This is a genomic window from Pseudomonas sp. PS01301, from assembly GCF_029960215.1.
GTDB lineage: Bacteria > Pseudomonadota > Gammaproteobacteria > Pseudomonadales > Pseudomonadaceae > Aquipseudomonas > Aquipseudomonas coleopterorum.
On the sequence record NZ_JASCPM010000039.1, the window covers coordinates 1 to 45,032 of the forward strand.

Here is a 45,032-nt window from a genome sequence, read left to right on the forward strand (position 1 = left end):
AGACGAGGTCAGGAGCAAGTCCTGCCTTAAGCAGCGATCGGCATCCCCCAGAAACACATTTTTGTGAGTACACGAGCAAGAATAATGATTCTTGCCGAGTGCGGGCACAACATACAAGCAGCGGCGCGAGCCGCGTCTGGCTGCGCCGCGGAGTGTCAGACAGATCACCTTGTCCGCCGACGCGGCTTGCACCGCTGCTACAGACCCCTCACACCACACAACCCCTGTAGCAGCGGCGCGAGCCGCGTCCGGCTGCGCCGCGGAGTGTCAGGTACGCCGCCTGAGCAGATAACTGTCCATGATCCACCCATGCCGACGCCGCGCCTCCTGCCGCGCCTGGACGATCGCCTCGGCCACGTCATCGAGCCGTCCGCTCAGCAGCACTTCATCCTCGGTTCCCACATAAGCGCCCCAATAGATGTCCAGATCCTGCCCGAGCAAGGCCAGGAAGCCGTCCTGCGCATCGAGCATCACCACCACCGTATCGACCCCATGGGGCATCCCCCCCGCCAGACGCCGCCCCGTGGTGATCTGCACCGCGCCGGCAATGCTGTTGAGGGTGATCCGATGCGCCGCCGTCAGCGCCTGAACGCTGGTCACGCCGGGGAACACTTCATAGTCCAGCGCCCGCACCCCGTCGGCAGCAATCGCCTCGACGATACGCAACGTACTGTCATACAGCGACGGATCGCCCCACACCAGCACCCCGGCGCACTCGCCATCGGCCACTTCGTCGTCCAGCAGTTGCTCGAAGACCGCGCGCTTGCGCGTGTTCAGAACATCCACCGACGCCCGATAATCCGAGCCGGCCGGACGCTCGGGCTGAAGCACCTCGACCACTCGATACGCGCCAGGCGTTGTGTGACGTTCCAGAATGTCGCGACGCAGGGCATTGAGCTTGCCCTTGTGCTCGCCCTTGTCCAACAGGAAGAACACATCGACCCGCGCCAGCGCACAGGCGGCCTGGACGGTGATGTGTTCGGGATGACCGGCACCGATGCCGATGATGAGGAGTGTTTTCACGAATGTCCCGGATTGCGCTTGAAGCACCGGCATCCAAACCATGGGCCTATTTCAGGCCCATGAGGGCAATCGTCTCTACAGGGACCACTTCAACGAGAACATCACGTTGCGCGGATCGCCATAGGTACCGCTCCCCGAACCTGTCGGTATGCCCTGCCAGTACTTCTCATCGAAAACGTTGTTGAAATTGACGCGACCGTCCCAGTGCTCGTCGAACTGATAGCCCGCCATCAAACCAACCACAGCATACGAATCCTGAGTGGCATAGCCACTGCCGACCCGATTGAAGGTATCGCTCTGGGCGATGACATCCGCACCAATGCGCAATTTGTTCAGGTTACCCTCGAAGTTGTAACTGGTGGCCGCCTTGAACAGATGCTTGGGCTGATCGGGCGCGAACTTGCGGCCCTCGTTCCGCTCGACAGCATCCTTGACGTATTGACTGAGGATGAGCGTATAGGCAGCCGAGAATTGCCAGTTCGGCGTAAGCGCGCCGGTGATTTCCGTGTCGATGCCGCGGCTGCGTACTTCGCCGGCCGAACCGTAGCAACTGGTCGCAGGAAACGTCGCGCAATTGGATGCGTTCTGGTTGGTGAGCAGGTAGGCCCGCTTCTCCTGAGTCATGTCGAACAATGCGAAGGAAGCGTTCAAGGCTCCGTCGAAGTACTCGCCCTTGAGTCCGATCTCATAGCTCTTGCCGGTCATCGGATCCAGTACCGAGCCGCCACTGTCCTGCTCGGTCTGTGGTTTGAAGATTTCGGTATAACTCGCATACACCGAGTAGGTGTCATTGAGGTCGTAGATCACGCCCGCGTATGGCGTGACTTCCTGAGTCACCTTGTAGTCGCCTGGACCGGTCCGGTTATTGTAGTCATACCAGCTCAACCGACTGCCGACGATGATGTGCAGGGGATCGATCGGATTGAAGCGCGCAACGGCGTAGGCAGCGTCTTCGGTGGCCGTATTTTTGCTGGCATAGGGAGACCGATCGGCCCTTGAAGGCTTGGGCACCAGCTCGGGACGGATGTTGTAGGGATCCACTGGATACCCAGCCCAGTAACCACCGGTCTGGTCGAACTTCTCCTGGCGATGGCTCACCCCGACACTCAATTCGTGCTCGCGACCAAACAGCTGGAACGGGCCGGACAGCGAGCCGTCCAGGTTGGTCTGGGTATCGGTGGTGTCGTACTGACCGGCGCCTTGCTCGTAGCCCGAGCCCAGGTAGGGATAGGGAAAGCTCAGGTAATTGGAGAACGTGTTGGACTCGGCCCAGATCTTCGAGCCGGCCAGACGGGCGTTCCAACCATTGTCGAAACGATGGGTCAGGTCGGTAAAAACGCTGACGTTGTCGCGATCCCAGTAGGCCCAGTCGCCGCTGAGAAAGGTCGAGCGCGGCAGGCCGAGGTATTCACCGTTGTAGCCGGACGGCAGGCTGCCCCAGTCCGAGGTGGCATCGTCGCGCTGTTTCGACGCGCCGATGGTCCACGTGGTCGAGTCGCTCAGATCAGCTTCAAGGACACCGTAGAAGGTCTGGCGCTGCTTGTCGCGCTCATCGATAAAGCTCTTGTCATCCTGATAAGCCGCCACCACTCGACCGCGAACGGTACCGGAGTCATTCAGCTTGTTCGATGCATCCACCTCTGTGCGATAACGATCCCAACTGCCGGCGCTGGTCGTGATGCTCACCTGCGGAGTGGCTGTCGGGCGCTTGCGCACCAGGTTCAGCGTGGCTGAGGGACTGCCGGAGCCGGTCATCAAGCCGGTCGCTCCCCGTACAACCTCAACGTGGTCATATATCGCCAGGTCAGCCTCAGCCAACGTGTCCTGAGTGAACGTGCTGAGGATGGTCGGCAAGCCGTCGTACATGAGGTTGTCGATGGTGAAACCACGCGCCAGGAACTGCTGACGGTCGCCGCCGAACTTTCGCAGGGTGACGCCAGGTGCGTACTTGACCACGTCGTTGACGTCGTTCAGCCCTTGATCTTCGATGCGCTGGCGAGTGATGACGCTGACCGACTGTGGCGTTTCACGGATCGACAGCGGCAGCTTGGTCGCGGTGCTCATGCTGCCGGTGGTGTAGGAACCGGAGTGCTCAGTGGTGCTCGTGCCGGCAATGGAACTGCTGGTGGCCGACACCGCTGTCGCGCCCAGCTCGATGGCCGCACCGCTTGCAGCAGTGTCCGTCGGTGCTTCAGCCAATGGCTGTGCAGGCGAATTCGCCGCGATGGGTGCTGCCTGGGCCAGGCCGGCGATGGACAGAGAAATGCAGAGCGCAATGGGGCGCAACGGAAATTGATTCATGGCATGACCTCAGGAACCCACACAAGGCGGTCTGCCCCCCCCGGGCGAAGACTCGAATGCGGGCTGTAGGAGACCTCGCAAACTTGTGTGCGAAACCGCGTTGAATGCGGAAGCGCGGCAAGGCTATGCAAATGTAAAAAAAATGTAAATGGTAATTCATGTCAGCTGACATGAATTCGCGCATGCCATACGCACGCGTTTGCAGTCGAAGCTCGCTACTGATAACGGAAACAGGCTGGGAAACCCGCGAAGAGATAGCAGGTACAAGGCCTGAAGAGCACAGCGGCTGTGGTCTACATAGGGAGGGAGAACATCGAAGAGGCTTGCGACAACAAACGCCCCGCCCTGGCGCGCACCAAGGTCGGGGAATTATTTCTGGATATGTCTAACTTTGCAGGTTTACCGCTCAGCCGCGCGCAGGAAGCTTCCAGTTCGGCCGTATGAAATGACAGGTGTAGCCGTTGGGAATACGCTCAAGGTAGTCCTGATGCTCGGGCTCGGCTTCCCAGAAATCACCCGCCGGGGCCAGTTCGGTCACGACCTTGCCGGGCCACAGATCCGAGGCGTCGACATCGGCGATGGTCTCCAGCGCCACACGCTGCTGTTCTTCACTGGTGTAGAAGATTGCCGAACGGTAGCTCAGGCCCACATCGTTGCCTTGGCGGTTGGCAGTGGACGGGTCATGGATCTGGAAGAAAAACTCGAGGATCTGGCGGTAGCTGATCACGCTGGGATCGAAAACGATCTCGATGGCTTCAGCGTGAGTGCCATGGTTGCGGTAGGTGGCGTTGGGCACATCGCCCCCGCTGTACCCGACCCGCGTTTTCAGGACGCCTGGATAACGACGAATCAGGTCCTGCATGCCCCAGAAGCAGCCACCCGCCAGCAGAGCGGTTTCGGTCTGGACTGTCATATCGATTACCTTCGCTGAATGAACGTCGCCCATTCTAATACAACCGCCGCGAAGGCGCCGTACAGGCCGTCAGAGGTTGGTGAATCGAGCGACCGCCTCCACCACTTTTTTTGCCCCATCCTGGATTTCGACGATCACGTCACCGGCCTGCCCGGCCAGCTGAACGCCCTGCTCGGCCTGCAGCCTGCTGTTGGCCATGTCGCGTACCGTGCCATCGACCAGCGCCTGGTTCTGCTGAACCACCGCGGCGATCTCGTCGGTCGCGGTGCTGGTGCGACCCGCCAACTGCCGGACTTCATCGGCCACCACGGCGAACCCGCGCCCCTGCTCGCCGGCACGGGCCGCTTCGATGGCAGCGTTCAAGGCCAGCAGGTTGGTCTGCTGCGCGATGCTGCTGATGGTCTGGATGATCGAGCTGATCAGCAGCGACTGCTTGCCCAGCGCCTCCACACCGCTTGCCGCCGACTGCATGTCGTCGGCGATCTTGCGCATGGTCTGCACCGTATCGGTCACCACCACCGCGCCCCGCTGTGCGCTGGTGTCGGTACTGCGCGAGATATCGTAGGCGGTCTGCGCCGCCTGGTTGACTTCGGCCTCGCGCTCGACCTGATCGGTGACCACGGTGGCAAATTTGACCACCTTGTAGAGCTTGCCCTCGGTGTCGTAGACCGGGTTGTAGGTCGCTTCCAGCCAGATGGTGCGACCCATGCTGTCCAGGCGCTTGAAGCGTCCGGCCATGAACTCGCCGCGGTTGAGGCTCGCCCAGAACTCGCCGTAGCTCGGGGAGTTGGTATCCTCGCTGTGACAGAACATGCGATGGTGTTTGCCTTGCACCTGCGCCAGGTTATAGCCCATGCCACGCATGAACTGATCGTTGGCCGACAGCACGTTGCCTTTCAGATCGAATTCGATCACCGCCGTGGAGCGCAGCAAGGCGTCGATGAACGAGGCGTTTTCCGCGGCCTTCTCCATGCTCTGGGTGACATCGGTTGCAAAGCACTTGATGTGCATGAGCACACCCGCCGCGTTTCTGATGGGTTTCCAGTGGGCGTTGACCCAGACCAGGCTGCCATCGGCCTTGAGGTAGCGATAGTTGTCGGACACCGACGTACCCGCTGCCACCGCCGAGCGGAAGTTGTTGTAGCAAGGCAGCTTGGTCACGTAACTGGGAACCAGCTCGGTCATCAACCGGCCCACCAGCTGCGCCTCGGTATAGCCCAGGGTGGTGGCGAACAATTCATTGCAGGCGATGATGCGCAGCGACGTATCGATGTCGAGGCTGAGCATTTCATTCGTCATGCCGGCGACCAGTTGGCGCAGCTCCACCAGTTCGTCGGCCTGGGCGCTGAGTTGCTGTTTGAGTTTATTGTTGAACATAGGGCACCGGCATCAGGGTCATGTGCACGTTATCGGCGATATCTCGCCAGGGTTTAGGCGTTCACGGCAAATGTTGTTGCTCTAAGGCGAGCTGATCCCGAGCTAGAGCGGGCCGTCGGGACAATCCACAGAAGCTGTGGATAAGTCAGTGGACAACACCCCCCCGCCCCTCGCAAACCCGTATGGAATGGGGCCTGAAGTCAAACTGTCGATTTTTTCACCAACTCGAAAAGACGTTTTTTTTCATTGACTTAAGCGACTGATAACGAGTAGCCATGATCCATGAGCGATTGGCAGGCCCTGTAGACACATCTTCGTACACAGGCGGCCCTCAACGCTTCGTTTGCATCTGCATCGGCGCCATAGTGCATTTTTTTGCAAAAGAGCTTGCGTACTCTGCGCTGGCTGCGATAGTCTTCGACCCGTTAGTACCAAGCTGAAAGTCAATTCAGGTCGACCACCCTGTTCACACGGGATCGACCAACATGATGGTCTCCAGGTAACGCCCCCCGACTTGCGAACAAGCCCGGCATCAAGCGAATTACTCTGCCCCGACCAACCTACGATTGATCAGGATCTGCTTCCAGGGCCACGAACCTCAGCCCGGAATGTTGCCTGCCCTCCTAAGTACCTACCAGTCAGTCCAACAGCCATATCAAAGCGGCGCTGTTCCCTGGCTGTCTTGTTCCAGACAGGTTCTTCGCCCGGCCAAAAGGCCCGCGTCACTGGAACGTTTTTATCGATCATGGCTCCAAGTCGTGACCATTGCAGGAACACACAACAACATGACTCATATCCAGACCCAGGATGCTATCCGCACCCTCACCCACGCCTTCGCTCCGATGAACTGCCTGATCATGGCAGCGCGCAAAGGCTGCTTCAGCTTCACCATCGTCAACGAGCACGGCATTGCCCGTCACAGCGAGCGTCTGTACCCGGAACAGTATTCCAGTGCAGAACCGCTGCAGGCCGTGATCGAACGCACCCGTCAGGCACTGGTTGCCTGATCGCTGCGGCGACGCACGAAAAGCCCCGACATCCGGGGCTTTTTCTTGCCCGCGATTTGACCTTCGACGCATGGCATTGCGGCCATTTGTGACGACCAACTGTAAACACAAGTTACCGCACACCTGTCTTGGATTGAACCCTTTGTGGAACCGAAGGTCGGGTCCGGCGTAATTCTGACGTCAGTTCTTTTTTCCTGAATGCAACCCCAAGTGACCGGTCTAGACGGCTCGACCTGACCTGCCAGATGCCCGTTCGTGCCCGCAACACGGGCACCACAGGCACAGGCAGCATGCAGAACGGATTTGAACGCTCGCGAAATCTGGTCGGATTGTCCTACAAAACCGCTCTAGCCGGAGTGTTTCAGGCTATAGCGTTGCGATCAAAATGTTGGTAGCTTGCGCCTCAGTGCCCCCCTAGAGTTAAAACAATGAAAAGACTAATGCTCAAGACCACTCTCGGCCTCGCTGTCACTCTGGCATCCGGCCAACTCTTCGCTGCCGGCTTCGCCCTCAACGAACAAAGCATCAGCGGCATGGGCACCGGCTTCGCCGGGCGCTCGTCATCCGCCGAAGACGCCAGCACCGTCTATGGCAACCCGGCCGGCATGTCGCGTATCAAGCGTGAGCAGGTCAGCGTCGGCGCCGCAGCCATCGTCGCCAAGACCGACCTCAGCGGACGCGGGACCTTCGGCGGCAGCAACGACGGCGACATGGTGCCGTTCGTTGGCGTCCCGATGGGCTACTACGTCAAGCCGCTGGATGACAACTGGACCGTCGGTCTGGGCCTCTACGCCCCGTTCGGCCTGGTCACCGACTATGAAAGCGGCTTCGCTGGCCGCTACTGGGCTGACAAAAGCCATGTGGCCGTCGTCACCCTGCAGCCCACCATCAGCTATGCCTTCAACGACCGCGTCTCGATCGGCTTCGGCCCGACCATCAACCGCCTCGAAGGCGAGCTGACGTCGGCCACGCTGAACCGCGCCACACCCGGCCGCAACGACGGCGAAGTCAAGATCAAGGGCGACGACACCGCCGTGGGCTTCAACGTCGGCGTGCTCGTGCAGGCCACTGACGACACCCGCCTGGGCCTGACCTACCACTCCAAGGTCAAGTACAAGCTCGATGGCCATACCAAGGTCGAAGGTTCGGGTTTCGGGCCGTTCAACGGCAGCAAGTACGACGCCTCGCTGGACATCGACACGCCTGAGTCGGTGGACTTCTCGGTCACCCACGAGCTCAACCAGGACTGGACCCTTTACGCAGGCAGCACCTGGACACGCTGGAGTCGCTTGAAGGAAATTTCGGTCGAAAACGACGGCGTGCCTGCACTGCTGCGTCCCTCGATCGGCACCATCACCGAAGAGCAGAACTGGCATGACACCTGGTCCCATGCCGTGGGCGCCGCCTATAAGCTGAACAAGCAGTGGACGTTGCGCACAGGGTTCTCGGTTGACCAGTCGCCGACCAACAACACCAACCGCTCGCCACGCATCCCGACGGGTGATCGCGCCATTCTCAGCTTTGGTGCTGGATGGAGCCCGACCGACGACCTGACCTTCGACTTCGCCTATTCCTACCTGAAGGAAGAAGACACGAAGATCAATCTGGTCAGCGCCACCAAGGGTGCCTACCAGGCCAAGTACGAGAACAGCGCACATGGCTTCGGCACTTCCGTGACCTATCGCTTCTGATCGATCGGTTCACAGCAAAAGCCCCGACACGTTCGGGGCTTTTTCATGTTCAGGCTCAGCACAGGCTCATGTTCAACTGCAGCAAGGCCAGACCGCCCTGCTGCCAGCCCCACCACGCCAACCCAACCAGCCCCAGCAGGACGGCCGCCACAGCCAGTTGCAGACTTCGCCACCTGTTCATGCTGTCGCACCCTGCGCTTGCAGCCGTGCAACCGGCCGCTCGCGCACCGGCCAATTGAGCGCTCCTGCAAGCAGGCTCAGGGCAATCGACAATTGCCAGACCAGGTCATAGCTGCCGGTCTGGTCGTACACCAGACCGCCCAGCCAGCCGCCGAGAAACGCCCCCAACTGGTGAAAGAGAAACACGATCCCACCGAGCATCGACAGGTTGCGCACGCCGAACAGGGTCGCCACCGTGCCATTGGTCAAGGGAACCGTGGACAGCCAGAGCAAGCCCATCGCCATGCCGAACAGACAGGCGCTGAAGGTGGTCACCGGGAACCACAGAAACAGCACGATCACCACGGCACGCAGCAGGTACAACGCGGTGAGCAATCGCGGTTTGGACATGCGACCGCCCAGCCAGCCGGCGGTGTAGGTGCCGACAATGTTGAACAGGCCGATGAGCGCGAGCACGGTGGTGCCCACGCTCGCGGGAAGGTGCTGATCGACCAGATAGGAAGGCAGGTGCACGCCGATGAACACCACCTGGAAACCACAGACGAAAAAGCCCAGCGCCAACAGCCAGAAGCCCGAGTGACTGCAGGCTTCGCGCAGCGCCTGGCCCAGGGTCTGCTCAGGACCCTGGCTCGGCAGTGGTCGGTCCTTGAGCAAGCGCACCAGCGGCACGATGAACGCTACCAGCACGCCCATCACCAGCAAGGCCGCGGACCAGCCCAGCCAACTGATGAGGCCGAGGGTGCCCGGCAGCATCGCGAACTGGCCAAACGAGCCGGCCGCGCTGGCAACGCCCATGCCCATGCTGCGGTGCTCGGCTGGCAGGGCTCGCCCGACCACCCCCAGGATCACCGAGAAGGACGTGCCGGAAAGCCCCAGACCGATCAGCAGACCTGCGCTGAGGGTCAGGCTCAGCTCGGAATCGGCCAGGCCCATGCAGCCCAGGCCGACCGCATAGAGCACGCCACCCAGCGCCACCACTCGCCCGGCGCCGAAGCGGTCAGCCAAGGCGCCGGCGAAGGGCTGGGCCAGCCCCCAGATCAGGTTCTGCAGGGCAATGGCCAGGGCGAAGACGCCTCGCCCCCAGCCGAACTCTGCGCTCATGGGCGCCAGGAACAGGCCGAAGCCGTGACGGATGCCCAGGGACAGGGCGAGGATCAAGGCTGCGCCGAGCAGCACCCAGCCGCTGGTACGCCATACCGATGTCATTATTGTGTGCTCCGGGCAGGAAGGGACAGGCTGCCCGATTGTATGCCTGTTCAGCGCTGACAGGCAGCATCCCGTGCACGGCCATGGAGGGTGATGTCTACAGCGCGGCGACGAGCAGCACCAGCAGTTCAAGCAATTCGAGCATGGCACCGGCGGTGTCACCCGTGGTGCCACCCAGGCGCCGGATCATCTGGCGCCGCAATGCCCAAAAGCCCACCAGCACCAACAGGCTGATCCAGAGCCCGCAGAACCCTAGACTGGCGATCGCGACAGCGCCCAATACCCAACGCCCGGCACGGCGTGGCAAGTGGTCGGCCAACGCCTGGCCCAGCCCACCGGCACGCACGTACGGCGTGCTCATGAACAGGCCGAGCATGGCGGCTCGCGCCAGCACCGGAGCCAGGACCAGAGCGGCCTGCTGGCCCTGTTCGAGCAAGGCCAGCAGCGCGCAGAACTTGAGCAGCAGCACCAGCACCAGGGTGACCACGGCCATGGGTCCGCTGCGCGGGTCCTTCATGATCAGCAAGGTGCGTTCGCGGTCGCCGAATCCACCCAGCCAGGCATCGGCGCTGTCCGCCAGCCCGTCCAGGTGCAGACCGCCGCTGAGCACCACCCACAGCGTCAGCAGCAACGCCGCATGCAGAAGTATCGGCGTTCCAGCGAGCAGAGCGTTGGCAGCCCACAAGAGTGCGCCAAACAGCAACCCCACGGCCGGATAGAACAACAGCGAACGGCCCGACGCCTGGGCACTGGGCATGCCAGGCAAGCGCACTGGCAGACTGCTCAGAAACTGCAGGGCGATCCAGAAGGGCAGCATGCTCAGGACCGCTCGCTCAAGCGGCCGTCGGCCGCCATCGTCACGCTGAACAAGGCACCGTGGCCGACCTCGACCTGGAGCAGCTGTTCGCGTGGCAGCCCGCGCGCTTCGGCCAGCAGCAGGCGCATGACTCCACCGTGCACCACCAGCAGCAACCGCTCGCCCGGATACTGCAGGTGCAGCCTGCTCAACGCGGCATGGATGCGCGCGGAGAAATCCAGCATGGGCTCGCCGTCGGGCGGTGTGAACGCATAGGGATCGTTCCAGAACAGGCCCAGGCCGGCTTCATCGGTCTGCATCAACTGCGCTGCACTCAGCCCTTCCCAGGCACCGAAGTGCAGCTCTTGCAAACCGGCGTCGACGCTCAGCGGCAGCCCGCGTTGTTCGGCCAGCACCTGGGCAAAGCGTGCGCAGCGCTGCAGTGGCGAGCTGACGATCCGGTCCCAGCCGGAGCGCTCGGCGACTGCCGCATGCAACTGCGCCCAGCCGCGTTCGGTCAGGGCATCGTCGAGGCTGCCGCGAAAGCCGCCGATCTCGGTTTCGCCATGGCGCAGCAGGTCCAGGTGCAGGGTCATGCCGGGCGGTCCGCTACGGCGGCTTCGGCGAAGGTCGCCATCTGCCCGTGCAGGTCGCACGCCAGGCGCAACAGCGGCACCGCCAGTGCCGCACCGCTGCCCTCACCCAGGCGCAAGCCAAGCTGCAACAACGGTTGCCCGTCGAGCGCCGCGAGTACGTGACGATGGCCCGGCTCGGCACCGTTGTGCGCGAACAGCAGCCAAGGCCGAATGGACGGATTCAACTGCACCGCCACCAGCGCAGCGACGCTGCAGATGAAGCCGTCGACCAGGACCACCATGTCCTCCTGAGCACAGGCCAGGTAGGCGCCGACCAGCGCGGCGACTTCGAAGCCGCCGAAGCAGAACAAGCGTTGCAGGGGCTCGTCGGGCAAGTCGGCGTGAACCTGCAAGGCCCGTTCGATGACCTGCACCTTGTGCGTTACACCGACAGCGTCCAGGCCCGTGCCCGGCCCTGCCAGGTCGGCCACCGCGCACGCCAGGGACGCACAGGCCAGGGCGGTGGCGGACGTCGTGTTGCCGATGCCCATTTCACCGCCGATGAACAGTTCGCTGCCGCCGGCCTTGGCTCGCAACACGCTGTCGCGACCGGCCTGCAGTGCCTGCAGGCCTTGCTCGAAGCTCATCGCTGGAGCTTCGATGAAATTGCGCGTACCGGCGGCGATGCGTACATGCTGCACGCCGGGCAAGTCGTTGAGTGGCGTGGCGGTCCCCAGGTCCACGACTTCCAGGCGCGCCGCCAGGCGACGGGCCAATACGCTGATGGCCGCCCCACCATTGACGAAGTTGTGCACCATCTGCGCGGTGACTTCCTGCGGATAGGGTGAGACACCCTCGGCGACGATGCCGTGATCGGCAGCGAACACCGTGATCCAGACCTGTTCGACCGAAGGTTTGAGTCGACCTTGCAGCGCCGCCAGTTGCACTGCGGCCTGCTCGAGCGCGCCCAGCGAGCCGGCTGGCTTGGTCAACTGCTGCTGACGCTCCAGCGCTTGGCGATGAACGTTCGCATCGGGTGCACGGGCAGTTTGCAGCCACCAGGCTGAGTTCATAACGCAGGTCCTTTCAGTATCATGGGGAGGCCGGCCACGGTGAACACCACTCGCTCGCAACGTTCGGCCAGCGCCTGGTGCAGCAGGCCGGCCTCGTCGACGAAGCGCCGGGTCAGCTCGCCCAAGGGCACCACGCCCAGGCCGGTTTCGTTGCTCACGAAGAGGATCTCACCCGGCAGGCTGGATAAGGTGTCAAGCAGCGCCTCGCGCTCTGCGTTCAGACGCTGTGCATCGTCGAGCATGAGCAGGTTGGTCAACCATAGGGTCAGGCAATCGACCAGCAGACAGCGATCCGCCCGCGCCTGGCTGCGCAGCACCTGTGCCAGGGCCAAGGGCTCTTCCACCAGCCCCCAGTGATCGGGACGACGTGCACGGTGCAAAGCCACACGTTGGTCGAGCTCGCCGTCCAGCGGTTGGCTGGTCGCGATGTAGATCACCTCGAGCTGGCTGTCGGCAGCCAGGCGTTCGGCCAGGCGGCTCTTGCCCGAGCGGGCGCCACCCAGAATCAGTTGCAGCATGTCAGTCACTCCCGCCGGGCAGGCTACACAGTTCACGCAGGCGAGCGGTGTCCAGATGCCGCTCGACCAGATCGGCCAGGCGCTCGATGTCCGCTTCACGCAGCGCGTGGTAGTCCACCGATTGCACGTCGGCGAGCCCCGCCCAGCGCAGCAGTGCCACGGACGACTGCGGCGCTTCGAACAGTCCATGCAGGTATGTGCCCAGGATCTGCCCGTCCGCGCTGATCGCGCCGTCGCACCGACCATCACTGAGCTGCACGGCCGGACGCTCAAGTGCCGCGCCGACGGTGACGCCGGCGTGAATCTCGTAGCCGCTGACGGCAGCCTGTTCGAGGCTCAGTCGGCCAGTGACGTTGCGCAACTGTTTTTCCGCATGCAATTGGGTGGTGAACTCCAGCAGGCCCAGGCCTGCACTGGAACCGGCGGCGCCTTCGAGCCCCAAGGGGTCATCGATGCGCGTGCCAAGCATCTGCAGGCCGCCGCAGATCCCCAGCACCTTGCCGCCGTAACGCAGGTGACGGTTGATCGCCTCTTCCCAACCCTGGGCCCTGAGGTGCGCCAGATCGGCGCGCACGCTCTTGGAGCCGGGCAGGATGATCAGGTCAGCCGGGGGGATATCGTCGCCTGCGCCGATGAACTGCAGGTCGACCTGCGGGTGCAGGCGCAGCGGATCGAAATCGGTGTGGTTGCTGATGCGTGGCAGCACCGGCACGATCACCTTGAGCACGGTGTCGGCCTTGCCCGACTGACGCCGATCCAGGCCGTCTTCGGCTTCCAGGTGCAGGTCCATGACGTAGGGCAGCACACCGATCACCGGCTTGCCGGTGCGGGCCTCCAGCCAATCCAGGCCAGGTTGGAGCAAGGCGATGTCGCCACGAAAGCGATTGATGATGAAGCCCTGCACTCGTGCCTGCTCACTGGGCGACAGCAATTCCAGGGTGCCGACCAGATGGGCGAAGACGCCGCCACGGTTGATGTCGGCGATCAGCAGCACCGGGCAGTCGACCGCTTCGGCAAAGCCCATGTTGGCGATATCGCCGGCGCGCAGGTTGATCTCGGCCGGCGACCCGGCGCCTTCGACCATCACCACATCGTACGTGTCGCTCAAACGCTGGTGCGACGCCAGTACCGCCTGCATGGCGATGGCCTTGTAGTCATGATAGGCGACCGCGTTCATGGTGGTCACGGCACGGCCATGAATGATCACCTGGGCACCGGTGTCGCTGTTGGGCTTGAGCAACACCGGGTTCATGTCGGTGTGCGGCTCAAGGTACGCGGCCTGGGCCTGCACGGCCTGGGCGCGACCGATCTCGCCGCCGTCGGCGGTCACCGCGCTGTTGAGGGCCATGTTCTGCGGCTTGAACGGCACCACGGCGACACCCTGGCGGGTCAGCCAGCGGCACAGCGCGGTGACCAGGGTGCTTTTGCCGGCATCGGACGTCGTGCCCTGGACCATCAATGTGCTCATGCCAAGTGCTCCCGATAGTCGCTCAGGGCAGCATCGAGTCGCGCCCAGTCAGCCTCGTCGGCGGGCAGGCCGAAGCGCAGGCGACAGTCCTGTTTGAACAGCCGCACCAGAATGCCACGCTGGGCCAGAAACCCCTGCAGGTGCTCGGCCTGCGCGCACGATACCGACTGGAACAGCGCGCAGCCGCCCTGAGGCGCCAGGCCGTGATGTTGCAGGCACCGCAGCAGGCGCTCACTGGCCTGCGCGCTGCGGGCAATCTGGGCACGCTGTGCAGCCTCGTCGAGCAGGCACGCCTGGCCCAATCGTCGTGTCGGACCGCTGACGGCCCAGGGCCCGATCAGGTCGGCCAGCGACCGCAGCAGGCGCGGCTCGCCCAGGACAAAGCCCAGGCGCACGCCTGCCAGGCCGAAGAACTTGCCGAACGAGCGCAGCACGATCAGTCCGGGCTGAACACCGTGCCTTGCCAGACTGCCCTGCGGCGTGTTGTCCATGAAGGCCTCGTCGACCACCAGCCACCCGCCGCGACAGTTCAACCGGGCGTTCCAGGCCAACAGCCGCTCGGTGGACAGCAACCGCCCGGTCGGGTTGTTCGGGTTGACCACAACCAGCACGTCGAGGCTGTCGATGAAGTGCTCGACTTCCTCTTCGTTGAGTTCCCGCACCACATGCCCGGCCTGGCGCCAGCCTTCGGCGTGTTCGGCGTAACACGGCGACAGCACCCCTACCCGACCGCTGCGACGCAGGCGTGGCAGTGTCTGGATCGCCGCCTGCGAACCCGGCACCGGCAGCACGTGCTGGAAACCGTAATAGCCGCGTGCAGCGTCTTCCAGGCCGTCGTCGTTTTCCGGCAGCCGGGCCCAGGCACGGAGTGCGATGTCGGGAATGGGGAACGCCCAGGGGGCAATACCGGTGGACAGGTCGACCCAGTCCGCTTCGGCAATGCCGTAATCGAGCACTGCCTGGCGCAAGCGCCCTCCGTGTTCAAGCATCGATCAAGCCTCCCAGGCACAGTACCAGCAGCCATAGCCAGACGCCGTGCCGGACCAGGTTCCAACCGCGCTCGATGGCGTCGGCATCGGCCGGCACGCCTTCGCCCAGCACGGCGCGCTCATGCAGTTCGCCGTGGTAGATCGCCGGGCCACCGAGTTGCACACCGAGCGCGCCGGCGCCCGCCGCCATCACCGGGCCGGCGTTGGGGCTGTCCCACTGCGGTGCCTGTTGGCGCCAGCAACGCAGGGCCAGGCGGGTCTTGCCCAGGACCGCGTAGGTGAGCGCGACCAGGCGCGCCGGAATGTAGTTGAGCACGTCGTCGATTCGCGCCGCGGCCCAGCCAAAGCGTTCGAAACGTTCGTTGCGATAGCCCCACATGGCGTCCAGCGTATTGCTCAGCCGGTAGAGAACGACCCCAGGGGCGCCGGCCACGACGAACCAGAAGATGGCCGCGAACACGGCGTCACTGCCGTTTTCCAGCACCGATTCGGTACCGGCGCGGGCCACCGCTTCGGCGTCGAGCGCTTCGGTCTGGCGGCTGACCAGGTAGCCGACCCGCTGACGCGCAGCGTCCAGGTCGTCGCTGCGCAGCGCCTGGGCTACGGGCATCACGTGCTCACCCAGGCTGCGCATGCCCAGCGCCAGGTACAGCGCGAAAATCTCGACCAGCCAGCCCACCAGCGGCAGCCAGGACAGCACCGTGGTCAGCAGGGTCAAGGGCACCACAGCCAGGAACCAGGCGGTGACGCCGTGGCTGCGCCAGCCACGGCCGGCGCGGTTGAAGCGTGTTTCGATGCGATTGGCCAGACGGCCGAAAGCCACCAGCGGATGGTGCTTGCGCGGCTCGCCCAGCAGGGCATCGAGCGCCACCCCGGCGACCGTCATCAACGCAATACTCACAACGATGTTCCCCACTGGTTTTCGTACAGCATCTGTTCGAGTGGCTGGCCTGCTGCCCAGCCCTGCAGTTCCAGCATGGGCGCTTCGTAGAATTGCTCGACCGGCCCCAGGCACAGCACCGCCACCGGCTTGGCCCCGGCGGGCATGCCCAGCACCTCGGCCAGGGCCTGGGGATCGAACAGCGATACCCAACCCATGCCCAGGCCTTCGGCGCGTGCGGCCAGCCACAGGTTCTGGATGGCGCAGGAGACCGAGGCCAGGTCCATTTCCGGCAAGGTCCGGCGGCCGAACACATGGCGCTCGCGATCGTCCATCAGCGCGGCTACCAGCACCTCGGCGCAGTCATTGATGCCCTCGACCTTGAGTTGCATGAACTGGTCGGAGCGCTCGCCCATGGCCTGCGCGGTGCGAAGCCGCTCCTCCTCGACCAGGGCCTGGATGCGGCCGCGCAAGGCCCGGTCGCTGATGCGGACAAAGCGCCACGGTTGCATCAGCCCGACACTGGGCCCTTGATGGGCAGCCGCCAGTAAGCGGGCGAGCAGCGCGGGAGGCACGCTGCCGCCGATGAAGTGGCGCATGTCGCGGCGTTCGGCAATGACACGGTAGATGGCGGCGCGCTCGCTGTCGCTGTAGGGCTGGTTCATGACGCGTCCCGATGCTCGGTTGCACGCGCGCTATCAGCGGGGGCGAACAGCCCGGCCACCGCCGCCGGATTGGACGGGAAATAGAAATGCACGTAGGAGGCCGTCATCCGCCCCTGGCGGTAAACCGCCTCGGCGCCCCGACCGCCATTGGGGCTCACGCCACGCGCGATCGGCTGCAGTTCGGTACTGGTCAGCGAATGGTGGTAGGTGTGCCCGCGCAGGACGCCCTCAGGCAGCTCGACCGCCTGCAACGCGAGGGCGGCCAGGCGTTTCTGCATGACCGCCTCGCCCGGCAGCAACCCCAGCAGCTCGGCGCGGGCGCCGTCGACATCGGTCAGCGCGTCGAGCAGGTAAAGCATGCCGCCGCATTCGGCCAACAGCGGTTTGTCCGCTGCGTGATGGGCACGAATGTCGGTGAGCATCGAAGTATTGGCGGCGAGCGCCAAGTGATGCAGCTCCGGGTAGCCGCCGGGCAGGTAAAGGCTGTCGCACGCGGGCAGGTGCGCATCGTGCAGCGGCGAGAAGAACACCAGCTCGGCGCCCATGTCGCGTAGTACATCGAGGCTGGCGTCATAGACGAAGGCGAAAGCGGCATCGCGGGCCACGGCGATGCGCACGCCGTCGAGGAGGCGCGCAACTGGGTGTTCGACCGGGACGGCGAACGTGACCGCGGGCGGCAAGGCCACCTGGCACGTCTGCGCAAGGGCCGCAGCCGCGGCATCCAGACGGGTATCCAGATCGTTGAGCTCGCTGGCCTGCACCAACCCCAGATGGCGGCTGGGCAATTCGATCCCGGTTTCCCGGGACAAGGCGCCGTACCAGCGCAGCCCCTGGGTCAGGCTGCCTTCGAGCAACTGCGCATGGCGCACGGTGCCGACACGGTTGGCCAGGACCCCGGCAAACGGCAGGTCAGGCTGGTAACAGGCCAGACCCAGTGCCAGGGCGCCGAAAGTCTGCGCCATGGCCGTGCCGTCGATCACCGCCAGCACCGGAACACCGAAATGGCGCGCCAGGTCAGCGCTCGAGGGTGTACCGTCGAACAGCCCCATGACGCCCTCGATGAGGATAATGTCGGCTTCCTCGGCCGCTTCCCACAGCAGCCGCCGGCTGTCCTGCTCGCCGACCATCCACATGTCCAATTGATAGACCGGAGCGCCGCTGGCCCTGGCCAGGATCATCGGATCGAGGAAATCCGGGCCGCACTTGAACACCCGCACGCGGCGGCCCTGATTGCGATGCAGGCGCGCCAGAGCGGCGGTGACGGTGGTCTTGCCCTGCCCGGAGGCCGGCGCGGCGATCAGCACCGCCGGGCACTGGCGCGGTTCGGTCATAGCTCGATGCCCTTCTGGGCACGGATGCCGGCCTGGAAAGCGTGCTTGATCATGCCCATTTCGGTCACCGTGTCGGCCAGCTCGATCAGCTCGGGCTTGGCGCCACGGCCGGTGACGATCACATGCTGCATGGGGGGACGCGCCTGCAGATCGCTCAGCACCGTGTCCAGATCGAGATACCCGTGCTTGAGCGCGATATTGAGTTCGTCGAGCACTACCAGGCCAATGGCTGGATCGCGCAGCAGTTGCCTGGAGACTTCCCAGGCCGCTTCGGCGGCCGCGATGTCACGCTGGCGATCCTGGGTTTCCCAGGTGAAACCTTCGCCCATCACGTGGTAGCGCACCTGCTCGGGAAAGCGCCGGAAGAACAGCTCCTCGCCGGTGCTGTTGCGCCCCTTGATGAACTGCACCACGCCGCACTGCAAGTCGTGACCCATGGCCCGCGCGAGCATGCCGAAGGCCGAGCTGCTCTTGCCCTTGCCGTTACCGCTGAGCACCAGCAGCAAGCCACATTGGTTGGGGGAGTTGGCGATGCGTTCGTCGATCACGGCTTTCTTGCGCAGCATACGCGCCAGGTGACGGGCGTCGCGCTCGGCTGTTTCGTTCATGGTGGCTCTCCGCTACACCTGCGCGCAGGCGGCATCGACGCGACACCGTGGCCGACTGGCCGGACAGTGAACGTCAATGCCGCTCTCCCCGCGCGACAGAAGATGGATCAGGGCACGCCCCAGGCCCACGCCATCGTGGGATGAACGCAGGTTCTGCAACGAGCCGTAAAAAGTGCACCAGGCCGGTCTCCGGGCTCACGAGCGGGGTCTGTACACCCAGGCGACACGCCTTCCCGAATCGCTTCAGTGGCATCGTGTGCAGCCTTGACTCGTCTACCGTTGCGGGGGCAGCGCCGGCATTGCGCGTAAACGCTGCGCACCGGCTTCCCTGTTTCACCCGGGTCGATCGCCTGATCGCCGAGCACCTGGAACAGCCGCGCAGGTTAGAGGGTTGCGCCCGGAGCGTCAATTGATCCACCACCGCTGCTGACGGACAACGCGGTTGAACCTTGCCCAGGCCCGGTGCCTCTACCCTGTGTGAACAAAACCTCAGAGAGCCCGACCATGCACAAGACCCGCCTCGCTACATTGATCCTGCTGGCAGCCGGCCTCGCCGCCTGTGGTGAAACGTCATCGTTGCAGGTCAGCGACGGGACCGGGCCCTCGCCCAAACTGCCCGAGCCCAACAAGACCCTGATCCCCACCGTCAACATCGCACCGGCCGTAGGCTGGGCCGAAGGGGGCAAGCCCACAGCGGCGCCCGGTACTCAAGTAGCCGCCTTCGCCGCGGACCTGGACCACCCCCGCTGGCTCTACGTGCTGCCCAACGGAGACGTGCTGGTGGCTGAAACCAACTCCCCGGCCAAGCCGGACGACAGCAAAGGCATCCGTGGCTTCGTCATGGAGAAGGTGATGAGCCGCGCCGGCGCGGGCGTGCCCAGCGCCAACCGGATTTCCCTGTTGCGCGACAAGGACGGTGACGGTGTGGCCGAAACCCGCACGGTCTTCATCGCCAACCTCAACTCGCCCTTCGGCATGACCCTGGTCGGCAACGACTTCTATGTGGCGGACACGGACAAGCTGCTGCGCTTCAAGTACATCGACGGCGCCACCTCGATCAGCGGCGCGGGCGAGAAAGTCGTCGACCTGCCGGGCGGCACGCTCAACCACCACTGGACCAAGAATGTCATTGCCAGCCCCGACGGCAAGAAGCTCTACGTCACCGTCGGCTCGAACAGCAACGTTGGCGAAAACGGCATGGAGCAGGAACAGGGTCGTGCAGCGATCTGGGAAGTGGACGCTGCCACCGGCCAGCACCGTATCTTCGCCTCCGGCTTGCGCAACCCCAACGGCATGGCCTGGGAACCGAAGACCGGCAAGCTGTGGACAGCCGTGAACGAACGTGACGAAATCGGCAGCGACCTGGTGCCCGACTACATCACCTCGGTCAAGGACGGTGGCTTCTATGGCTGGCCCTACAGTTACTACGGTCAGCACGTAGATGTGCGTGTCGAGCCGCAGAACCCTGAACTGGTGGCCAAGGCCATTGCTCCCGATTACGCAGTCGGCCCGCACACCGCTTCGCTGGGCCTGAGTTTCGCCGACGGCAGTGGCTTGCCCGCACCTTTCACCACCGGCGCCCTGATCGGCCAGCATGGTTCCTGGAACCGCAAGCCGCACAGTGGTTACAAGGTGGTGTTCGTACCGTTCGTGGACGGCAAGCCGAGCGGTCAACCGATCGATCTGCTGAGCGGCTTTCTCAATTCAGACGAGAAGGCCATGGGTCGCCCGGTCGCGGTATTGCCCGATCACAAGGGTGGAGTACTGGTTGCAGACGATGTGGGCAACAAGATCTGGCGAGTCACTGCCGCCAAGTGATATGGCTTTAACAGGGCGAGGACACTCGCCCTGTTGCCGTCACGGGTTGCGGGCCAACTGGCCTGGTTGTAGCACCCGCTTGGCGTTGAGGTAGGCTTTCTGCCAATAGGGCTTGTTCAGGCAATCGAGCTTGACCGTACCGCCACTCGACGGTGCGTGCACGAAACGTCCCTCACCCACATAGATCCCCGCGTGGCTGACCTGCGAGCCGCCGCTGGTGGCGAAGAAAACCAGGTCACCGGACTGCAGGTGGGACTGGTCGACATCGGGGGAGCGCATGACGATCATTTCCCGAGTCGAGCGCGGCAACGCGATACCGGCGGCGTCGCGGTAGACGAAGCTGATCAGGCCGCTGCAGTCGAAGCCCGAGTCGGGTGTATTACCCCCCCAGCGGTACGGTGTACCTACTAATCCCAATGCCCGAAACAGCACGTCGTCGGCAGCGCCGACCATGTCGTTGTTCGGGTTCTTGACGATCGGGTTGATGACCTTGGGCCTCACCACCTTGGCCGGAGGCGCGCTGGCGCACCCGGCGAGGATGGCGGCCATTGCGATTGAAGCGAACACGCGTGCCTGGGTAGACATGTACCGAACCATCCTGAGCCAACTGCCGTAATAGACTAGATTCATTACCCGAAAACACAAACGGCGCTGAGGTTTTCACCTCACCGCCGCTTTGTTGCGCTGCGTCTGTTATTTGCTGGAGATCATCGTGGCAGGCGCCATGGCCAAGGCCCGCTTGGCCTCGATGAAGGTCTTGCTCCAGTAGCTGTCGCCCAGGCTGTCGACTCGTACACCACCGCTGCGGCGGCTGCTGGAGTGGATGAACTGGTCATCGCCCAGGTAGATACCGGCATGGCTGACACGACCGCGGCCGTTGGTGCTGAAGAACAGCAGATCACCCGGCTTGAGCTTGTTGCGTGCGACCAGAGGCGCCTTGACGTTGATCATTTCGCGAGTCGATCGCGGCAGGTTCATGCCCGCCTCTTCGCGAAACAGATAACCGATGAAACCGCTGCAATCGAAACCGGACGCCTTGTCGGTGCCACCGAAACGGTAGCGGGTGCCGATCAGGGATTTGCCACGTTCCAGGATGCTGTCGGCCAGGATCGGCAGGCTGTAGGCCTTGCTGCCGTCGAACTGGGCCAGTTCGTCTTCGGTGGCGATTTCGTCTTCGAAAACCAGCGAGGCCTTCGAGGGGGATTGATGCGGCTGGACGGCGGTGACCGGGTCCAGGACCTGCTGCTGGGAGACCGGGGCTTGCGCCGCGCAACCGACCAGAAGGGTCAACAGTGCGATGGGCACGAGGGGTGCTAAGCGATTGAGCATGGGCACGACCGTGACAAGGAATAGTTGAGAAGTGGCGACTATACCCGTCTGGCGATTATTTGCAAATTCAATCGAACGAAATGTGACTCCGGAGAATTATGCTGACATCTAACGCCCCGTTTTGCAGCCCGGCGTAGGGGCGTTTGCACGGTAATGGCCCAAAATCCCCGGAATCATTGGGCGATAAATGGTCGCACATAGCCATCACTGGGACTGGACAGGTATACAGATAAACCAGGTGTGCAAGTTCCGTTAGAACCGAATGGAACATCCATGAAACAGGTCATAGAGCGGTTGAATCGAGTCGCTCGACTACCAGCCCAGCGTTTCTTTGAGGAAGGGGATGGTCAGCTTGCGCTGCGCCTGCAGCGAGGCCTGATCGAGACGCTCCAGGAGGTCGAACAGCGCGCTCATGCTTCGCGTGCCACGGGTGAGGATGAAATGACCGACCTCGTCGGTCAGGTGCAGACCGCGACGCGACGCACGCAATTGCAGGGCGCGCAGTTTGTCCTCGTCGGACAGCGGACGCATCTGGAAGATCAAGGCCAGGGTCAGGCGGGACTTGAGGTCGGCGAGCTTCACCGGCAGTTCGCGAGGCGAGTGGGAGGCGGCGATCAGCAAGCGGCGGCCGCTGTCGCGCAGGCGGTTGAACAGGTGGAACAGGGCCTCTTCCCATTCCGGCTTGCCGGCCACCACTTGCAGGTCATCCAGGCAGACCAGCTCGTACTGGGCCAGGTCATCGAGAATGCCCACGCCGCGATCGAGCAACTCGGCCAGGGGCAGGTAGACCGCCGGTTCGCCCAGTTGCTCGAAGCGCAGGCAGGCAGCGTGCAACAAATGGGTGCGCCCTACCCCATGCTTGCCCCACAGGTAGATCAGACTTTCGGTCCACCCGGCCTCGGCTTCGCACAGGCGCTCGACGTAGCCGAGTGCCGCGGCATTGGCGCCTGGGTAGTAATTGATGAAGGTCGCGTCATCCCGCAGACGCACACCTAGGGGCAGCTGAATCGGTTTCATGCTGGCTGAACAGCTCTGGGATCGAGCTGCAACGGGCCTCAATGTGAAGTGTGCAAAGTCTATACCTGCCCGAGCAGCCGCACAATGCGCAACACTGCTTGATAAATCAACGGTTTACCGGGGCCTCTGAAGGCCCCGGCGGCCAGTCGCGTTCAGAGGTCCGGATCCTCGGACCCGGCATAGATGTCCGATTCCTTGTACAGGTCGTGCATGTGCCGTACCAACACCATGATCACCGCCGCCACCGGCAAGGCCAGCAGCACACCGGTGAAACCGAACAGCTCGCCGCCGGCCAGGATGGCGAAGATCACCGCCACCGGATGCAGGCCGATGCGATCGCCCACCAGCAGGGGCGTCAGCACCATGCCTTCGAGCGCTTGGCCAATCATGAACACGGCCACGATGGCAATCAGGTGGAAAGGATCCAGACCGAACTGGAACAGCCCGGCGATGATCGCCGACCCGATGCCGATGACGAAGCCCATGTACGGCACGATGGCCGCGAGCCCCGCCACGACTCCGATCAACAGGCCCAGTTGCAGGCCCACCAGCATCAACCCGGTGGCATAGATCACGCCCAGGGCCAACATCACCAGCAACTGCCCGCGCACGAACGCGCCGAGCACCTCGTGACACTCGCCCGCCAGGCGTACGATCTGCCCTTCGCGCTGACGCGGGAGCAGGCTGCGGATCTTAGCCATCATCAGGTCCCAGTCGCGCAGCAGGTAGAACGCCACCACCGGGATCAGCACGAAGTTGGCCAGCCAGGCCATCAGCGCCAGCCCGGAGGCAGTGGCCTGGGACAGGATCACCCCGACCACGTCGGTGGTCTGCCCCATATGGCTGCTGATGGCAGCCTTGATCTGGTCGAATTTCCAGAAGCCTTCGGCCAGACCCAATCGGGTTTGCACCCACGGCAGGGCCGTGTGCTGCAGCCAGTCGAGCATCTGCGGAGCCATCTGGTACAGGCTGACGAGCTGCTTGGCGAGCATGGGGATCACCACCAGCAGCGCCAGCACTAACAGCAGGGTGAACAGAGCGAACACCACCACCACACCCCAGGTCCGCGACAGCTTCCATTTCTCCAGCTTGTCGACCAATGGATCGGCCAGATAGGCCAGCAGGATACCCACCAGGAATGGCGAGAGAATCGGGTGCAGTACATAGAGGAAGACGCAGAGCAGCAACACTGCCCCCAGCCAGAACCAACGGCGCATATCAGTCATCAGGCAGCTCAGCTATATATAGAAGAGATGAAAAGCGGATTCAGTCAGCGAGAAACGAATGCACCACGAGAGCGGCGGCGCATTTTCTCGACCACTTACCAGCGGAAGTTCAGGTCCGGTGCGGGTTGCGCCGCCGGTACCGGTGCGCCGGGGGCGGCCTGGGCATCGACCGGTACGACCGGCGCCTGGTACGGCACTTCCTGCACTTTGGCCAGACCCAGCTGGGCGCGCAGTTGTTCGGCGCTGCCGGTCACGCGATAGACCACCTTGTCGCCGTCCACGGTACGCACTCGCGCACCATAGGATTCAAGCAAGCGACCCATCTGCGCGTAACGCTCCAGGTTCATGCCTTCCACCGCCAGGGTCATTTCGGTGCTGGCGCCGGGTTTGGCGACGAAGCGCGTGGCCAACCGCTGGCTGACAGCCAAGAGCACGGCATCGGCAAGGGCCGCTTGATCCGCGCCCTCGGCCTTGCCCTGCTCACGCTGGCTGCCCAGCCACAGGCGCCAGGTGCCCGACCATTTGCCCTCTTCTTCACGGGCATGTACGGCCAGCAGAGCATCGGCGCCGTAGCGCTCGGAAGCGCTGCGCAATGCTGCCGGATCGCTGGCCTCGATGTTCTGCGCGGTGCCGACGCCCTGCTCGCCGAGATCGGCCAGGGGCAGGCGCAACGGCAGGCCGCGGTGCTGAGCCGCACGGCGCAGCGGCTCGGCGGCCGATTGCCCGTCGCCAACCAGGCTGCTGCCCTCTACGCTGTCGCTCAACCACCAGCCCAGGATCGAAGGGCGGTTGCTGCCCCATGTCGGCAGGCCGGCCGAGCGCAGGGCATTATCGGTACTGGCAATGTCGAAATCGACCTGCAGCGACTCCGGTGGGCCGGCATCGTAGCCGTACTGGCTGATGATCTGCTGCGGATCCTGGCGCACGCTGGCCAGGCCGGGGTTGGCAATCGCCTTGGCATCGCCGGTCAGGCGCAGCACCAGGGTCTCCAACGCTCGCTGGGTAGCCTGGGTACGTTCCTCGGGCGTCTGGCTGGCCACGGGCTCGCGTACCTGATACAGGTTGCTGATGGTTTCGGCGTGAAGCGGCACGCTCGACAAGGTGATGCAGGTGGCTAGCAGGTAGTGGCGCAGACGCATGGACGTTTCCCGACGGTGATAGCGGATTGAGGCTGTGACCGTACAATCGGCAAAAAGCTCAGTGGTCAATCTCGGCGCCCAATGTAGCATGACCACGCAACCCTTGGCTGCGGCCGACCTGGCGCCGGTATGCGGACAACCATCGAACCGCGCTGGTGACGTTCGGGCAAGCCTGATAAAATCGCGCGCCTTCGTGGATCGACGACGGTCGACTCCCCCGACTCCCTCCTTTAAAGGCCTGGATCATGAGCAATAAACCCTCCGTGAGCTACAAGGACGCCGGTGTAGACATCGACGCCGGTGAAGCATTGGTCGAACGCATCAAAGGCGTCGCCAAGCGCACCGCGCGCCCGGAGGTCATGGGCGGCCTGGGCGGTTTTGGTGCCTTGTGCGAAATCCCGGCCGGCTACAAGCAGCCCGTCCTGGTGTCGGGCACCGACGGCGTGGGCACCAAGCTGCGTCTGGCGCTGAACCTCGACCGCCATGAAAGCATCGGCATCGACCTGGTCGCCATGTGCGTCAACGACCTGGTGGTGTGCGGCGCCGAGCCGTTGTTCTTCCTCGACTACTACGCCACCGGCAAGCTCAACGTCGACACCGCTGCCACCGTGGTCACCGGTATCGGCGCCGGTTGCGAACTGGCCGGCTGCTCCCTGGTGGGCGGCGAGACGGCCGAAATGCCGGGCATGTACGAAGGCGAAGACTACGACCTGGCCGGCTTCTGCGTAGGCGTGGTCGAGAAGGCCGACATCATCGACGGCAGCAAGGTCGCCAACGGCGACGCGCTGATCGCCCTGCCCTCCTCGGGCCCGCACTCCAACGGCTATTCGCTGATCCGCAAGGTCATCGAAGTCGCCGGTGCCGACATCGAGAACGTCCAACTCGACGGCAAGCCGCTGACCGACCTGCTGATGGCACCCACGCGCATCTACGTCAAGCCGCTGCTGCAACTGATCAAGGACACCGGCGCCGTCAAGGCCATGGCCCACATCACCGGTGGCGGCCTGCTCGACAACATCCCGCGCGTTCTGCCAAAAGGTGCCCAGGCCGTGGTCGACGTCGCCAGCTGGCAGCGTCCCGCCGTGTTCGACTGGCTGCAGCAGCAGGGCAATGTCGATGAGCACGAAATGCACCGTGTGCTGAACTGCGGTGTCGGCATGGTCATCTGCGTGGCTCAGGCCGACGTCGAGAAGACCCTGGCCTCCCTGCGCAGTGCCGGCGAGCAGCCGTGGGTCATCGGTGAAATCGCCCAGGCCGCCGAAGGCGCCGCTCAGGTCGAACTGAAGAACCTCAAGGCTCACTGATGCCTTCGACCTGTAACGTAGTGGTGCTGCTGTCGGGCACCGGCAGTAATCTGCAGGCGTTGCTGGACAGCATGCAGGCGGGCCACCCCGCCCGCATCGCTGCGGTGATTTCCAATCGCGCCGATGCGCTCGGCCTGCAGCGCGCCCGCGATGCAGGCATCGAGGCACGGGTGCTGGAGCATCAAGGTTTCGCTGATCGCGAAGCCTTCGATGCGGCCCTGATCGACCTGATCGATCAGTACCAGCCGCATCTGGTGGTGCTGGCCGGCTTCATGCGCATCCTCAGCCCGTCCTTCGTGCGCCACTATCACGGCCGTCTGCTGAACATCCATCCCTCCCTGCTGCCGCGCTACAAAGGCCTGCATACCCACCGTCGCGCCCTCGAGGCAGGTGATGCCGAGCACGGCTGCAGCGTGCACTTCGTCACCGAGGAACTCGATGGCGGACCACTGGTCGTACAGGCAGTGATTCCGGTACAGTCGACCGACACGCCAGAGACCCTGGCGCACCGGGTGCATGCCCAGGAACACCAGATCTACCCGCTGGCAGTGCGCTGGTTCGCCGAAGGCCGTGTGCGCCTCGACGAACACGGTGCACTGCTCGATGGCCAGCCCCTGCCGGCTTGTGGCCATTTGATTCGACCCTAGGAGTTTATATGCGTCGCGCCCTGCTCTTCGCCGCTGCCCTGCTGGCCCTTCCGGTCCATGCCGCAGAGCTCAAGCCTTTTTCCGCCAGCTACACCGCCGACTGGAAGCAGTTGCCCATGAGCGGCACTGCCGAGCGCAGCCTGAGCAAGAACGCCAGTGGCGACTGGACCCTGGCTTTCAAGGCCTCGATGATGATCGCCAGCCTGACCGAAGTCAGCACCCTGCGTGTCGATAAAGAGGCCATGCTGCCGGAAACCTACACCTTCGAACGTGGCGGCCTGGGCAAGGCCCGCAAGGTCGACCTGGACTTCGACTGGGCAGCCAAGAAAGTCACCGGTACCGACCGTGGCGATCCGATCAACCTGCCGCTCAACAACGGCGTACTGGACAAGTCCACTTACCAGTTGGCCCTGCAACACGACGTGGCCGCCGGCAAGAAGAGCATGAGCTATCAGGTGGTCGATGGCGACGAGATCGACACCTATGATTTCCGCGTGCTGGGCACCGAAAAGGTCGAGACCAAGGCTGGCCAGGTCGATGCGATCAAGGTCGAGCGGGTGCGTGACCCCACGCAGAGCAAGCGCATCACCGTGCTCTGGTTCGCCAAGGACTGGGACTACCTGCTGGTGCGCCTCCAACAGGTGGAAACCGATGGCAAGGAATACAACATCATGCTGCTGGACGGCACGGTGGACGGAAAATCGGTGAAAGGCAGCTGAGCAGCTGCATAGCACTGAAACGAAAAGGGCCCTGCGGGGCCCTTTTTTGTGGGCGGATATCCGCCATGCACAGGCCCTTCAGGGGCGACCGGGGCGGATTCCCGCCACTTGTACAGCTATGTGACGACAACCATACCCCTGCCTAGGCCGCAGCCACTCGCGCTGTGGCCATCAGTACGCAACTATGGCACGGCACCTGCAATACAGTCGGCAGAGGCCTGCCAATGCGCAACTCGCCCACAACAAATCCCTCCAGACAGGAGGGTTCGTGCTTTAGGTGTCGCGACCACTCCGGAACGGGTGCCAGGCGATACACTTGAGGAACTTGCAAATGACGACTCGTCAGCCACTGTACAAATCGCTGTATTTCCAGGTGATCGTCGCGATCATCATCGGTATCCTGATCGGCCACTTCTACCCTCAGTTCGCGGTCAAGCTCAAGCCTTTCGGCGACGGCTTCATCAAGCTGATCAAGATGGTCATCGCCCCTATCATCTTCTGCACCGTGGTCAGTGGTATCGCCGGTATGCAGAGCATGAAATCGGTCGGCAAGACCGGTGGCTACGCCCTTCTGTACTTCGAAATCGTCTCGACCCTGGCACTGATCATCGGCCTGGTCGTGGTCAACGTGGTCAAGCCGGGTGCCGGCATGCACGTCGACGTATCGACCCTGGACGCCAGCAAGATCGCCAGCTATGTCTCGGCAGGCGCTGACCAGAGCATCGTCGGCTTCATCCTCAACGTGATCCCGAACACCATCGTCGGCGCCTTCGCCAACGGCGATATCCTTCAGGTGCTGATGTTCTCGGTGATCTTCGGCTTCGCCCTGCATCGCCTGGGTGCCTACGGCAAGCCGCTGCTGGACCTGATCGATCGCTTCGCGCACGCTATGTTCAACATCATCAACATGATCATGAAGCTGGCCCCGCTCGGTGCGTTCGGTGCCATGGCCTTCACCATCGGTGCCTACGGCGTGGGTTCGCTGGTGCAGTTGGGCCAGTTGATGATCTGCTTCTACGTCACCTGCGTACTGTTCGTGCTGCTGGTGCTGGGCGCCATCTGCCGCGCCCACGGCTTCAGCGTGATCAAAGTGATCCGCTACATCCGTGAAGAGCTGATGATCGTTCTGGGCACTTCCTCCTCGGAATCGGCACTGCCACGCATGCTGATCAAGATGGAACGCCTGGGTGCACAGAAATCCGTGGTAGGCCTGGTGATCCCGACCGGCTATTCGTTCAACCTGGACGGTACCTCGATCTACCTGACCATGGCCGCCGTGTTCATCGCTCAGGCGACCGACACCACCATGGACATCACCCATCAGATCACCCTACTGCTGGTACTGCTGCTGTCCTCCAAAGGCGCCGCTGGCGTCACCGGTTCGGGCTTCATCGTGCTGGCCGCCACCCTGTCGGCCGTAGGCCAGCTGCCGGTAGCTGGCCTGGCGCTGATCCTGGGTATCGACCGCTTCATGTCCGAAGCACGTGCACTGACCAACCTGGTCGGTAACGCTGTCGCCACCCTGGTGGTTGCCAAGTGGGTAGGCGAGCTGGACGAGAAAGTCCTGCAGACCGAGCTGGCTTCCGGTGGCCGAGGCATCGTCGATGGTCGTCCGGAAGATGATCTGGGCGTGGCCGAAGGCCGCGATCCGGTTCAGGACACCACGACTCAGGGCACTACCCTGCGCTGATCGGCTGTAGAACTGAAAAAACCCATCTTCGGATGGGTTTTTTATTGGATGAAATTTGTTTCACCGCCGTGAACTCGCTGCGACAATCCGCCGCAGGGCACGTCCTGCGGGCGTTTGCGGATTGTCTCTATTTCAGTAAAAAACTGTTGCAGAAAACGTCTGTTTACTTAGCAAGCTACTCAAATCTATAACAAAGACCTGCACACGCCACGTGCAGATATTCGAGGCAGCTATTCGAGACAGGAGCTTTCCCATGACAGTAAAAGTGACCGAACGCGACGAAGCCCACATGTCCCACGAAGGCGTGGCGGCAGGCATCCAGATATGGGATGTCTATCAACAGGACCTGTTGGTGGGGATGTTCCATAACGAGAACGATGCTCAGAGCTACAAGAACGAACTGGAAACACTCGAAAGCCAACGCGCTTCGAATTGACCGTTCGCCGCGCAAGAAAAACCCCGCTCAGGCGGGGTTTGTCGTTTCAGTGGGTTACCACATCAAGTCGTCCGGAATCTTGTAGGCGGCGTAAGGATCTTCCGCCGAATCGACTTCTTCGGTCGCCACGTTGAGCATCACGATGCGCTGCGGCGCGCGTTCCTGCACCTTGAGCGCAGCCTCGCGCGGGATAACCTCGTAGCCACCTCCATGCTGGACGATGGCCAGCGAACCGTTGCTCAGCTTGCTGCGCATCAGGTTATTGACCGACAGGCGCTTGACCTTCTTGTCGTCGACGAAGTTGTAGTAGTCCTCGGTAGTCAGCTTGGGCAGGCGGGTCGCTTCGATCAGTTGCTTGACCTGGGCAGCGCGTGCCTTCTCCTCGACCTTCTCCTGCTGCTGGCGATTGAGCTCCTGGTCGCGGCGCGCCTTCTCGGCCATGGCTTCCTGGGCGATGCGCTTCTGCGTGTCGTCGATTTCGACCTGGCCCTTGTTCTCCAGGCGCTTCTGTTTCTGCTTGTCCTTGCTGACTTGCTTGACCTGCTTCTGGTTGACCAGTCCAGCTTTCAACAATTGGTCGCGGAGGGAAAGGCTCATGGTGTTCTGCTCACTTATAAAACGGCTCAGCCACAGCTGGGCAGATTCTGTTCCTGACGTTTGGCCTCGCCCCACAGGGCGTCCATGTCTTCCAGGGTGCAATCTTCGATGTTGCGGTGGGTGTCGCGCAATGCCTGCTCGATGAAACGGAAGCGCCAGTCGAACTTGACGTTGGCGCCGCGCAGGGCGTTCTCCGGATCCACCTTGAGGTGGCGAGCCAGATTGACCACGCTGAACAGCAGGTCACCGATTTCCTCGGCGACTGCCGGTGCATCGTCTGCGGCCATGGCCTGAAGCACTTCGTCCAATTCTTCGCGGACCTTGTCCAGCACCGGCAGCGGCCCAGGCCAGTCGAAGCCGACCATCGCCGCGCGCTTCTGCAGCTTGGCTGCGCGCGCGAGAGCGGGCAGCGCGGCGGGTACATCATCGAGCAGGGACAGCTGCTCACCCCCCCCGCCTTTTTCCGCGCGTTCCTGGGCCTTGATCTCTTCCCAGCGCTGCTTGACCTGGTGTTCGTCCAGGCGCGGCGTGTCCAGCGCGGCGTACAGATCGCCGGTGGGGAACACGTGGGGATGGCGTCGAATCAGCTTGCGGGTGATACCGTCGACCACGCCGTCGAATTCGAAGCGGCCCTCCTCGCGCGCCAGCTGGCTGTAATAGACCACCTGGAACAATAGATCGCCGAGCTCGCCCTTGAGGTGCTCGAAGTCTTCGCGCTCGATGGCATCGGCCACTTCGTAGGCTTCTTCCAGGGTGAACGGGACAATGCTGGCGTAGGTTTGCTTCACATCCCACGGGCAACCGTGCTGCGGGTCACGCAGCCGGGCCATGAGATTGAGCAGGTCTTGCAGTGTATACATGCTCGGACTCGTTGCAGAGGTGTCGGGATCCGCGAATTTACGGCGTGCGGTTACGCCGTGTCTCGATGATGTTCGGCAGCTGGGAGATCCTGCCGAGCAGGCGCCCGAGGGCGTCCAGGCCGGGGATCTCGATGGTCAGCGACATCAGCGCGGTGTTGTCTTCCTTGTTCGAGCGGGTGTTGACCGCCAGCACGTTGATCCGCTCGTTGAGCAGGATCTGCGAGACGTCGCGCAGCAGGCCGGAGCGGTCGTAGGCGCGGATGATGATGTCGACCGGATAGGTCAGCACCGGCACCGGCCCCCAGCTGACCTGGATGATGCGCTCCGGCTCGCGACCGCCGAGCTGCAGCACCGAGGCGCAATCCTGGCGGTGGATGCTCACACCGCGCCCCTGAGTGATGTAGCCGACGATGGCATCGCCGGGCAGCGGCTGGCAGCAACCGGCCATCTGCGTCATCAGGTTGCCCACGCCCTGGATCTGGATATCGCCGCGCTTTCCCGGCTTGTAGCCGGTGGCCTTGCGCGTGACCAGTTCCACCGGCTCGTTGCCGCGCTCGGGCTCGACCAGTTGCTGCGCCGAATTGACCAGATGGGCCAGGCGCAGATCGCCTGCACCCAGGGCGGCGAACATGTCTTCGGCGCCTTTGTGGTTGGCTTTTTCGGCAAGCTGGTCGAAGTCCACCTGGGGCAGGCCCAGGCGGCTGAGTTCGCGCTCCAGCAGCGACTTGCCGGCGGCGACGTTCTGGTCGCGTGCCTGCAGCTTGAACCAGTGGACGATCTTGGCCCGCGCCCGGGACGTGGTGACGTAGCCGAGGTTGGAGTTGAGCCAGTCGCGGCTGGGCGTGCCGTGCTTGCTGGTGATGATCTCGACCTGCTCGCCGGTGTTCAGGCTGTAGTTGAGCGGGACGATGCGGCCGTTGATCTTGGCGCCACGGCAGTTGTGGCCGATCTCGGTGTGCACGCGGTAGGCGAAGTCCAGCGGGGTCGCGCCCTTGGGCAGGTCGATGGCGTGGCCGTCGGGGGTGAAAACGTAGACCCGGTCAGGCTCGATGTCGACCCGCAACTGGTCGGCCAGGCCGCCGATATCGCCCAGCTCCTCATGCCATTCCAGGACCTGGCGCAACCAGGAGATCTTTTCTTCGTACTGGTTGGAGGTGGACTTGACGTCGGTGCCCTTGTAGCGCCAGTGCGCGCAGACGCCCAGCTCGGCTTCCTCGTGCATGGCGTGGGTGCGGATCTGCACTTCCAGCACCTTGCCCTCGGGACCGATCACCGCCGTGTGCAGCGAGCGATAGCCGTTTTCCTTGGGGTTGGCGATGTAGTCGTCGAACTCCTTGGGAATGTGCCGCCACAGCGTGTGGACGATCCCCAGCGCGGTGTAGCAGTCGCGCATTTCCGGGACCAGCACGCGCACCGCGCGCACGTCGTAGATCTGGCTGAATTCCAGGCCCTTGCGCTGCATCTTGCGCCAGATGGAATAGATGTGTTTCGCCCGCCCGCTGATGTCGGCCTTGACCCCGGTCTCGAGCAGCTCGTTGTGCAACTGGCTCATCACCTCGGTGATGAAACGCTCGCGATCCAGCCTGCGTTCGTGCAGCAGCTTGGCGATCTGCTTGTACTGATCGGGCTCCAGGTAGCGAAATGAAAGGTCTTCGAGCTCCCACTTGATGTGGCCGATGCCCAAGCGATGCGCCAGTGGCGCGTAGATGTCGAACACCTCGCGCGCGACCCGGTTGCGTTTTTCATCGTCGGCGCCCTTCACCGCGCGGATCGCGCAGGTGCGCTCGGCAAGCTTGATCAATGCGACGCGGACATCGTCGACCATGGCCACGAGCATCTTGCGCAGGTTCTCGACCTGCACCTGCGAGCCCAGCACCATGGATTGGCGCGGGCTGAGGCTGGCGCTGATGGCGGCCATGCGCAGCACGCCGTCGATGAGCTTGGACACGGTGCTGCCGAAGCGTCGGCCGACGTCTTCAAGGCTGGCCTTGCCCTCGCGGACGGCCCGGTAGATCACCGCGGCCATCAACGAATCCTGGTCGAGCTTGAGATCGGCGAGGATCTCGGCGATCTCCAGGCCCGCCTGGAAACAGGAGGTGCCGTCGGCCCAGGAGTGCTGGGCCGGGTTGCCCTGCAGCTCGGCGGCCTGGGCGAATTCACAGGCCTGCTTCAGGGCTTCGCGATCCAGCACCAGATCGACGCTGACGATATGATCCAGCCATGCATCGAGATTGATACTGCCGTCCGTATTGATCGGCTGGTGTGCTCTCACCTGTACCATGTTGCTTACCTTTCCCTACAACACGCCGAAGCGCATCAACAGTCGCTGGCTATGACCGATGCTGGGCCGGCATCGATCAGGCGTTTCGCGCGCCAGTCGGATTGGACGGGCCGTCCTGGCCCGCTTCAAATAACGCCATGGCCTCGACATGCGCGGTCTGCGGAAACATGTCGAGGATCCCGGCTCGTTTTAGCCTGTAGCCCTGCCTCAACAATTCGACCGTGTCGCGGGCCAAAGTTGCCGGGTTACAGGAGACATACACCAAGCGTTGCGCACCCAGTGCACGGATCGTGCGCACCACCTCGAACGCGCCATCTCGGGGTGGATCCAAGAGTACCGCAGAAAAACCCTCGCGGGCCCACTCGGCGGCGTCCAGAGGCTGCGACAGGTCGCTCTGGTAAAAGTCAGTGTTATGCAAATTGTTGCTGGCGGCGTTGTCGGCAGCCCGCTGCACCATAGCCGCGACCCCTTCGACAGCCACCACCTCACGCGAGCGCTGGGCCAGCGGCAAGGCGAAGTTGCCCAGCCCGCAGAACAGGTCAAGGACCCGCTCCTGGGGGGTGGGCGCGAGCCAGTCCAGGGCCTGCGCGATCATCGCATCGTTGACCGCCGCATTGACTTGGACGAAGTCGCCCGGCCGGTAGGCCAGCTCAAGGTTCCAGGGCGCCAGGGCGAAACCCAGCGAGGCGTCCGCCTGCACGGGCGCTGGCTCGCCTTCGCCCTGCAGCCACAGTTGCAGGTTCGCGGCGGCGCAGAAAGCCTGCAGCGCTTGCAAGTCAGTATCAGCCAGTGCCGCAGTGTGGCGAAGCAGCAGCGCCAGTGAAGTACCTGCGTACAGCTCGACGTGGCCGAGCACCTGGGGCTTGGCAAAACTGCGCAGCAGCGTCGGCAGCTGTTCGACGACCGGCTGCAGGGCAGGCACCAGCACCTGGCATTGGGTGATGTCGACGATGTCCTGGCTCGCCGCCGCGCGGAACCCCACCGCCAGGTGACGGGCCTTGGGGTCCCAGCGCACGGCCAGCCGAGCACGCCGGCGATAGCCCAGCTCGGGCCCGCTCAGCGGCGCCGCCCATTCCTGCGGCTCGATGCCGGCCACGCGCGACAGCTGCTCGGCGAGCAGGCGCTGCTTGAGGGCCAACTGCTGATCATGGGGCAGGTGCTGAAGGCTGCAGCCACCACAGGTGCCGAAATGCGGGCACGGCGCCGGGCGGCGCAGCTCGCTGGCGACCAGCACGCGCTCGCAACGCGCTTCGACGATCTTGCCGTGGGCGTTGAGCACCCGGGCTTCGACCTGCTCACCGGCCAGGGCGCCGCTGACGAACCAGGTGCGCCCTTCGAAAAAGGCGATGCCGCGTCCGTCGCTGGCCAGGCGTTCGATCGGCAGGCGCTGTTTCTTGCCGGTCGGCACTTGCGGCGCACGGGTTCCGCCTGTCGGCTGGAAGCGCAGGCCAGGTTTGGTTCTGGCCATCAGTTGGGTGCGTCGAAGATGCCGCTGGACAGGTAGCGATCACCGCGATCGCAGATGATCGCGACGATGACCGCATTGCTCACTTCCCGCGACAGGCGCAGCATGCCCGCCACCGCGCCGCCGGACGACACGCCGCAGAAGATGCCTTCTTCACGGGCCAGGCGGCGGGTCATGTCTTCGGCTTCCTGTTGCGCCATGTCGATGATCCGGTCGACCCGGTCGGCCTGATAGATGCGTGGCAGGTACTGTTCCGGCCAGCGGCGGATACCTGGAATGGCAGCGCCTTCCATGGGTTGCAGGCCGACGATCTGCACCGCAGGGTTCTGCTCCTTGAGATAGCGCGAAGTGCCCATGATGGTGCCGGTGGTGCCCATTGAACTGACGAAATGGGTCACGGTGCCCGCGGTCTGCTGCCAGATCTCGGGGCCGGTGCTGCGGTAGTGGGCCTCAGGGTTGTCGCCGTTGGCGAACTGGTCGAGGAGCTTGCCGCGCCCTTCGCTCTGCATGCGTTCGGCCAAGTCGCGTGCGCCTTCCATGCCTTGCTCACGGGTGACCAGGATCAGCTCGGCGCCATAGGCGGTCATCGCGGCCTTGCGTTCGGCCGTGGAGTTGTCGGGCATGATCAGGATCATCTTGTAGCCCTTGATCGCCGCGGCCATGGCCAGCGCGATGCCGGTATTGCCGGAGGTCGCTTCGATCAGGGTGTCGCCGGGCTGGATCTGCCCACGTTCTTCGGCGCGGCTGATCATCGACAGCGCCGGGCGGTCCTTCACGGAGCCGGCCGGGTTGTTGCCTTCCAGCTTGAGCAGCAAGGTGTTGCTGGTCTCACCGGCCAGGCGCTGCAGGCGCACCAGCGGCGTGTTGCCGACGCAGTCGGCGATCGTTAGGTACTGCGGGGTCATGGCGTATTCGCAATCCGGACTGCGGGGGTCGCCTATCATACCGGCAAACGCCGGATACCCATATCACGCAAAGTGCGCACCTTATAGCGTGAAAGCATAAGCAGCTGGCAAGCGCATGTTCAGCCGCAGGCCACGCGCGGTATTCTGCGCCCACAATGCACCGCCCTGGCGGGTCAGGGCATTGCGCGCAATGCTCAGCCCGAGGCCGAACCCCCCGTCGCCGGGCCGCGATCCGTCGAGGCGCGTGAAGGGATCGAAGATTCTCTGCAGGTCTGCCTCGGCGACACCACCGCCCTCGTCTTCCAGCCACAACAGCCAGTGATCGCCATCACGTTGACCACTCAAGGTCACGCGACCGGCGCTGGGCGAGTGACGAATGGCATTGCGCAAGCCGTTTTCCAGCGCCTGGGCCAGGCTGTCGAGATTGCCCTGCACCCAGCAATCGGCGTCGACTTCGCAGTGCAGTTGGCGGGCCGGCCACTGGCTTTCGAAGCAGGCATTCTCCGCCAGCATGTCCCACAGCGCCTGCACCTGGATCGCTTCGCTGGCCAGCGGCGCGCGCTCGGCATCCAGCCAGGCCAGTTGCAGGGTATCTTCGACCAGACGCTGCATGCCGTCGATCTCGCGACTCAGCCGTTCGCGCAGGCGCTGCTCGTCGAGCTCACCTTCGCAGGCCACGCGCAGGCGGCTCAGGGGTGTGCGCAGCTCGTGGGACAGGTCACGCAGGATCTGCTGCTGCAAGGCGACCGTGCCCTGCAGGCGCTCGGCCATGTGGTCGAAAGCGCGCCCCAGCTCACCTAGCTCATCGCTGCGCGCGGTGGTATTCGCGCTCAGGCGGGCGTTGAGCTGATCGGCACGCCAGGCGTTGGCCTGCTCACGCAGTTGGTTCAGAGGGACGATGAGCATGCGGTACAGCCCGATGCACAACAGCAGGGTGAACAGGCCGGGAACCAGCGCGTTGGTCAGCAACGCCCATAACCAGGCGTGCCGACCGGGTGTGAAGCGCTCGGGCAGGGCCATTACCAGGCTTCCCTGCTCCGGATGCTCGATAAAGGGGATCTGCATCCAGGGCGCGCCCCGCGAGCGGCGACTCATGGGCATCTCCAGATGGCGCAGGAACGTCAGGCGCTGCTGTTGTGCGGCGTCCAGTGGTCGACTGCTCAAGGAAGTGAGATCAGACCCCACCACGGCGATGAAACCAGGCTCGCTCGCCGACATCCGCGCAAGCCAGGCATCGACCCCAGCCCGTCCACCTTGCCCATGGGCCTGCTCGGCCGCCGCCGCGTACTGGCGCAAGGCATGGCGTGCGTCGGCGCTCAGGTAGGCATTGCGTTCCTGCAGGTACTGGCCCCAGTACCAGCTCAGCCAGATCATCAGCAGGCAGAACGCGACCAGCAGTATCGACAGTTTCCAGAACACCGAGTGGCGATGGGGCAGTTTCATGCCTCGCCGCCGCCGAACAGGTAGCCCTTGCCCCACACCGTGCGCAGTTGCTGGCGCTGGTAGCCCAGCGCCTTGAGCTTGCGGCGTATCTGGCTGACATGCATGTCCAGGCTGCGATCGTGCTGCGAATAGCCGCGCTGCAGCACATGCTGATAAAGAAAGGGTTTGCTCAGCACTTCCTCTCGCTGACGGTGCAGGGTATCGAGCAGACGGTATTCGCTGGGCGTCAGCCCCGCCGGCTGGCCGTTGACCGACACATCGGCACTGCGCTCGCAGAACTGCAGCTCGCCCTGTTGCACCACGTCCTCTCGCGGCTGCACGCGCAGACGCTCCATGGCTACCCGGCGCAGGATGGCTTCCACGCGCACCTGCAGCTCGGCCATGCTGAAGGGTTTGGGCAGATAGTCGTCGGCACCGCGACGGAAGCCGCTGATGCGATCGGCCTCGGCGCCCAGCGCCGACATCAGAATCACCGGGGTGGCCGAGCTGCGACGCAGGGCGTACAGCACATCCAGGCCGTTCATGCCCGGCAGCAGGATGTCCATCAGCACCACGTCGAACTGGTTTCGCTCGGCCAGCGCCAGCCCTTCGCGGCCGTTCTGGCACCAGGTCACTTGAAAGCCGCAGCGCCCGAGCTGCTCATGAACGTAGCTGCCCAATACCTGGTCGTCTTCGATGGCCAGGATGGTATGGGCGCCTGCTTGGACGGGATTCATTTTCGCCTGCTAGTGGGTGTCATTCTCAAGTGCGGATTATTGGAGATCACGCCGCAGCAGGCAACCTTTGCTGATCGCTGTTCGCCCACTGACCGCGTCGCACTGCCCTCTGGGGTCCGCCGTCGGTGCGCGTGACTGGCGCATCGTCCCGCCCCCCTGTATTTTCCCCCTATTGCTCAGTCAGAAAGGCGCCTGCGGCGTGTTGAAGAAACTCGGTATCAAAAGCCGCGTGCTGTTACTTGCGCTCACGCCGGCCACTTGCATGGCGCTGATTCTGGGCGGCTATTTCACCTGGATGCAGCAGTCCGACCTGCAGCGCCAGTTGCTGCAACGCGGCGACATGATCTCCGAACAGCTGGCGCCGCTGGCGGCACCGGCGCTGGTGGCCAAGGATCGCGAGCGGCTGGAACGCATCGCTGCGCAATCCCTGGAGCTGACCGACGTGCGCTCGGTGACCTTCCTGGGCGCCGACCGGACCCTGCTCGCCCACGCCGGGCCCATGATGCTCAACGCCGTGCCCATCGGTAACAGCACCCACTCGCTGCAACGCAGTGGCTTCGATGCGACGCGCTACCTGATGCCAGTGTTCGGCCGCCACCGCGACCTGGCCAGTGACGAGGTTCCTGCCGAGGTCGACCACCTGCTGGGCTGGGTCGAGCTGGAGCTTTCCCACGATGGCACCCTGCTGCGTGGTTACCGCAGCCTGTTCGCCAGCCTGCTGCTGATTCTGACCGGTCTGAGCATCACCGCGTTGCTGGCGGCACACATGAGCCGCAGCATCAGTGCGCCGATTCGGCAGATCAAGGACACCGTGACCCAGATCAAGGACGGCAACCTGGAAAGTCGCGTGCCGGCCATGGGCAGCCACGAGATGGACGCACTCGCGGCTGGCATCAACCGCATGGCCGAAACCCTGCAGGACGCCCAGGAAGAACTGCAGCACAGCATCGACCAGGCCACCGAAGACGTCCGGCAGAACCTGGAAACCATCGAAATCCAGAACATCGAGCTGGACCTGGCGCGCAAGGAAGCGCTGGAAGCGAGCCGGATCAAGTCCGAATTCCTCGCCAACATGAGCCATGAGATCAGGACACCACTGAACGGCATTCTGGGCTTCACTCACCTGCTGCAGAAAAGCGAGTTGACCCCGCGCCAGCTGGATTACCTGGGCACCATCGAAAAATCCGCAGACAGTTTGCTGGGCATCATCAACGAGATTCTCGATTTCTCGAAGATCGAGGCCGGCAAGCTGGTGCTCGACAACATTCCCTTCAACCTGCGCGATCTGCTGCAGGACACCCTGACCATCCTGGCGCCGGCCGCCCATGCCAAGCAGCTCGAATTGGTCAGCCTGGTCTATCGCGATACGCCGTTGTCGTTGATCGGCGACCCGCTGCGGCTCAAGCAGATCCTGACCAATCTGGTGAGCAACGCCATCAAGTTCACCCGCGAGGGCACGATCGTCGCCCGCGCCATGATGGAAGACGAGAGCGAAGACGGTGTGCAGTTGCGCATCAGTGTGCAGGACACCGGCATCGGCCTGTCCGGCCAGGACGTGCGGGCGTTGTTCCAGGCATTCAGCCAGGCCGACAACTCACTGTCGCGGCAGCCTGGCGGCACGGGCCTGGGGCTGGTGATCTCCAAGCGGCTGGTCGAGCAGATGGGTGGCGAGATCGGGGTCGACAGTGCTCCGGGCGAGGGTTCGGAGTTCTGGATCAGCCTCAACCTGCCCAAGGCTCGCGACGACGCCGAGGACTTGCCGTCTGCGCCCCTGCTCGGCCGTCGCATCGCCATCGTCGATGGCCATGAACTGGCGCGGCAGGCCTTGCAACATCAGCTCGAAGACTGCGGTCTGGACGTGACCGACTTCAAGTCGCTGGACAAACTGGTGCTCGCCACCCATGCCGCACGGCAGGCGGGCCAGCCGCTGGACCTTGCGGTGCTGGGCATCACCGCCCACGAGATTTCGCCGGAACGTCTGGCCGTGCAGATCCGCGAGATCGAACAAAGTGGCTGTCAGGTGCTGGTGCTGTGCCCCACCACCGAGCAGGCCCTGTTCCACGCCGCGGTCCCCAACGCCGACCGCCAGCTGCAGGCCAAACCCAGCTGCACGCGCAGGTTGCGTCGCGCGCTGGCCGACCTGATCAACCCCAAGCAGCTGCGCTACGAAAGTCCCGAGAACAGCGGCGAACGTGCGCCGCGCGTACTGTGCGTGGATGACAATCCGGCCAACCTGCTGCTGGTGCAGACCCTGCTCGAAGACCTGGGTGCCGAAGTGCGCGCGGTGGACAACGGCGCAGCGGCGATCAAGGCGGTACAGGAAGGCGGGCTCGACCTGGTGCTGATGGACGTGCAGATGCCGGAAATGGACGGCCGCGAAACCACCGAGCGCATTCGCGTATGGGAGAGCGCCCAGCTCGGCGCTGCATTGCCCATCGTGGCGCTGACCGCCCACGCCATGGCCAATGAGAAGCGCGCCTTGCTGCAGAGCGGCATGGATGACTACCTGACCAAACCCATCAGCGAACGGCAGTTGGCGCAGGTCGTGCTGAAATGGACGGGGATGGCGTTGAACCCGCAGGCGTTGGACAAAACGGCTGAGCAGCCGTTGGATACCAATACCCTGCAGGTGCTCGATGCCGCCGAGGGCCTGCGGTTGGCGGCCGGCAAGGCCGACCTGGCTGCCGACATGCTGGCGATGCTGCTGGCCTCGCTGCAGGCCGATCGCGAAGCCATCCAGTTGGCGCGGATCAACGCCGATCAGAATGCCATGATCGAGCGCGTGCATCGGCTGCACGGTGCGACCCGCTATTGCGGCGTACCGCAGTTGCGCGCGGCGTGCCTGCGCAGTGAGACGCTGCTCAAGCAGAACGATCCGGCGGCCCTGTCTGCCCTCGACGAACTGGACGAGGCCATCGTGCGGCTCGAGGAGCAGGCCCGGGCGATGGCCTGAGGCCGCGCCATGACCGGCGTGCTAGCATGTCGCGTCTATTTGGAGGACCCATGGTCGAACACGATTTCCGCTTCAGCTTGCTCAACCCCCAGCACACCCTGATCGAGTGCCGCGCGCTGATGCCCGGCCGCTACCAGGTCACCGGCAATGGCGGCTCGATCCACAACGGCGACACCCTGCTGGTGACCCTCAAGGGCAGCAAGGACCTGTCCATGCGCTTGGTGGTGGAAAAGGTCCGTCACCTGATCAACCCGCCTGGCCAATGGGTGGCCGTGGCCACCGGCCCGGTGTTCGGCGAGCTGGCGATCCATCAATGGAAGGTCAACTGCGACAGCTGCGGCAAGGTGCTCGACTTCGAGTTCGCGGTGGATGCCAAGCTCGGCACCAAGGCGCAGAAACCGGCGGCGGAAGCCCGCATTGCCGAGCTGGGCTGGAGCACTGCCAACGGCAAGCACCTGTGCCGTCAGTGCAAGGTGGCTTGAGCGGGTTGATGGTGTTTGCCTGATTCAACGCGACGGACCTGGATCCGGATTGCGCTGTACCTGATCGATTTCGGTGCGGCCGGACGCGGCTTGCGCATACCCTGTAGCAGCGGCGCGAGCCGCGTCATCGGTGCTTGTGGTGTACCTGGATGAACGCGGTGCGGCCGGACGCGGCTTGCGCCGCTGCTACAGGGGCGCGGTGTCGGTGGGGGTGGCGGGCATCGATGCTTGCGGTGTATCGGGATAAATGCGGTGCAGCTGGACGCGACAGAAATCGCAGGCACAAAAAAAGCGACCCGAAGGTCGCTTCTCTTGTGCTTCAGAGAGTTCAAGGGCTCTGAAGCGGAATCAATGGCGCAGCGGACGGGACTCGAACCCGCGACCCCCGGCGTGACAGGCCGGTATTCTAACCGACTGAACTACCGCTGCGCGTAACACTGAGAGAGATTGGTGGGTGATGACGGGATCGAACCGCCGACCCTCTGCTTGTAAGGCAGATGCTCTCCCGGCTGAGCTAATCACCCTTTGTCTCTCGGTGTGGCGCGCATTCTACGGAGCGACCCAAACTCTGGCAAGCACTTTTTTAAAAAAATTTTCGAGCGCTTCCAAACACTTAGCACAGGGATGGCGTCAGCTCCGCACACGGAGAATAATGCCCCCCTAATGTTGAGGAGTGCTTCACCCCATGTGGTTCAAAAACCTGCTTGTCTACCGTCTTACCCAGGATATCCCTTTCGACGCCGAGGCTTTGGAAACCGCACTGGCCAGCAAACCAGCACGCCCCTGCGCCAGCCAGGAACTGACCACCTACGGTTTTGTCGCGCCGTTCGGCAAGGGTGAGGATGCGCCGTTCGTTCATGTCAGCCAGGACTTCATGCTGATCGCCGCACGCAAGGAAGAGCGCATCCTGCCGGGTAGCGTGGTGCGCGATGCGGTCAAGGAAAAGGTCGAGGAGATCGAGGCCGAGCAGATGCGCAAGGTCTACAAGAAGGAACGCGACCAGATCAAGGACGAGATCATCCAGGCCTTCCTGCCCCGCGCCTTCATCCGCCGCTCGTCGACCTTCGCCGCCATCGCGCCCAAGCAAGGGTTGATCCTGGTCAACTCGGCCAGCCCCAAGCGCGCCGAAGACCTGCTGTCGACCCTGCGCGAAGTGATCGGTACCCTGCCGGTGCGTCCGCTGACCGTGAAGATCGCGCCGACCGCGACCATGACCGAGTGGGTCAAGACCCAGAAAGCCGCCGACGACTTCTATGTGCTGGATGAATGCGAGCTGCGCGATACCCATGAAGACGGCGGCATCGTGCGCTGCAAGCGTCAGGACCTGACCAGCGAGGAAATCCAGCTGCACCTGAGCACTGGCAAGCAGGTAACCCAGCTGTCGCTGGCCTGGCAGGACAAGTTGTCGTTCGTGCTGGACGACAAGATGGTGGTCAAGCGTCTGAAGTTCGAGGAACTGCTGCAGGACCAGGCCGAGGAAGACGGCGGCGAGGAAGCGTTGGGGCAGTTGGACGCCAGCTTCACTCTGATGATGCTGACCTTTGGCGAATTCCTGCCGGCCTTGTTCGAGGCCTTGGGTGGCGAAGAGTTGCCGCAGGGGATTTGATCTGCAGTAACTGCTGTGGCTCGGTAGGTGGGAGTGGTGTTTGGCCGTGAACCGGGGGCTGTGTTGTATCTGGTGGACCGTAGTGCGGCTTTCGCGGGCAGAGCCCGCTCCCACAGGGGGCCGACATGTTGAATCTATATAAGAAGGAACTACACCATGCGCGCCTTGGCCGCTTTGAGTCGCTTTGTCGGCAATACCTTTGCCTATTGGGTGTTGTTGTTCGCCGTCCTGGCGTTTCTGGCGCCTGAATGGTTCATCGGTCTCAAGCCGTTGATCGTGCCGCTGTTGGGCCTGGTCATGTTCGGCATGGGCCTGACCCTCAAGCTGGACGATTTCGCCGAAGTCGGTCGCCATCCATGGCGCGTGGCCCTGGGTGTGGTGGCGCATTTCGTGATCATGCCGGGCGTCGCCTGGCTGCTGTGTCAGGCGTTTCACCTGCCGCCGGAAATCGCCGTCGGGGTGATTCTGGTCGGGTGCTGCCCGAGCGGTACGTCGTCCAATGTGATGACCTGGCTGGCCAAGGGCGATCTGGCCCTGTCGGTGGCGATTGCAGCGGTGACCACCCTGCTCGCTCCATTGCTCACCCCGGCGCTGATCTGGCTGCTGGCTTCGGCATGGTTGCCGGTCTCGTTCATGGAGATGTTCTGGTCGATCCTGCAACTGGTGATGCTGCCGATCGTGCTTGGCGTGCTCGCGCAGAAACTGCTGGGCGCACGGGTACAGGTGGCCGTCGATGTGCTGCCGCTGGTGTCGGTGGTCAGCATCGTGCTGATCGTCTGCGCGGTGGTCGCGGCCAGCCAGGCACGCATCGCCGAGTCGGGATTGCTGATCATGGCGGTGGTGATTCTGCACAACAGCTTCGGCTTTGTGCTGGGTTACTTCACTGGCAAGGTGTTCAAGTTGCCACTGGCGCAGCGCAAGTCGCTGGCGCTGGAAGTGGGCATGCAGAACTCGGGCCTGGGTGCGGCGCTCGCCAGCGCGCACTTCTCGCCGCTGGCGGCGGTGCCCAGCGCGTTGTTCAGTGTCTGGCACAACATTTCCGGGGCGTTGCTCTCGACCTATTTCCGCCGCATGGAAGGGACCGAGCCCGGTGGATTGAAGACCGACCCTTGATCCGCTGCACTTGATCCATCGCCCAAGGATGGGCAACATAGTATTCGGCGCCGGGACGACCCGGCGCTCTCTTTCCTGCAAACGGGGACGACCCCATCTTCGATGAGGGTTTTTCCATGTCCTGGTTTCTGTTGTTTCTCGCCGGTCTTTTCGAAGTGTGCTGGGCCATTGGCCTGAAGTACACCGACGGCTTCACTCGTCCCCTTCCCACTGTGTTGACCGTGGCCGCCATGGCGGCAAGCCTGGGCCTGCTCGGTCTGGCCATGCGCGAGCTGCCGCTGGGTACGGCCTATGCGATCTGGACCGGTGTCGGTGCGGTGGGTACGGTGATCGCCGGAATCGTGCTGTTTGGCGAGTCGATGGCGTTGATGCGGATGATCAGTGTGGGTCTGATCATCCTGGGGCTGGTGGGTTTGAAGGTCAGCACCTGACCCTGGGATCTTCTGTAGGAGCGGTCGTCGGCCGCGAACCTGACACTGCGGTGCATCAGACAATCCGCAGCGCCCTGTTCGCGGCCACTGACCGCTCCTACGGGATATAACAATGCTGCCGGGGCCTCTTCGCGGGCAGAGGGCTCGCCGCCCGCCCCGCTCCCACAGGATCTGCTTCCACAGGGCCTGCTATTACAAAGCCCCCCACAAGGTTCTCTCCCACAATGAATGCATGTACACCGCTTCATTGTGGG

41 protein-coding genes, 2 tRNA genes and 1 riboswitch are annotated in these 45,032 nt (G+C 63.5%); of the genes, 13 read left to right on the top strand and 30 right to left on the bottom strand.

Going from position 1 to position 45,032, the window contains the following annotated elements:
* Positions 1-267: 267 nt before the first annotated feature.
* From cobF to QMX89_RS17740, 4 genes are all read right to left on the bottom strand, one after another.
* Complete coding sequence (cobF, locus tag QMX89_RS17725) at positions 268-1,023, bottom strand: precorrin-6A synthase (deacetylating) (protein ID WP_282349219.1); 756 nt, start codon at positions 1,021-1,023, stop codon at positions 268-270.
* A gap of 75 nt (positions 1,024-1,098) precedes the next feature.
* Positions 1,099-3,324 (bottom strand): TonB-dependent siderophore receptor, encoded by a 2,226-nt coding sequence (locus QMX89_RS17730; RefSeq protein WP_282349220.1) that lies wholly within the window; start codon positions 3,322-3,324, stop codon positions 1,099-1,101.
* Between the two features lie 406 nt (positions 3,325-3,730).
* Complete coding sequence (msrA, locus tag QMX89_RS17735; protein ID WP_134721397.1) at positions 3,731-4,237, bottom strand: peptide-methionine (S)-S-oxide reductase MsrA; 507 nt, start codon at positions 4,235-4,237, stop codon at positions 3,731-3,733.
* Between the two features lie 69 nt (positions 4,238-4,306).
* On the bottom strand, positions 4,307-5,614 hold the full coding sequence (locus QMX89_RS17740) for a PAS domain-containing methyl-accepting chemotaxis protein (protein ID WP_282349223.1): 1,308 nt from the start codon (positions 5,612-5,614) through the stop codon (positions 4,307-4,309).
* 785 nt (positions 5,615-6,399) lie between these two features.
* Between QMX89_RS17740 and QMX89_RS17745 the strand changes: the two genes are divergently transcribed.
* The gene (locus tag QMX89_RS17745; protein WP_049859078.1) at positions 6,400-6,621 is read left to right on the top strand and encodes a hypothetical protein; all 222 of its coding nucleotides are present in this window, start codon (positions 6,400-6,402) and stop codon (positions 6,619-6,621) included.
* 428 nt (positions 6,622-7,049) lie between these two features.
* On the top strand, positions 7,050-8,312 hold the full coding sequence (locus tag QMX89_RS17750) for an outer membrane protein transport protein (RefSeq protein ID WP_056843121.1): 1,263 nt from the start codon (positions 7,050-7,052) through the stop codon (positions 8,310-8,312).
* Positions 8,313-8,367: 55 nt separating this feature from the next.
* On the opposite strand, the gene QMX89_RS17755 is transcribed toward QMX89_RS17750, so the two are convergent.
* From QMX89_RS17755 to cobO, 12 genes are all read right to left on the bottom strand, one after another.
* Positions 8,368-8,493 carry a hypothetical protein gene (locus QMX89_RS17755; RefSeq protein WP_282349224.1) on the bottom strand — a complete coding sequence of 42 codons (126 nt, stop codon included), beginning with the start codon at positions 8,491-8,493 and terminating at the stop codon, positions 8,368-8,370.
* Positions 8,490-9,698, bottom strand: coding sequence for an MFS transporter (locus QMX89_RS17760; protein ID WP_282349225.1), 1,209 nt, complete (start codon positions 9,696-9,698; stop codon positions 8,490-8,492). The genes QMX89_RS17755 and QMX89_RS17760 overlap by 4 nt, the downstream gene beginning before the upstream one ends.
* A gap of 97 nt (positions 9,699-9,795) precedes the next feature.
* Positions 9,796-10,515, bottom strand: coding sequence for an adenosylcobinamide-GDP ribazoletransferase (locus QMX89_RS17765; RefSeq protein WP_282349226.1), 720 nt, complete (start codon positions 10,513-10,515; stop codon positions 9,796-9,798).
* A gap of 2 nt (positions 10,516-10,517) precedes the next feature.
* Positions 10,518-11,090 carry an alpha-ribazole phosphatase family protein gene (gene cobC / locus QMX89_RS17770; RefSeq protein WP_282349228.1) on the bottom strand — a complete coding sequence of 191 codons (573 nt, stop codon included), beginning with the start codon at positions 11,088-11,090 and terminating at the stop codon, positions 10,518-10,520.
* The gene (gene cobT, locus QMX89_RS17775; protein WP_282349230.1) at positions 11,087-12,142 is read right to left on the bottom strand and encodes a nicotinate-nucleotide--dimethylbenzimidazole phosphoribosyltransferase; all 1,056 of its coding nucleotides are present in this window, start codon (positions 12,140-12,142) and stop codon (positions 11,087-11,089) included. The genes cobC and cobT overlap by 4 nt, the downstream gene beginning before the upstream one ends.
* The gene (gene cobU, locus QMX89_RS17780) at positions 12,139-12,660 is read right to left on the bottom strand and encodes a bifunctional adenosylcobinamide kinase/adenosylcobinamide-phosphate guanylyltransferase (RefSeq protein WP_049859072.1); all 522 of its coding nucleotides are present in this window, start codon (positions 12,658-12,660) and stop codon (positions 12,139-12,141) included. Before cobU ends, cobT begins: the two co-directional genes overlap by 4 nt.
* A gap of 1 nt (position 12,661) precedes the next feature.
* The gene (locus tag QMX89_RS17785) at positions 12,662-14,128 is read right to left on the bottom strand and encodes a cobyric acid synthase (protein ID WP_282349232.1); all 1,467 of its coding nucleotides are present in this window, start codon (positions 14,126-14,128) and stop codon (positions 12,662-12,664) included.
* The gene (gene cobD, locus QMX89_RS17790; protein WP_282349234.1) at positions 14,125-15,117 is read right to left on the bottom strand and encodes a threonine-phosphate decarboxylase CobD; all 993 of its coding nucleotides are present in this window, start codon (positions 15,115-15,117) and stop codon (positions 14,125-14,127) included. The genes QMX89_RS17785 and cobD overlap by 4 nt, the downstream gene beginning before the upstream one ends.
* Positions 15,110-16,018 carry an adenosylcobinamide-phosphate synthase CbiB gene (gene cbiB, locus QMX89_RS17795; protein ID WP_282349236.1) on the bottom strand — a complete coding sequence of 303 codons (909 nt, stop codon included), beginning with the start codon at positions 16,016-16,018 and terminating at the stop codon, positions 15,110-15,112. The genes cobD and cbiB overlap by 8 nt, the downstream gene beginning before the upstream one ends.
* On the bottom strand, positions 16,015-16,662 hold the full coding sequence (bluB, locus tag QMX89_RS17800) for a 5,6-dimethylbenzimidazole synthase (protein ID WP_090357253.1): 648 nt from the start codon (positions 16,660-16,662) through the stop codon (positions 16,015-16,017). The genes cbiB and bluB overlap by 4 nt, the downstream gene beginning before the upstream one ends.
* Complete coding sequence (locus QMX89_RS17805) at positions 16,659-17,993, bottom strand: cobyrinate a,c-diamide synthase (protein ID WP_282349237.1); 1,335 nt, start codon at positions 17,991-17,993, stop codon at positions 16,659-16,661. Before QMX89_RS17805 ends, bluB begins: the two co-directional genes overlap by 4 nt.
* Positions 17,990-18,601 (bottom strand): cob(I)yrinic acid a,c-diamide adenosyltransferase, encoded by a 612-nt coding sequence (gene cobO / locus QMX89_RS17810; RefSeq protein WP_049859066.1) that lies wholly within the window; start codon positions 18,599-18,601, stop codon positions 17,990-17,992. The genes QMX89_RS17805 and cobO overlap by 4 nt, the downstream gene beginning before the upstream one ends.
* A 162-nt stretch (positions 18,602-18,763) precedes the next feature.
* Positions 18,764-18,985, bottom strand: a riboswitch (cobalamin riboswitch).
* A 120-nt stretch (positions 18,986-19,105) separates the two neighbouring features.
* Here cobO and QMX89_RS17815 point away from each other — a divergent pair.
* A complete protein-coding gene (locus QMX89_RS17815; protein WP_282349240.1) occupies positions 19,106-20,419 on the top strand; it encodes a sorbosone dehydrogenase family protein in 1,314 nt (437 codons plus the stop codon).
* Positions 20,420-20,458: 39 nt separating this feature from the next.
* Here the strand turns inward: QMX89_RS17815 and QMX89_RS17820 are convergent, their stop codons facing one another.
* The 5 genes from QMX89_RS17820 to QMX89_RS17840 form a co-directional block, all read right to left on the bottom strand.
* Entirely contained in the window at positions 20,459-21,004 is a 546-nt protein-coding gene (locus tag QMX89_RS17820; RefSeq protein ID WP_282349242.1) for a C40 family peptidase, read from the bottom strand.
* Between the two features lie 108 nt (positions 21,005-21,112).
* A complete protein-coding gene (locus QMX89_RS17825) occupies positions 21,113-21,748 on the bottom strand; it encodes an NlpC/P60 family protein (RefSeq protein ID WP_049859063.1) in 636 nt (211 codons plus the stop codon).
* A 312-nt stretch (positions 21,749-22,060) separates the two neighbouring features.
* A complete protein-coding gene (gene hda, locus QMX89_RS17830) occupies positions 22,061-22,765 on the bottom strand; it encodes a DnaA regulatory inactivator Hda (protein ID WP_049859062.1) in 705 nt (234 codons plus the stop codon).
* A 152-nt stretch (positions 22,766-22,917) separates the two neighbouring features.
* Positions 22,918-23,991 (bottom strand): AI-2E family transporter, encoded by a 1,074-nt coding sequence (locus QMX89_RS17835; protein WP_049859061.1) that lies wholly within the window; start codon positions 23,989-23,991, stop codon positions 22,918-22,920.
* 95 nt (positions 23,992-24,086) lie between these two features.
* Positions 24,087-25,130 carry a DUF2066 domain-containing protein gene (locus QMX89_RS17840; RefSeq protein WP_282349243.1) on the bottom strand — a complete coding sequence of 348 codons (1,044 nt, stop codon included), beginning with the start codon at positions 25,128-25,130 and terminating at the stop codon, positions 24,087-24,089.
* 245 nt (positions 25,131-25,375) lie between these two features.
* Here QMX89_RS17840 and purM point away from each other — a divergent pair, with 245 nt between their 5' ends.
* The 5 genes from purM (at position 25,376) to QMX89_RS17865 (ending at position 29,926) form a co-directional block, all read left to right on the top strand.
* The gene (purM, locus tag QMX89_RS17845) at positions 25,376-26,434 is read left to right on the top strand and encodes a phosphoribosylformylglycinamidine cyclo-ligase (protein WP_282349244.1); all 1,059 of its coding nucleotides are present in this window, start codon (positions 25,376-25,378) and stop codon (positions 26,432-26,434) included.
* Entirely contained in the window at positions 26,434-27,081 is a 648-nt protein-coding gene (gene purN, locus QMX89_RS17850) for a phosphoribosylglycinamide formyltransferase (RefSeq protein ID WP_282349245.1), read from the top strand. The genes purM and purN overlap by 1 nt, the downstream gene beginning before the upstream one ends.
* An 8-nt stretch (positions 27,082-27,089) precedes the next feature.
* Positions 27,090-27,800, top strand: coding sequence for a DUF3108 domain-containing protein (locus QMX89_RS17855; protein ID WP_090357235.1), 711 nt, complete (start codon positions 27,090-27,092; stop codon positions 27,798-27,800).
* Between the two features lie 331 nt (positions 27,801-28,131).
* On the top strand, positions 28,132-29,490 hold the full coding sequence (locus QMX89_RS17860) for a dicarboxylate/amino acid:cation symporter (RefSeq protein WP_049859056.1): 1,359 nt from the start codon (positions 28,132-28,134) through the stop codon (positions 29,488-29,490).
* Positions 29,491-29,743: 253 nt separating this feature from the next.
* Positions 29,744-29,926, top strand: coding sequence for a hypothetical protein (locus tag QMX89_RS17865; RefSeq protein ID WP_049859055.1), 183 nt, complete (start codon positions 29,744-29,746; stop codon positions 29,924-29,926).
* A 54-nt stretch (positions 29,927-29,980) separates the two neighbouring features.
* Here the strand turns inward: QMX89_RS17865 and QMX89_RS17870 are convergent, their stop codons facing one another.
* From QMX89_RS17870 to QMX89_RS17900, 7 genes are all read right to left on the bottom strand, one after another.
* Positions 29,981-30,523, bottom strand: a complete 543-nt coding sequence (locus tag QMX89_RS17870; RefSeq protein WP_049859054.1) for a DUF2058 domain-containing protein — start codon at positions 30,521-30,523, stop codon at positions 29,981-29,983.
* 26 nt (positions 30,524-30,549) lie between these two features.
* Positions 30,550-31,383 (bottom strand): nucleoside triphosphate pyrophosphohydrolase, encoded by an 834-nt coding sequence (mazG, locus tag QMX89_RS17875; RefSeq protein ID WP_282349246.1) that lies wholly within the window; start codon positions 31,381-31,383, stop codon positions 30,550-30,552.
* Between the two features lie 37 nt (positions 31,384-31,420).
* A complete protein-coding gene (gene relA, locus QMX89_RS17880) occupies positions 31,421-33,664 on the bottom strand; it encodes a GTP diphosphokinase (RefSeq protein WP_049859052.1) in 2,244 nt (747 codons plus the stop codon).
* A 76-nt stretch (positions 33,665-33,740) separates the two neighbouring features.
* On the bottom strand, positions 33,741-35,132 hold the full coding sequence (gene rlmD, locus QMX89_RS17885) for a 23S rRNA (uracil(1939)-C(5))-methyltransferase RlmD (protein WP_282349247.1): 1,392 nt from the start codon (positions 35,130-35,132) through the stop codon (positions 33,741-33,743).
* The gene (gene cysM / locus QMX89_RS17890; protein WP_056843139.1) at positions 35,132-36,034 is read right to left on the bottom strand and encodes a cysteine synthase CysM; all 903 of its coding nucleotides are present in this window, start codon (positions 36,032-36,034) and stop codon (positions 35,132-35,134) included. The genes rlmD and cysM overlap by 1 nt, the downstream gene beginning before the upstream one ends.
* Before the next feature lie 81 nt (positions 36,035-36,115).
* Complete coding sequence (locus QMX89_RS17895; RefSeq protein WP_282349248.1) at positions 36,116-37,477, bottom strand: sensor histidine kinase; 1,362 nt, start codon at positions 37,475-37,477, stop codon at positions 36,116-36,118.
* The gene (locus QMX89_RS17900) at positions 37,474-38,193 is read right to left on the bottom strand and encodes a response regulator transcription factor (RefSeq protein ID WP_134721415.1); all 720 of its coding nucleotides are present in this window, start codon (positions 38,191-38,193) and stop codon (positions 37,474-37,476) included. The genes QMX89_RS17895 and QMX89_RS17900 overlap by 4 nt, the downstream gene beginning before the upstream one ends.
* A gap of 199 nt (positions 38,194-38,392) precedes the next feature.
* On the opposite strand from QMX89_RS17900, the gene QMX89_RS17905 reads away from it, so the two are divergent.
* Positions 38,393-41,146 (top strand): response regulator, encoded by a 2,754-nt coding sequence (locus QMX89_RS17905; protein ID WP_049859769.1) that lies wholly within the window; start codon positions 38,393-38,395, stop codon positions 41,144-41,146.
* Positions 41,147-41,196: 50 nt separating this feature from the next.
* Positions 41,197-41,628, top strand: coding sequence for a hypothetical protein (locus QMX89_RS17910; RefSeq protein ID WP_049859047.1), 432 nt, complete (start codon positions 41,197-41,199; stop codon positions 41,626-41,628).
* Between the two features lie 352 nt (positions 41,629-41,980).
* Here the strand turns inward: QMX89_RS17910 and QMX89_RS17915 are convergent.
* Both QMX89_RS17915 and QMX89_RS17920 read right to left on the bottom strand, forming a co-directional pair.
* Positions 41,981-42,057 (bottom strand) — tRNA-Asp (locus tag QMX89_RS17915).
* Positions 42,058-42,076: 19 nt separating this feature from the next.
* Positions 42,077-42,152, bottom strand: a tRNA-Val gene (locus tag QMX89_RS17920).
* A 161-nt stretch (positions 42,153-42,313) separates the two neighbouring features.
* On the opposite strand from QMX89_RS17920, the gene rdgC reads away from it, so the two are divergent.
* The 3 genes from rdgC to sugE all read left to right on the top strand — a co-directional run bounded on the left by rdgC (position 42,314) and on the right by sugE (position 44,778).
* Positions 42,314-43,234 (top strand): recombination-associated protein RdgC, encoded by a 921-nt coding sequence (rdgC, locus tag QMX89_RS17925; RefSeq protein WP_049859046.1) that lies wholly within the window; start codon positions 42,314-42,316, stop codon positions 43,232-43,234.
* Positions 43,235-43,390: 156 nt separating this feature from the next.
* Complete coding sequence (locus QMX89_RS17930) at positions 43,391-44,347, top strand: bile acid:sodium symporter family protein (protein ID WP_122741794.1); 957 nt, start codon at positions 43,391-43,393, stop codon at positions 44,345-44,347.
* Positions 44,348-44,463: 116 nt separating this feature from the next.
* A complete protein-coding gene (gene sugE / locus QMX89_RS17935; protein WP_056843143.1) occupies positions 44,464-44,778 on the top strand; it encodes a quaternary ammonium compound efflux SMR transporter SugE in 315 nt (104 codons plus the stop codon).
* Positions 44,779-45,032: the final 254 nt, after the last annotated feature.

Excerpts from the sequence above, each read along its gene's own strand:
- QMX89_RS17840 (WP_282349243.1), bottom strand. The coding sequence starts at position 25,130 with ATGCGTCTGCGCCACTACCTGCTAGCCACCTGCATCACCTTGTCGAGC.
- cysM (WP_056843139.1), bottom strand. The coding sequence starts at position 36,034 with ATGACCCCGCAGTACCTAACGATCGCCGACTGCGTCGGCAACACGCCG.
- QMX89_RS17750 (WP_056843121.1), top strand. The coding sequence starts at position 7,050 with ATGAAAAGACTAATGCTCAAGACCACTCTCGGCCTCGCTGTCACTCTG.
- QMX89_RS17805 (WP_282349237.1), bottom strand. The coding sequence starts at position 17,993 with ATGACCGAACCGCGCCAGTGCCCGGCGGTGCTGATCGCCGCGCCGGCC.
- QMX89_RS17745 (WP_049859078.1), top strand. The coding sequence starts at position 6,400 with ATGACTCATATCCAGACCCAGGATGCTATCCGCACCCTCACCCACGCC.
- rlmD (WP_282349247.1), bottom strand. The coding sequence starts at position 35,132 with ATGGCCAGAACCAAACCTGGCCTGCGCTTCCAGCCGACAGGCGGAACC.
- QMX89_RS17860 (WP_049859056.1), top strand. The coding sequence starts at position 28,132 with ATGACGACTCGTCAGCCACTGTACAAATCGCTGTATTTCCAGGTGATC.
- QMX89_RS17835 (WP_049859061.1), bottom strand. The coding sequence starts at position 23,991 with ATGACTGATATGCGCCGTTGGTTCTGGCTGGGGGCAGTGTTGCTGCTC.
- QMX89_RS17765 (WP_282349226.1), bottom strand. The coding sequence starts at position 10,515 with ATGCTGCCCTTCTGGATCGCCCTGCAGTTTCTGAGCAGTCTGCCAGTG.
- purM (WP_282349244.1), top strand. The coding sequence starts at position 25,376 with ATGAGCAATAAACCCTCCGTGAGCTACAAGGACGCCGGTGTAGACATC.
- QMX89_RS17785 (WP_282349232.1), bottom strand. The coding sequence starts at position 14,128 with ATGAGCACATTGATGGTCCAGGGCACGACGTCCGATGCCGGCAAAAGC.
- cobO (WP_049859066.1), bottom strand. The coding sequence starts at position 18,601 with ATGAACGAAACAGCCGAGCGCGACGCCCGTCACCTGGCGCGTATGCTG.
- QMX89_RS17755 (WP_282349224.1), bottom strand. The coding sequence starts at position 8,493 with ATGAACAGGTGGCGAAGTCTGCAACTGGCTGTGGCGGCCGTCCTGCTG.
- QMX89_RS17825 (WP_049859063.1), bottom strand. The coding sequence starts at position 21,748 with ATGCTCAATCGCTTAGCACCCCTCGTGCCCATCGCACTGTTGACCCTT.
- cobC (WP_282349228.1), bottom strand. The coding sequence starts at position 11,090 with ATGACCCTGCACCTGGACCTGCTGCGCCATGGCGAAACCGAGATCGGC.
- QMX89_RS17740 (WP_282349223.1), bottom strand. The coding sequence starts at position 5,614 with ATGTTCAACAATAAACTCAAACAGCAACTCAGCGCCCAGGCCGACGAA.
- rdgC (WP_049859046.1), top strand. The coding sequence starts at position 42,314 with ATGTGGTTCAAAAACCTGCTTGTCTACCGTCTTACCCAGGATATCCCT.
- QMX89_RS17910 (WP_049859047.1), top strand. The coding sequence starts at position 41,197 with ATGGTCGAACACGATTTCCGCTTCAGCTTGCTCAACCCCCAGCACACC.
- QMX89_RS17855 (WP_090357235.1), top strand. The coding sequence starts at position 27,090 with ATGCGTCGCGCCCTGCTCTTCGCCGCTGCCCTGCTGGCCCTTCCGGTC.
- purN (WP_282349245.1), top strand. The coding sequence starts at position 26,434 with ATGCCTTCGACCTGTAACGTAGTGGTGCTGCTGTCGGGCACCGGCAGT.
- QMX89_RS17820 (WP_282349242.1), bottom strand. The coding sequence starts at position 21,004 with ATGTCTACCCAGGCACGCGTGTTCGCTTCAATCGCAATGGCCGCCATC.
- QMX89_RS17870 (WP_049859054.1), bottom strand. The coding sequence starts at position 30,523 with ATGAGCCTTTCCCTCCGCGACCAATTGTTGAAAGCTGGACTGGTCAAC.
- QMX89_RS17930 (WP_122741794.1), top strand. The coding sequence starts at position 43,391 with ATGCGCGCCTTGGCCGCTTTGAGTCGCTTTGTCGGCAATACCTTTGCC.
- QMX89_RS17760 (WP_282349225.1), bottom strand. The coding sequence starts at position 9,698 with ATGACATCGGTATGGCGTACCAGCGGCTGGGTGCTGCTCGGCGCAGCC.
- QMX89_RS17865 (WP_049859055.1), top strand. The coding sequence starts at position 29,744 with ATGACAGTAAAAGTGACCGAACGCGACGAAGCCCACATGTCCCACGAA.
- cobD (WP_282349234.1), bottom strand. The coding sequence starts at position 15,117 with ATGCTTGAACACGGAGGGCGCTTGCGCCAGGCAGTGCTCGATTACGGC.
- QMX89_RS17730 (WP_282349220.1), bottom strand. The coding sequence starts at position 3,324 with ATGAATCAATTTCCGTTGCGCCCCATTGCGCTCTGCATTTCTCTGTCC.
- mazG (WP_282349246.1), bottom strand. The coding sequence starts at position 31,383 with ATGTATACACTGCAAGACCTGCTCAATCTCATGGCCCGGCTGCGTGAC.
- QMX89_RS17815 (WP_282349240.1), top strand. The coding sequence starts at position 19,106 with ATGCACAAGACCCGCCTCGCTACATTGATCCTGCTGGCAGCCGGCCTC.
- QMX89_RS17900 (WP_134721415.1), bottom strand. The coding sequence starts at position 38,193 with ATGAATCCCGTCCAAGCAGGCGCCCATACCATCCTGGCCATCGAAGAC.
- bluB (WP_090357253.1), bottom strand. The coding sequence starts at position 16,662 with ATGAACCAGCCCTACAGCGACAGCGAGCGCGCCGCCATCTACCGTGTC.
- relA (WP_049859052.1), bottom strand. The coding sequence starts at position 33,664 with ATGGTACAGGTGAGAGCACACCAGCCGATCAATACGGACGGCAGTATC.
- msrA (WP_134721397.1), bottom strand. The coding sequence starts at position 4,237 with ATGACAGTCCAGACCGAAACCGCTCTGCTGGCGGGTGGCTGCTTCTGG.
- hda (WP_049859062.1), bottom strand. The coding sequence starts at position 22,765 with ATGAAACCGATTCAGCTGCCCCTAGGTGTGCGTCTGCGGGATGACGCG.
- cobU (WP_049859072.1), bottom strand. The coding sequence starts at position 12,660 with ATGCTGCAACTGATTCTGGGTGGCGCCCGCTCGGGCAAGAGCCGCCTG.
- sugE (WP_056843143.1), top strand. The coding sequence starts at position 44,464 with ATGTCCTGGTTTCTGTTGTTTCTCGCCGGTCTTTTCGAAGTGTGCTGG.
- cobT (WP_282349230.1), bottom strand. The coding sequence starts at position 12,142 with ATGAACTCAGCCTGGTGGCTGCAAACTGCCCGTGCACCCGATGCGAAC.
- QMX89_RS17895 (WP_282349248.1), bottom strand. The coding sequence starts at position 37,477 with ATGAAACTGCCCCATCGCCACTCGGTGTTCTGGAAACTGTCGATACTG.